This is a genomic window from Janthinobacterium sp. PSPC3-1 (assembly GCF_049896105.1).
GTDB lineage: Bacteria > Pseudomonadota > Gammaproteobacteria > Burkholderiales > Burkholderiaceae_D > Janthinobacterium.
Map to the genome: position 1 here is coordinate 1 of NZ_JAFCTQ010000042.1, position 42,910 is coordinate 42,910.

The window sequence follows — 42,910 nt, forward strand, 5'->3', positions numbered from 1 at the left end:
TGAATCGCATCGAGATCCTGTGGAAACAGGCCAAGTACTTCTGGCGCCGTTTCGCCGGGCTGAAAGGAAGTGAGTTGCTGAGCGAGGTGGAATCCTTGATGAAAGGTTTCGGAACTGCATTCACAATAAATTTCGTCTGACTACTTAGCTGGAATCAAAATAATAGAGTATCCGGAATGGACTCTGAAGCCAAAAGAGCAATCGAGGATGGCCGTGGAGATCAAAAAATGAACGTCAAACTGGAACCTTGCCGTGGAAGGATTATGCGATGAGAGATGAGGATTTTGAAGTATTCATAGATGCATTTGGAGAGGCAACACAACGCGTTGAGGTACCTGCGACGAGCATTGAAAAGTGGCGCGGAAAATTGCCTGATCAGCTACTGAGGTACTGGGAGGAAGAAGGATGGTGCGGATACGCAAATGGACTTTTTTGGACAGTCGATCCCGATGAGTATGAAGATTTGCTGGATGAATGGCTGGAAAATACCCAGCTGGAACAGCTTGATGCATTCCATGTCATTGCAAGGTCTGCATTTGGCTATCTTTATGCGTGTGGCGAAAAAACAGGACAAAACGTTACGGTGGCATGTCCACTTAATAAAATATTTGTTCTCCCCAAGGAATTAAAACCGAAAGGAAAAGAAGATTTGAATTTTTCCATTCGTTGTTTTTTTTCCTCGATTGAACCAAAAAGTTTTTACTTTTTGGACGAAGGAGGCCAACCGCTTTTCGAGCGTGCTATCGCCATTCTCGGCCCACTCGCAGCAGACGAAATATTCGGTTTTGAGCCAGCGTTAGTACTTGGTGGAAAAGTGCTACTTGAAAATCTAGCCAAAATAAATCTGGATGTACATCTGACGATCCTCCGACAACTTGCAACGCCAACTTTACCGTTCGAACATATCGATATCGACAAACTGATGGATTCATAAATTATTTTATATTCACACTTATCAACCAGGAATAACATTGATCCATGAAAAAATTTCATACTTCAGATTCCATCAATATGGGAATACTTTGCCTAAATTTTGACGAAGCAAAAAAATTCTACATTGATCATCTTGGATTTTTTGTTACGATGGATAGTATTATTCAGTTTGATTCAGGAACCAGCCGCCGGCTAACAATGGCGCACGAGTACAACAAAAAATTCTCGATAGAATTCATGCATCCGTCAAGCATTGAGCAGGCAACTCGCGTAGGTGCAAAAGGTGGGACAATCAATCTATTCACCTTACCAACGAAAAATATTGGCACGCTCAAGGAACGACTGGAAAAAACTGCTTTTTTCATCGATTACCTAGAGGTGCCCTACGCAAGTTTTTTAAACTTGGAAGATCCTATGGGGAATAATATTTGCCTCTACGAACCGTGCTAAACCAATGCAATAATTACATGAAAATACATCAATAAAAATTATGCATGATAAAAATGAAAAAATTTAAAATTCCAATTTATGCTTTTGATTTTATCAATGGATTGTTGCGCATCAATGGAGATATTGCATTATCGAAAAAAACTACAGCAAACGATGTCAAGAACAGAATTATCAACACATTCCTTATCAAACCCAGAACACCTGAGCCTGGAATTTTTATTTATGATATTAACGGATGGGTAGACGAGCATATGATTGAGTTGATTATTTTAAAAGAAAACTACTCAAAAATAGATTATATAATGATGTACTATTTTGAAAATAATTCTGTCGGCAACGGCATCAGTGAGTCATCGCTCGTCAAAAAAATTCAAAAACAGTGTGGTAGTCCCGGAAAAATTAAAGGGCTATCAGAAATAGTATTCCAATTCCCATGGGGAAGCATAGTCGTAGAGCATGATATAAAAGTATCTTCCTCATGCATAATCTTGCAGTACAAAAAAAATACCCCGAGGATCAACTCATCATGTCGAGAAAAAATGATACTTCAAAGCCATTAGTCAATATCGATAATTCCATCGATGTACAGAAAGAATAATAGAATTCATAAAAAAATAGCGATTGTTTCTTTCCAAAATCGAGTGAGATAGGATGGCTTATTTTATTGAAGAGACTACCCGAAAAATTAAAAATCTATCTCTTGGATGAAATTACTTTGGGAAATTCATTGATCACATTGAATTACTCAGACTGGCCAGAAAAGGGGAGCGTTGTAGCACTACTGCGTAACAAGTTCAGAACGACGGAATTCGAAAAGGATTTACATTTCAGAGAGTTGAATGATCCGCATTATTGCAAGGAAGAAATTTCATATGTTGAAGATAACGTTACGCATCTGATTATCAATTAGGTCACATCAAGAACGGGCCAAGATTTGACTTGCCCAGCGCCCTGCCCGATACTTGCCGCTGTCTCCAAGCTCCCACCCTGAGCAACACAGCACCAGCACCTCTCACCACCATGTCCTACTTCACCGCTCCCGCCTCCTACATCGGCCGCTTCGCCCCCTCCCCCTCCGGTCCCCTGCACATGGGCTCGCTGGTGGCCGCCATGGCCAGCTATCTTGATGCCAAGGTGCATCAAGGCACGTGGCTGCTGCGCATCGAGGACCTGGACTATGACCGCAATGTGGATGGTGCCGATGCGGCCATCCTGGCGTCCCTGCAGCGCTGCGGCATGGCGTGGGATGGCGAGGCGACTTGGCAGAGCCGGCGGCTGCCGTTGTATGAGGCGGCTTTGACGCGGCTGCAGGGTGACGGTCTGGTGTATGCCTGCGGCTGTTCGCGCAAGGAGATACAGGATTCGGTGCTGCAGGCGGGCGTGGCCAGGAATGGCGCGGCGGTGTATCCGGGTACTTGCCGCCATGGCCTGGCGCCGGGCAAGGAAGCCCGCGGGCTGCGACTACGGGTGCCCGATGGCGATGCGGCTGTGTACGGCTTTGTGGACCGCTGGCATGGCGAGGTGCGGCAGGACTTGGCCAGCGAGGTGGGCGATTTTATCGTGCTGCGTGGCGATGGCTATTGGGCGTATCAACTGGCGGTGGTGGTCGATGACGGCGAACAGGGCATCACCGATATCGTGCGCGGGGCGGATTTGCTCGATTCGACGCCGCGCCAGCTGTATCTGCAGGACGTCTTGAACTTGCCGCATCCACGATTTTTGCATGTGCCTGTTGTCAATAATGCGCTGGGCGAAAAACTGTCGAAGCAAACGGGGGCACTGGCCTTCGATACGGGCACGCCGGCGCAAGAGTTGCTCGCGTCGGCCCTGCTGCCGGCTGCGCGCTTCCTGGGTCTCGATGTGCAGACCGGCAGCCTCGATGACTTCTGGCGGCGGGCAATACCGGCCTGGGCGCGGCGACTTTCCGAGCAACCATAAAAAAACCCGCCGCGGCGCAAACCGTAGCGGGTTCAAGGCAGGCGCCAGCACGAGGCCGGCGCCTGAAATCGGCAATTAGAAGTTGCCTTTGAACTGAACGCCAAACTGGCGTGGCTCGTTGATGAAGCCGGTCAGGTTGTTGAAGTCGATGGCACCGGTCACGCGCTTGGTGTCGGTAATGTTGCGGCCGAATGCAGCCACTTCGTACTTGCCGTCTTGCCAGATGTAACCTGCGCGCAAGCCGCCTTCGACCAGAGCCTTGCCGGTGAACTCGGTCGACTCATACAGGAAGAAGTTGATCTTGCTGCGGTAGGACCAGTCGGTGTAGACATAGAACTCGCCGTTTTCCATCGGGATCGAATAGCGGCCGGTGGCGGTCACAGTCCACTTCGGTGCTTGCGGCAACGCATTGCCGTTGATGATGGCGTTGCCGGCGGCATTCTTCGGATCGGTCACGATGCAGCTGCGGCAGGTGGCCACCGACAGGGTCGGATCGTCGATCTCCGTGAAGTTGTAACTGCCGCCCAAGGACATTTTGAGGCTAGGCGTGACAAAACCTTCCAGTTCCAGCTCGGCGCCGCGGCCGTTGGTCTTGGCGGCGTTGATCAGGCGCGTGACGTTCGAGTTACCACCCACTACCGTCAGTTGCTGGTTCTTGACCTGGTAGTCATACACGCTAAAAGCAACGCGGGCGCGGCGCTCGAACAGGTCGGCCTTGACGCCGGCTTCATACGAGGTGATGGTTTCGGCATCGGCCACGGTGACCGGCACGCTGGAGCTTGCCGGAGCAATACTTGGCGCACGGAAACCGGTAGCGACACGGCCGTAGAAGCTCACGTCCTTGGTGTACTTGTAGGTGCCGCTCAGGTCCCAGTTGAATTTCGATTTGCTGACATCGGCGCTGGTCGGATTGACTTGCACCACGCGGTCGGCCACCACGGTATCGAAATCTTTCTTGTCTTTCGTGTAGCGCAGGCCGGCGCGCAGCATGAAGGCGTCGTTGACAGCGTAGTTGACCGAACCGAAGGTGGCCCAGGCGGTGTTTTTCTGGCGGCTGGCCAGATGCGAAGCGAGCACGTGGGTATTGGTGTCGAAGGTATCGGAGAAACCGTTGGCGTCTTCATTGAAGTAGTACACGCCTGCCTGCCAGTTCAGCGGACCGGCATTTTTCGATTCGGCGCGGAATTCTTGCGAGTACTGTTTCACGCTGCTGATGCCGCCGGCGGTTTCCACATTGAATGGAATCGCCGGGGTCATGCCTGGCGCGCCGCCGTCGATATCGCCGTGCGACAGGTAGCTGCCGACATGTTCGAAACCGGTGATCGAATACAGTTTCACGCCGTCCAGGTCCCAGCTCAGGCGGGCGCTGGCGCCATTGGTGCGCAGGTTCTGGAAGTTCGGTGCGTTGGTGAACGATTTGTTCGGATCGAAGCCGTCGACCAGGTCATTGCTGCCAGGACGGATGGCGTTGGCGTAGAACACGCGCGCGCTGCCGGTGGTGTTGCGCTGGTGTACGTTGAACAGGGCGTTGAAGGTGGTGTTCGGCGCATACAGCACTTGCACGCGTTCGGCGTGTTCGTTGTAGCCGTCCAGCGCATCTTTCTGGCCGGTAAAGGTGTTGTCGACGTAGTCGTCGCGGTGCTGGCGCAGGGTCGAGAAACGCATCGCCCACTCTTTGCTCAATGGCACGTTGACGGCGCCTTCGGCATTGATGGTGTTGTGGGTGGCGATCGAACCGCTGTAATAGCCTTCGACCTTGTCCAGGCTCGGCTTGGCCGATTCGAACTTGACCACGCCGGCAGGGGTGTTGCGGCCGAACAGCGTGCCTTGCGGGCCGCGCAGCACTTCCACGTTGGCCACGTCGAAGATCGGGTAACCCTTCAGGATCGGGTTTTCTTGCACGACATCGTCGTAAATCAGGGAAACAGGTTGCGATGCAAAAATGTTGAAGTCGGTATTGCCGTAGCCGCGGATGTAGAAGCGCGGGAAGGTACGGCCGTTCGACGATTCCACGTTCAGGCTAGGCACTTTGCCGGCCAGCATGCGGATATCCTGGCCGCCGGAGACGATGACGTCCAGCTTTTGGGCGGTCAGCATCGATACGGAGACTGGTACGTCGCGGATGTTTTCCTTGCGGCGCTGGGCCGTGACGGTCACGGTTTCAAGCTGGCTGGCGGCAGGCGCTGCATCTGCGGCGGCCTCGTCAGCGTAGGCCGTGCCGATAGGCAAGGCTGCGGTAAGGGCAAGCATGGCGGCGCTTTTGGCGCACAAACGCTTGTGCATCTTGGACATTTTGATCATGAAGAGTTCCCCAGAAGTTAAAAAGTAATGCGAAGAATGGCTGTCTCCGGTATTTCTTCTTGCGGCGCTGTGCATACGCCTGCACCTTTCTGGTGCGGCAGCGCGAGCGGATGTCCCTCCGCTCCTGGCGTCGCTGGCTCCGTCCCTGCTGCCCCATTGCCGGCAGCGGTCATGGCCGCATCGTCTCGATATCTCGCAGACGCCAACTTTAAAAACAAGGCGCCAATTTAATTCAAGCCCGTCTTTGGCCGCAAGAATATTGTTGCTACGCACAATCATTCATCCAAAGAAGCACCTCGATAGTGGTTATTCAGCCACAAAGCCCGCTGTTTTGTGGTTTTCATGGTGGTTTTCATACTTCTCAAAAGAGCCATGAAAAAACGCGATAAGGCTGCAAGCGGAAATGCCCGCGCCAGCAAATGCCTGTAATATCGCAACAATTGCAAGCTCTGCCCTGCCCCATACCGGTGCAGCCGCAGCCCGCGTACCATAGCCGACCGTGTCCATGCCCGAACCCCGCCCGAACCCGCCTGCCAGTATCGCCAGCCATGCGGCACCGTCCCTGTTCGATCTCACGCCGGACCTGGTCTTCACCATCGGCGTCGATGACACTTTGAGCGGCCTGAACCCCAGCGCGCGGCGCCTGCTGCATGGCAACAGATGGGACCGGCTGTGGATACCCAGCGACAATATCGCCGCCGATACCGCACTGCAGACGGCGCGCCGCGATGGCCAGGCGCAGTGCGACGCCACCCTGATCGGCGGCGCCACCGGCAACGGCTGGCAAGTGCTGCTGCATCGTTTGCCGCCCGATGGCTTATCCGGGCAGCAGGTGCTGGCCATCTGCCGCGACATCAGCGCACGCCTGGAAGCGGCGCGCCAGCTGGCCGACAACGCCCTGCGCGCGCGCACCCTGCTGGGCGCCCATTGCGACATTGCCTGGAGTACCAGTACCGCCGGCAACTTTGACGCCGACCAGCCCGCATGGCGCGCCTACACGGGCCAGAGCACGGCTGAACTGATGGGCAAGGGCTGGCTCAATGCCGTGCATCCCGACGACCGCGCCATCGCCGACGCCGCCTACCCACACCCTTCGGACGTGCGCACCACCGAATACCGCCTGCGCCATGCGGACGGCGGCTACCGCAACGTCGTCGCACGCATGCTGCCCGTATATGGCCCTGACGGCGCCGTCAGCGTATGGGTCGGTTCGCATACCGACGTGACTGCCACGCGGCAGGCGGAACAGCGCCTGCGGCTGGCCATGCAGGGTGGACGCATGGGCACCTGGGATATCGACCTGGGCAGCGGCAGCATGCAGTGTTCGGCCACCTGCATGACCAATTTCGGTTTTGCCCAAGGAGAAGGCGTCGACTATCAGCGGCTGAGTGCGGCCATGCTCGAGTCCGACCGCCTGCGCTGGCGCGCGGCGGTGCACGAAGCGATCACCAGCGCCAGCGATGTCGAGGTGGAAGTACGCGTGCGCTGGCCCGACGGCTCGCTGCATTGGGCGCATATGCGCGGCGCCTGCACCTGCGATGCGGCCGGCAATGTGATCGGCCTGTCGGGCATCTCGCTGGATATCACCGCCAGCAAGCACAACGAAGAAACCTTGCGCATGACCCTGGCTGCCGGCGACGTGGCCACCTGGAACTGGGATATCGTGGCCGACAAGGTGACGGTCGACAGCAATATGGCGCGCCTGTTTCCCGTCGATACCAGCAGCTCCGGTCCCGCGCCGCTGGCACGCTATGTGGACGTGATCCATCCCGACGACCGCGAGCGGGTCGGCAGGCAGATCGAGCAGGCGCTGCAATCGCAGCAGCCGTTCGAATCGCGCTACCGCGTGCGTGCCCTGGATGGTCAGTACCACTCGGTGCTGGCGCGCGGCCGTGCCGAATATGGCGCCGATGGCACGCCCTTGCAGTTGCCCGGCGTCATCCTCGACATCACGCGCCAGAGCCAGGTGGAAGACGCGCTGTCCAGCAGCGAAGAGCGCTACAGCACCTTGATCGAGCTGATGGACCAGGCCTTTTGCGTGATTGAAATGCTGTACGACGATGAGGGCAAGCCAGTCGATTTCCGCTACCTGGAAGCGAACCCTGCCTTCGTCAAGCAGTCGGGGCTGGAGAACGCGATCGGCAAGACCATCCGCAGCTTCGTGCCCGAGCACGACCAGCACTGGTTCGACTTTTACGACCAGGTGCTCAAGACCGGCCACCCGATGCGGTACGAAGACGAGGCGCACGCCATGGAGCGCTGGTTCGAGATCTTCGCGGCGCGCCTGGGCGAGCCGGGCAGCACCAGGCTGACGGTGTTGTTTACCGATATCAGCGAGCGCAAACGTGCCGAGAAACAACTGCGCCAGCTGGCCGACGACCTGTCGGAGATGGACCGGCGCAAGACCGAATTCCTGGCCACCCTGGCGCATGAATTGCGCAATCCGCTGGCACCGATCCGCAACGGCCTGCAGATCATGCGCCTGGCGGCCGACAAGCCGGCCACGGTGGCGCGCGTGCGCGACGTGATGGAGCGGCAGGTCAACCAGATGGTGCACCTGGTCAATGACCTGCTGGACGTGGCGCGCATCACGCGCGGACAGATCGAACTCAAGCTGGAACGCACGGATCTGAAGACCATTATCGCCAGCGCGGTGGAAACCAGCATGCCGCTGATCGAAGCCAACCAGCATCAATTGCAGGTGAATATCGATGAGCAGGCCTTGCCGCTCGACGCCGACCCGACACGCCTGGCGCAGGTGGTCGGCAACCTGCTCAACAACGCCGCCAAGTATACGCCGGCCAAAGGCCAGATCGTATTGACGGCGCGCCGCACCGGCGACGACGCGCACATCGACGTACGCGACAGCGGCGTGGGCATACCGGCCGCCTCCTTGTCCACCGTGTTCGACATGTTCACCCAGGTGGGCCAGAACATGGGCCGCGCGCAAGGCGGGCTGGGCATCGGCTTGTCGCTGGTGCGGCGCCTGGCTGAGTTGCACGGCGGCAGCGCCAGCGCGGCCAGTGCCGGCACCGGCCTGGGCAGCACTTTTACGGTACGCCTGCCGCTGGCGGCGCCAGCACCGGCGGCCAGGGACGACGACACGCCGCAGTCATTGCCAGCAGCGACCGTGCCGTTTCGCGTGCTGGTGGTGGACGACAATGTCGACGCCGCCGACACCCTCGCCGCCGTGCTCGACATCATGGGCCACACCACGCAGGTGGTACACGATGGCGCCCAGGCGCTGGCCGTGGTGCCGCAATTCCTGCCCGAGGTGGTGTTTCTCGACATCGGCCTGCCCGGCATGAACGGCCATGACGTCGCGCGCGCCCTGCGCCGGACGCCAGCCGGCGCGCACGCCGTGCTGATCGCCCTCACGGGCTGGGGCGCAGAGGACGACCGCAGCCAGTCCAGCGCGGCCGGCTTCGACCATCACCTGACCAAACCGGCCAATCTGCACGCCATCGGCGAATTGCTGGCCACCGTATCCACCCATCAAAAGAAGACCGACCATGTCTGAAGAACTCAATCATTCCCGCCGCCAGGTGCTGATCCTGGCCGGCGCCGCCCTGCTGTGCCCGGCAGCGCTATTGCATGCCGCGCCCAACGCCACCACGGCGGCGGACGCCCAGGCGCAACTGGCGGCACTGGAACAGGCCGCCGGCGGGCGCCTGGGCGTGTCTGCCCTGCACACCGGCAGTGGCGCGCGCATCGCCCACCGCGCCGACGAACGCTTTCCCATGTGCAGCACGTTCAAATCCATGCTGGCGGCGGCGGTGCTGGCGCGCAGCACCAGCGACCCGCACTTGATGAACAAGCTGGTGCGCTATGAAGCCAGGGAACTGGTCACTTATTCGCCGGTCACGGAACAACATGTGGCCACCGGCATGCGCGTGGCCGAGCTGTGCGCCGCCACCTTGCAAACCAGCGACAACAGCGCGGCAAACTTCCTGATGAAAATATTGGGTGGCCCGCAGGCGGTAACGGCCTATGCGCGCAGCATCGGCAATGAGGTATTCCAGCTGGAACGCTGGGAAACCGAACTCAATAGCGCCATCCCGGGCGAAGTGCGCGACACCACCAGCCCGGCGGCCACCGTGCACAGCCTGGACGGCCTGCTGCTGCGCACCAGTTTGCCGGCAGCGCAACGCCAGCAGCTCGACACTTGGATGCGCGGCAACACCACCGGCGACAAGCGCATCCGTGCCGGCGTGCCTGCCGGCTGGAGCGTGGCCGACAAGACCGGTTCGGGCGCCTACGGCAGCGTCAACGATATCGGCGTCGCCTACCCCTCCGGCGACGCGACAGCGCCGCTGGTGATCGCCATCTACTACACGCGTGAACAAAAGAACGCGCCGACCAACCAGGACATCATCACGGCCGCGACCCGTATCGTGGTGGCGGCGCTGGGCTGATCAGCCTTGCGGTAGTGCTGCCATGAAGCCGGCGTAGGTCGACCATGCCGGGTCGGCCGCGCTGCGGATTTCAATCGGGAACTTCGGCCGCGGCGCCAGCGCCGTATTGAGGCGGTTGAAAAATTCCTCGCCCGACTGCGTGTAATAAATCCATTCGCGCAGGTTTTCGCCGGTCGACACCAGCGCCAGGGTGGCAAAGCCCTCTTCCTCGACCACCGGCGCCAGCGCCGCTTCCAGCTCTTCCATGTGCTCGCGCTCGTTCGGCGACGGCATGCCGGTCTCGTCTTCATAGCGCCAGGCGATGATGATGCGGTCCGGCTGCGACGACAGGTCCCAGTCGTCATGGAAGGTGTCGACATAGCGGTAGATGATGGCCATCTCGTCGCTATGGGTAACGACGGTGCCCCAGCTGCGGGCGGAAGTGGATTGTTGATTCATGGCGGCATTCCGAGAGAAGAAAACAAGAGGCGCAGTCTACAGCCAGGCGGCAGCGATGTCGACCTGGTCAGTGCGGAAGCAGACCCCGAATCTCGCCCAACTTAACGGTTGGCCACGATGAACAGGCGCGGAAAGGGCAGCAGCACCGTGCCGTCGGCCAGGGCGGGATACGCCTTGGCGATTGCTTCCTCGTAGCGCTGCAAAAAGGCCGCCTGTTGCGCATCGTCCAGCGGCGCCAGATATGGCTGCAGGGCGCTGCCCTTGAACCACTCCACCACCGCCGAGGCACCGGCCAGCGGATGATAATACGTTGTGCGCCAGACATCAACGTGTTTGCAATGGGGCTGCAAGATCGCATAATAATCGCTGGCGCCATGGCGCGGATTGTGCCGGATCGCGCCGATCGTGGCCGACCAGGGCCCGTCCGCCGCCACTTCACGCGCCAGCCGGTGGGCTGGTTCGTCGAGGTTGTCCGGGGTCTGGATCGCCAGGCAGCCGCCGGGTGCGAGCTGGGCCGCCAGGTGCGGATACAGCGTGGCGTGGTCGGGCAACCATTGCAGCGAGGCGTTGGCCAGGATCACATCGACCTTGCCAGCCGGTGGCGCGTTCCAGGCCGCGATATCGGCAACCGCGAAATCGAGCGCCGGCAAACGCTTGCGCGCCGCCGCGACCATGTCTGCGGAACTGTCCAGGCCGCTGATGACTGCCTCGGGGAAACGATGGCGCAGCACTTCGGTCGAATTGCCGGGACCGCAACCGAGATCGACCGCCAGGTGGACTTCGCGCTGCGCGATGGCAGCCACCAGGTCGCGCACCGGGCGGGTACGTTCATTTTCAAATTCCGAGTATTGCTTTGCCGACCAAGTCATCCTGAGCTCCTGTTGATAGGTGATGAAGCCATTATCGTTTCAATTCGTGCTTCCGGGAAAATCGTGCCGAACGGCAGCTACAGCACCGGCGGACAAGTCACCGTCCAGGCGTCATATTGCTGGCCGCTCCTGCGCAGCCAGACGCGGGCGTAACTGTTGCGGTCGCTTCTGAACACCAGCGCATACTGCTCCTGCGCCTGCGGCCGCGAGGCCCCCACATCGACCGCCGCCAGGCTGAAATTCAAGGCCCGCAGCGGCGCACATTCGGTATTACCGGCCATCAGCAGACGTGCCCGCGCCAGCAACGGTTTCTGGTACAGCAACACGCCTTCCAGTTCCGCATCGGGCACGCGCTGCAGCAAGCGCACCGGCTCGGCCACCGGCCGGCAGGCGCCACGGTCCAGCCAGGCGTAATAGAGCTGCCCGCTCTCTTTCCACTTGGCCTGCTTGCCCGACCCCTGCAATACAAAGCTGGTGCGATGCGTGCGGCACAATGCGCCCTGGCCCCGGTGCGGCGGCGCTTCCGTGGTGGCGCTGACGGTCCAGCCGCGTCCGGAGGCATCGCGCGTGACATCGAACAGCATGCGCGCGGCTTTTTCACCGGGATGCGCCAGGGAATAAAAGGTCTCGAACGACTGGCGTTCCTCGCTGCTTGCCGCGCGGGTCGGCGGCGCGGCGGGCTCGGCAGCGCTGGCGGAAACGCCATAGGCCAGCCAGGCCAGCAGCGCCAGCGGACGCAGGGAAATAACTTGCATGCAATTCCTTGAGAGGTCGGTCGGGGAATTATAGATGAGCGGCAGGTGGATCAGGTGGAACTCAGGTGTCACCATAAGTGGCGCCACCGGCAATCAGCGTCGCGCCGCAACTGGTGCGGTCGCCTTCGAACGCCACCGCAATGCCATTGATGGTGTGGCGTTCGCTACCGCTGGAAATGGTGCAGCCGTTATGACCCTTGACCGGGCAACTGCACAGGTCGCCGACACAGGCCACCGCAATCCCGCCCACCGTGAAATGGCTGGCGGCGCAGGACACCACCTTGCCGCCGTGCGTGGTCGCGTCGCCCATACGAATGACTTTGCGCATGATTCCCCTCCTATTTCGTTGCCTGGTCTTCCAGCAGGGATTCCACCGATGGGGCCGCATAGTTGGCAGGGTCGACGGACGGCGTGACCCGGCTGCGGAAGATCTCGCGCGGCGCCTGCTCCTCGCGCACGGCGTCCGTCGGCGGCGTAATAAAGATGATGCTGGCCTCATCGCGGTCGCGCAGGTTGATGGCCGCGCTGGCGCCGCCGTCGCGGTAGCTGCCCATCACGCCGATGGCCATCTGCACGAAAAAGGTGGCCGCGCCCGTATTGCCCAGGCGATGGTCGGTGTTGACGAACTGCGCCGACTTGCTGCTGTCGAGCTCCGGGCCGCCCTGCTCCGCATACGCGTGCAGCATGCCTTCGAGCATCAATTGCTGCGCCGGCTGCTTGCCGGTGGCGGCGATAATGCGCGCCGCTCCCTTGCTGCGCTCGGCTTCCGGCAAGGTCTGCAGCGCTTCCTGCCAGCCCGCGTTGAAGATCTTCTGCCGCTCGTCACGGCGCGTCACCGGCTTGCCGTTCTCATCCTTGAATTTGACGAACACGGGCCGGTGCACGAAGCCGAACGACGGCAGGCGGTCGAAGGTCGCCATCTGCGCGCGGTTCCACGGTATCGGAAACCACGGCGTCGGTTTCCAGGTTTGCGGCGGATGGTTGATCCACGGGTTGATGGCATTGAACTGGTACAGGCCGGCGCCACGAACATCGGGACGCTGGGCGAATTTGGCGGTAGCGGCAAGCCATTCGGGGACGGTGGGTTGGCGCGGCACAGGGATATTGGACCATCTGGAGTCTGGCGGTGAGGCCAAGGAATTCATTAAATCAAAATACATGGCCCTCAGTTGTTCATTGACGAATTTATTCTCAGGATCGTCCCATACATAGGGCAGCATGGATGCGACTCGCTCCCTGCGCGCCAGGATAAACACGGCGGTGGCGTCTGGCATGTCCGGGATGTAATAGCCATCCTTCAATTTTCTATCTTCACCAGGCTTCCGATTCCCATCACGGGTACCGACACTGTCCTCGGAATGCACCACCACATAAGGCACGTCCGGATGTGCGTCAAAGAACGCAAACACTTCGTTCAACAGATCATCGGGATGCTCGTCAAGCTTCCAGGATGCGGTCGAGAAGAGATGCATGGGTAATCCACCGGTCACAGCGCCTGCTACCAGTCCTGCCATCGGATCAGCCGGACTCGGCTGTTTAGAAAGATCAAGTATGGGCGTGCCGGCATAAAACGATGGCATTCCCCAGCAGATGGGAGTGAAATTGATGCCATTTTCCAGCGCGTCATAGGCCCGGGTGCCGCCTGTCCCATCCTTGTCTGATGCCGTCCACGGATATTTCTTCGGGTCCTGCTCGCGGATAGTTGTGAAAGGACTTCCCTGTTGCAAAGCATCCCAAAGCTTGCCTTGCCGGTACTTGTCGAGTGTGACACCCAGTCCTATCACTTCCAGTACATATTCGCGTTGCACATGCTCACCGGCCGCGGTATTCGCTTCTGCCGACAACTTCTGCGATATCTGCTGACGGGTGTCGCTCTTTGCGGCAGCGCCTATCCATAACACTCCTATAATCAAAACCAGCACTATCGATAAAAACCAGAATAGACGCAGCATCATGATCATCACCTTTTGAGTAATATTGCATCGTTCGACATCTCTGCTTATTTTTTCGCCGGCTTTTCAGTCACCACCTTCAGATTCTTTGTCTGAGAAATGACGATCTTCCACAAGCCCCCTGACAGCAATGGCAGTCCTGCAGGCAGAATTCCGCTGTTGTAATAGTCAATAGTTCCATTAATAATTGCAGCTCGCCATGGGGGCTCGACGTTTAAATAAACGGAATACGAATTACGAAAGAGTTCCTCCAAAAGCATCCCCTTTCTGGGTTTATCGTTAGCTTTCGGTTTTCTAATCCTCCAATCCGCCACCGCACACAAATACGCATAAAACTTCGGATCCGAACTGGCCTTGCCGCTGCCGATGGCCACGTCATACGCTGTCACCTGGCTATGGTTTTTGGCGCTGCCGATAATCGAACTGTGAAAAGATTTGGCGCTCACTTCACGCTGCCAGCGCAGGCGCGCTTCATTCGGGCTTTCAGCAATCTTGGCCAAGACCTTGCTATCTACCTGGCGTTTTGCAGAGACGACGGTGCGGCGGTCCAATTCGGGTTTCTTGTCCAGCCCTTTCTCCTTGTTATAGCTTGCCGTCATCAAGACCAGCTCACGTGCGCTGAGATCCTCTTCCTCATCGGGGAATTTCTGAGAGCCGCGCGGATCAGGTCGATACTCGCTGCGTAGCTGCATGCCGCGCCCGCTGGTCGGGGCGATCGTCGCTTCGCAGGGATCAACCTCCTCGACCGGCCCCCGATCTGTCGGCTTGCGATTTTTCATCATCGACGTAGCCGGAATATCTGCAGGATCGATTTGCGACATGCCGCGCAGGTCGGCTGGCACAGGCCTCAGCAATGCCTCGCCCGTGATGGTACGGATGCCATTGCGCTGTTCCGTCTTGCCGAGTTTGCTGTTGATAGGCCAGGCGACCTGCTTGTGCTGCGCACGATCGCTACGCAGCGTGACATCCACGTGCGACTGCTCTGTTTCCGTCTGCAGCCGTAAAGGAAAATCGAACGGTGGCGGCTTTCCCACCAACGACACCGCATTTTTTCCTGTCGCAGGGTCCAGCCTTTCCTTGCTGCTGAATACGCGCTGGTAAAAACGCTGACCTAATTCCTCCAGCGGTTTGCGCACATGGTCACGCACCACTTGCTTGCTGAGAACGCCTCTCTGGCCGTCATCATCGTAGACTTTCTCTTCGGTCGCGATCTCGCTCCCCATCGCAACATCAGCCACCCCATCCCAGCCCATGCCCTGGATATTGTCAAGCGCGACCGTCATATCTTCAGGGCAAAAATACAGGACCACCTTGCCCCGGTTGTCGCGGTCCGCTTCCGCTTTCCAGCCGCTGCCGACCATGCCGCGATGCTGGTCTTCCTTCAAACTGGCAAAGGCCGGCGCACCCGCCTTGCCACCGCCTTTGCCTACTCCCGCCACGATATTGACCAGGGTCTGCAGCCGCGCCGCCAGCGTCTGCATGCCATCAAGCAAATGATAATGGGGCAGCATGGCCGCATCCTCGCCGCCATCGAGCGAACTGAGAATTTTCATCAACGAGGGAATTTCGTCGACCAGGCTGTAGGGCGGATGCATCAGGATCAGGGTGTCGGCCGGCGCCAGTCCCTTCTCCATCAGCATGGCCTGCGCCAGCAGCGACAGCAAACAACCCTGGCTGTGCGCAACGATGCTGACGGTGTCACCGGGATCGTAATCGCGGATCATGGAAATCAGCGCGGCCAGGCGCTGCGCCGCCAGCACCATATACATGCGGCCTGGGGCAGTGCGCAAAGGCCGCAGGGCGTCACCCACCGGATCGAGCGGCGCATAAATGCCACGGCGCCACATGTCGGGCAGGCTGCTGGTGGCGTTGCCGAAAGGGCCGCCCTCTTTCGACAGATCCTTGTCCAGCCTGTTACCGTAACGGTCGACATACTGGCCATTCATGGCGCCGCTCTTGGCCTCGACTTCACGGTAGCCCCAGTAGAAAGGAATCACGGGGCTGTTCGTCTCTTCGTTGAAATTGCGCTTGAAAAACACGGCGTCCGGGTCTTCTTCCAGTTTGTCCTTGTCGGCGGCCACCGGCATGCGGTAGGACGCCGGCGTGAAGCCGCGCCCCAGGCGCTCCTTCAAGCCCTCGCACAGGCCATGCTCAACCGCCTTGTAGCTGACTCCCAGGTCGTTGACGCCATGGACAACAATGATATTGCCCGGCAAATTGCGGCGTATCATCACCTTCTTGCAGGCGGTGCGCTCGCACTGCAGGATGGTCACGTCCTTGCCCACCACATACGGTACTTTCGGATAGCTGCTCATCCTCGCCCCCGCTGTTGTCCATCCTTGTTATTGAACACTTCGATGCCAGCCAGGTGCATGGCATCACGCTCCAGCAGCTCGCTCTTGGCGGCCGCATCGCTGCGTCCATCCGCCGTCGAGCCATCGCCAAGTTTCACTTCAAACGGCGCTTGCGGCGCCAGTTGCGGTTCCTGCTGGCCGTCGTCGTCTTCATACTGAAAGATGAATTGCTGGTCGGCCGGGGCATCGGCAAAGCCCGGCAATTGCGCTTCCATGGTTTGCGCGTCGCCGAAGGCAAAGCTGGGCGCGTTGAATTTCAGTGGCGAGTCGCTGCCCACGGTAATGCCGTCGGCGATGCGGATAAAGGCGCCGTGCTTGGAGATCAACACGATCTCGTCGGCCATGACCGTGACCTTGCCCTCGCTGGCCGTCAGCTTGAGATTCTTGCCCGCATTGATATCGGTGTCATCGTGCTGGCTTTGCAGCAGCAGCTTGCCGTGATGGGCGATGGCGCGCAGGCCGTCCGCATGGGCAAACAGGGAAATGCCCTTGCCGGCGTTCACGCTGCAGCCCAAGCCCGCCACCCATTGCAGATGCTGCTGCGCCACCGTATCGATATTGCTGGCGGCATAGCTGATGATGGCCTTGGAACTGGCAAAGCTGATGCCGGCCGGCGCCGTGACGGCGATCACGGGCGCACCACCGGGCTCGGCGCGCGGTTCGGTATTGCTGGCGCCCTCCCAGCTTTTCAGATCCTGCCGCAGTTCCTGCTGCGCCTGCTCTTCATGCTTGCCGCCCTCGTGGCTGGCTGCGTACCTGCCCAGCGAGCGGAACAGATCCAGGCAATTGTCCATCAGCGCCAGCATCTCGCCGCGCGCCATCTGGCCGCCCTCCGCATCGAGCTTCTGCCAGGCCGACAGCAGCATGCCCTTGCCGGCACGCAGCGACAGTTGCTCGTCGGTGCGCAGTTCCGCGCCTTCGCCGCGCGCGCCGCCTTGGCCATTGGGCCGCTCGCGTGACAGCCAGCCCAGGTTCAGTTGCGAAACGCCATGGTCGCTGGCCAGCTGGGCATTGATCTTCCCCTGCCTGTCATCGAAGCGCAGCTGGTTGGCACGGCCGCCCTTGATTTCACGGCTTTTCATGCCCGACAAATAGCGGTTGCCGGGCAGCTCGCCCGCATCGGACAAGGCTACCGGCTGCGCGCCATGGTTATACAGTTGGCCGACGATCACCGGCAGGTCCGGGTCGCCGCCTGGAAACGCCAACAGGACTTCACTGCCCACCCGTGGCAAGCCGAGGAAACCGCACTGGCGGCCACTGCCCGGGCCGTTGCCGGCCCAGCTCGACGCCACGCGCACCCAGGCGGAATCGGCGTCGGTATCGCCCGCGCCGGTGCCGCGCGCATGTTGATGATCAACCACGCGGGTGGCGGGAAAGCGCACTTTCACCCGGCCATGCGCATCGCAATACACCTCTTCATTCGCCGGCCCCACCACCACCGCGCTTTGCATCGCCAGCGGCGGCAGGTCGGTACGGGGATCATAGGCCGGCACGATGGGCACGCCACGCCGTACGGCCGTCAAGGCGACATGCATGCGCATGGGGCCGTGCGCCACCTTGGCGTCGATATCGCGTTGCAACAGCGCATCGCCTTCCTGCAGCCAGCGGTTGCGCTCGAACAAGCGCCGCACGCGCGCGGCCAGCGCCTGCGGCAGATTGTTCTGTGCCGCCACCTGCAGCGAGGTGACGACAAAGTCGCGTTCCACCGCAGGCAGGCGGTCGATATCGGGATGGCCAAGCAAGGTGAAATATTCGCCCGCGCACAGGTCGCGCACGCTGCCTTCGGCATGGAAACAATGGCTGGCGTAATCGTGACGCTGCATCGCCAGCATGCCGAGATGACACAGCGCTTCATGGTCCGAGGCGCCCGTTTGCGCCGTGCGTGGCGGCAGCACCAGGTAATCGTCGAGCGTGGCGGCCAGCGCATTGCCATGCATGCCGCCCGTCATCTCGGCCGACATGAAGGCACGTCCGCGCGGATGCTCCTCGTTCCACCGATGACGCGTAACCTTTCCCGCTTGCAAGGTGCGCACCTCGCTCCAGGCACTCAGGGTATCGCGCTGTTCGGTAGCCCGTTCCGCATGGTAGCGCACGCTGCCCGCCGCACTCTGCCGCAAGCCATCGGCATGATTGAACAGCACCAGGGTGTGCGACGGTGCCGCCGGCGCATGGGCCGGGCCTGGGTTGCCGGCGCGAAAAAACCAGCCCACCCCGCTGCGCGCCAGCAAACGGCGCACGAAGGCCGCATCGGACTCGTTATGCTGCATCACGAATTCGCGCTGCGGATAGCTTTCCGCTTCAAAAAAATCCGCATACAGATACTGGAAGGCGTGGGCCAGGACGCTGTTGCTGCGTATCCATTCATCCAACAGCAACTGGACAATCTCGATATCGCTCTGGCGGCGAAACACGCGCGTATTGACGCGCTTTTCCATAATGGAAAATACATCGGTGAATACCAGCTGATAGCTGGCCAGGCCCCCATCGCTGTCGCCGGCGCTGGCTTCGGTGACGATGCCGCACACGCTGGACAAATCGCCCTGGTCGGTGACCATATCGAGCGCGGCCGGCAGCGCCACCAGGCTGGCCAGCGGCAGGCCTGCATGGCGCGACACGCACAGCAGGCGATACGCAATGCCGCCGCAAATGGCTTGCCGGCCAAACACGGTCTGCGGTATCAAGGCGCCCGCCGGCAGGTCAGGCGTCACCGCCAGGCGCAAGCGCAGCGGGCGGTTCGCGCCCAGCGCATGGTCCTGCTCGAGAAATGCTGGAAAATCGTCGCCGCCACCGTCCATCGTCGCCTCCTGCTATTGCCTTGGAAAAACGACAATGCCACGGGAAGGCGGGGCGATACTTGATTTTCAGCAACTAGTCTTGCTAGTCGCAGTTACGACGGCAGCGCCATGCTGAATGTGAACACGGTCCCCGCCTCGGTCGAGCTGACGCTCAGCTCGCCCTTGTGCGAACGGGCGATTTGCGAGGCGATATACAGGCCCAGCCCCAGGCCGGCGGCGCCGGGGTTGGACTGGTTGCCGCGCCAGAAGGGGTGGAACAAACGCTCCAGGGTGGCCGGTGCGATCGGCTGGCCCCGGTTGGCGACGGCGATCAGCAGCTTGCCGTCGCGGCAATGCGCCGTCACGTGTATGGGCTGGCTGGCGTCACCATGGATCAAGGCATTGACCAGCAGGTTCGACAGCAATTGCGTCAGGCGCTTGGGGTCGCAGACGAGCTCGCATTGCAAGTCGATCTCGCTGTGGATGCGCCGGCCCGGATGGCCGCTTTCCAGTTCCGCCACCGCATGGGCCAGTTGCGTGCCCAGGGCGGCGGTGCTGACCATGGCCAGCGGTATGCCGCCACCGAGGCGGCCGCGCGTAAAGTCCATCAGGTCGTCGACCAGGCCGCCGATGCGGTGGCCGCTACGGGCGACGCGCTCGGCCACCTTGCTGGCCTTGTTGCCGGGCGACATAAGCTTGATCAATTCCGCGCCGTTGACGATGGACGCCAGCGGCGTGCGCAAGTCGTGACCCAGCACGGCAATGAACTGCTCGCGCAGCTCGGCCGTTTCGCGTTCGGCCAGCAAGGCGCCTTCGGTGGCGATCATGCGCTTGCCCGTTTCCAGCTGCAGCGAAATCAGTTCCGCATACAGCTGCAGCGAGTCGCGCACCTTTTGCGACGCCAGGGTGTTCGGTTCCGGATCGAGACCGCACAGCGTGCCAAAGAATTGCCCGTCCTGCCAGTACAGCGGAATCGAAAAATAACTGTCGAAGCCGTATTGCTTCGGTGTCGGATGGTCCCGGTACAGGTCGCTGGCGGCCACGCTGTCGATGATGATGGCGGTTTGCCGCGTGCGCACGGCATCGCACAAGGTACTCGACAGCACCAGCTCGTCGCCGGGGGCAAGGTTGTAGCCCAGGCCATCGAGCACGGCGCAGGTGGTCCACGACGACTCGGTCACGCGCGCCACGCACACGAAGCGCAAGCCGGTGCTTTCCGCGATCACGCGCATGATGGTGGGAACTGACGCAATCGACTGCACCAGCGCCACATCATTGGCTTTCAGTTCATCTGTTTCCACGCACCCATCCCTGTCTTGTTCGTACCAGCTTTGACGTAATTATGGGCCAGTCGCAAAACAAACGCGAGCAATCGAACACTTGCCGTACAGCACGCTGCTAAAATCGCCGCCATTCCCCTCTCTCCAGGTGTGCCATGTCCTGCTATTCCCTGTTGCTGCGCCGCGCGGCCCTGCTGCCAATTTTTCTCACCTACATGCTGTTGCCCGGCGCTGCCAGCGCGGCGCCAGCCGCGCCCAATACTCCCCATAAAGTAATCGTCGACATGGATATCGGCGACGATATCGACGACGCGTTTGCGCTGGCCCTGCTGCTGCAAAGTCCCGATATCGAGATTATCGGCATTACCACGGCCTGGGGCGATACTGCCTTGCGCACGCGCCTGCTGGAACGTTTTCTGCGCGACACCGGCCACGCCGGCATTCCCGTCGCGCAAGGCGCCGCCACCGCCAACCCCACGCCATTTACCCAGGCGCGCTATGCGCTGCGCGGGCAGGCGCCGGCGAAGCCGCCGGAAGATGCCGCCAGTTTCATATTGCGCGAAGTGGCGCGCCAGCCGGGCCAGGTCATCTTGCTGGCACTGGGGCCGCTGACGAATGTCGGCGCGGCCATCGCTCGCGACAAGGCCGCATTTGGCAAAGTGAAACAGGTGGTGATGATGGGCGGCTCGGTACGCGCCGGCTACCGCAAGTCGCAGTATGTGCCGGCTCGTCCGGCCGACAAGGAATACAACATCGTCTCCGATATTGCCGGCGCGCAAGCGCTGTTCAACGCTGGCGTGCCTATCGTCATGATGCCGCTGGACTCGACCCAGATCCGCCTCGACGAAGTCGAGCGCAACGCCATCTTCGGCCACGGCTCGCCGCTGACCGACGCCGTCACCCTGCTCTACCACCAGTGGATCGACAGCTACCAGCCGTGGTCGAGCAACATGCCCTCGCTGTTCGACGTGGTGCCCGTCACCTGGCTGATCGATCCCGCCAGCTGCCCCACCACGCCGCTGCGCATTGCCGTCACCGATGACGGTTTCACGCGCGAGGCAAAGGGCCAGCCCAACGCCCAGGTCTGCCTGGCGTCAAGCCAGCCACGCTTTTTCGAGCTTCTGATGCAGCGGCTGCTGAAATAAGGCCGGCGTTCAGCGCTGGTAGTTCTTGAAGAAATTCCAGCTGATGGTGGTCGCGTCCGGGCCCAGCTCATCGCTGAAAGGCCAGCCCGGCGGGCCGCCGCTCCAGGCGTGGTTCATGCCTTCGATCGTGTATTTCTGCGCGATCACGGCGCCGTGGGCCACATACGTGTCAATGGTGTAGCTGCGGCCATACGGCACCGTCTGGCGCACGATGCTGTCGGCACGGTAGCGCACGCTGTCATTGTCCAGCCCATCGTCGCCGTAGTCATTGGTCTGCAGGAACTGCTCGACGGTCTGCTCGCCATTGACGGGGTTGACCACGATATCGGCCGTGCCGTGGAACACCATGGTCGGCATCAGGCGGCGTGGCGAACCCGAGCATTGCCAGGCATCCCTGCCGCGCACCTTCGGATCAAAACTGCTGCCGTTGAACAGCGAATCGGCCGCCGTCACCAAGCCGGTGGCGCCCTTGTACATGCCGCCCGAATGCACCATCACGGCGGCAAACACATCGGAATAGCAGGCCGCCATGATGGAAGCCATGGCGCCGCCAGCCGAGATGCCCGTCACATACACGCGCCGGGTATCGACCGCGTATTTGTTCTTCACCTTGTTGAGGATGCCCATCAGCACGGCCGGCTCGCCCGTGCCACGTTCCTGGTTCAGCGGCAGCATGAAATTCCAGCAGCGCATGGGGTTCGCGCTGGCGTTCTGGCGCGGATAGACGACGATAAAGTGCTCGCTGTCGGCCAGCGCGTTGTAGCGGCTGACGGCCGCCATGCTGTTCGGCTCGGAACCGCAGCCATGCAGCATCAGCACCACCGGCAACGGGGTGTTCGGGTTGTAATTGCTGGGCAGCCAGACCTGGTATTCACGCGAGCCCCACAGGCTCGCATACAGGCCAAGCTCCCATTGCCCGGCCGAAGCCGGCAGCGCCGCCAGCAGGCCGCAGGCGGCGATCAAGCTCGTCAAACAGTAACGCAGGTACTTGTACACCATGCCAGTCTCCTTGGAGTGATTACTGCTGCTTAAAATTTATAGCCCGCTTTGGCAATCACCTGGCGCGGCGGGCCGTAGAAGCCGTCGAGGATATACACGGCGGGAATGTTGTAGCCATCGGTACGGTAGCGCTTGTCGCCCAGGTTGCTGCCATGCAGGCTGAAGGTCCAGTGTTTTGCGCCCTCCCACACCACGCCGGCCGTCCACAAGCCGTAGCCGCCCTGGGCCAGAGTTTCGCTCAGGTCGGTGGTCGGATAGACCTTGCTGCGGTAGCCATAGCCGAGCATGCTGCGTAATGTTCCACCCAGCACATCGCGGTCGGTGCGGCTGAGGTTCAGGCCCAGCTGCTTGCGCGGCGTGTTGCTGAATTTTTGGGTGGCGGCGATATCCTGGCCGCCACTGATGAATTCCTTGTACTTGGCATCGAGAAAAGCCAGGAAACCGTTGACTTCCCATTGCCGGTTGGGCCGCCATGAAAACTCGAATTCGGCCCCCTGCACGGTGGCCTTGCCCGCATTCGTGAAGTCGCCGTAGAAACCCGGCAAGCCGCCCGGCTGCGTGTAGCTGGTAAATACCGACAGCTGGATATCCTTGTAGCGGTTGTGAAACAGCGCCACGTTCACATCGAAGGTGTCGTCGGGCGCGGCATACTTCATGCCCACTTCCAGCGCGTCGAGGGTTTCATCGCGGTAAGGCCGCGCCGAATCGGCCACCACCAGGTTGTTGGCGCGCACGTTGTATCCGCCCGACTTGAAGCCGCGCGAGACGTTGCCATACAGATTCGTCGTGGCGGACGCCTGGTAGCGCAGCGACAGCTTGGGCGAGGTATTGCTCACTGACAGCGACTTGTCAAAGTCGGCCGCGTTCTGCACGGGCCGCGTAAACCCCGCGTCGGCAAACACCTGGTTGAGCACGATGGCGCGCTTGGTTTCGCGCGTGTGGCGCAGGCCCGCATTGACGCTCCACAACTGTCCCAGCGGCCAGGTCCAGTCGGTGTAGAGCGCCGTGCTGTCGGTCTCGACCGTGCTGACGGCCGAGGTGAACTGGCGGCCCAGGAAATTGTTGTAGATGCCGCCGCCAGCCGTGCCTTCGAAGCGGTACAGGCCGATCACGCCGGAGCCATGATCGCCGCTGTACGATGCCTGCAATTCGACGCTTTTCTGCTCGTCGCGCGAATCGCCGAAGACATCCGCGATCGGCTGCGGCAGGCCGTCGAAGTCGATGGTCTGTTCGGAGTTGCTGCGCCGTTTCGCGCCGATGAGTTTCACCGACCAGTCGTTCGACAGCGCATAGTTGGCCACCACCGAACCGCCCCGGTTGTGCGTGAAATTATTGCCCGGCATGCCGCTTTCGATATCGTAGGCATCGGTCGATGGCGGACGGCGCAGCGGATCGAAGGCACTGGTGCCCATGCGCTGGAAGCCGCGCACGCCCGATTTGTCATCGGTGGCATCCAGGCTCAGCACGATGCTGAGGGGGATGTCTTGCGGAAAATAGCCGACCGACACGCGCGCCGCCGTGCTGTCCTGGTCGCTCACCTGTTCGCCATTGAAGGTGTTGCGGCCGAATCCGTCCCGGTCCAGCTTGGCGGCCGCCAGGCGCGCGCGCCAGACACCGTTCTCGCTGGCCAGGTTGAAAGCCGCCTTGACGTTGCGCTGCCGGTAGTTGCCGATGCCTACTTCCGCCGAGGCGCCGTTTTCCTTGGCCAGCGGGCGCGAAATATACTTGATGGCGCCGCCGATGGTGTTCTTGCCGTACAGGGTGCCTTGCGGGCCGCGCAGCACTTCGATGCGCTGCACGTCGAACACATCGAGCAGGGCGCCTTGCGGGCGCGCCATATAGACGTCATCAAAATAGATGCCGACACCGGGATCGACGCCCCAGACCGGGTCGGCCTGGCCCACGCCGCGGATAAAGGCGGTCAGCGTCGTATTGGTACCGCGCGAGGCATAGACTGTCAGGTTCGGCACCCGTTCCTGCAGGTCGGCCAGGCTCTGGATATTCGCCCGCTCCAGGGCCTTGGCGGAAAACGCGGTGACGGCCAGCGGCACATCCTGCAGGCGTTCTTCGCGCCGTCGCGCCGAGACGGTGACGGTTTCCATGCGCTCCCGGGCTTCCTGGTCGTCAACCGAAGCGGTGGTTTCCTGGGCCTGGGCAGGCAGGGCAATGGTGAAAGCGCCGGCAAGGGCCAGCGCGGCGGGCAGCAATTTCAAAGCAGGTTTCATGAGGTCTCCTTGTTATCGAACTCGCTGCGGCATGTACAAGGGCACGCTTCCAGGATGACCAGGCGTCACGCTGCCCGCCGCACGCAGCGGGCACTGTCTGTCAGCACTGCAAGCGCGCCCCTGCCGGTGCGGCAGGCGGCCCGTTTATTTTGAATGTGGCGGTAAGGACAGGAAGGACTGCAACAACGCGTTGACGCGCGGCGCCTGGTCCAGGGGCGTCGCGTGACGCGAATTGGCGATGATCTGGAATTCGCAATGCTGGAACTGTGCGGCAAAAGCGTGCTTGCTGGCGACCGGCGTGTAGTCCTGGTCGGCCGCCACGATCAGCAGCGGCGTGGCCAGGGCCTGCGCCTGCAGCGTGATGTGCCAGTGAAAAATGGCGTCCAGCGCGGCCAGGTAGGCGCGCCTGGACATGCCGGCCATCTGCGCGGCAAAGCGCTCGACCAGGCCCTGTTGCGCCGGCTCGGGAAACAGTTTCTTGCCGATGATCCTGCCCATCGCTTTCAGGCCGAAGGTGGCGATCACCGTGCGGCGCAGCCAGTAGGCAAACAGCAGGGAAGCGGGTTTGCCGCCCTGGAACGGTTGCGAGTTGATCAGGCACAGCGAGGCGACCCGGTGCGGCGCGCGGTTGGCCACTTCCAGCGCCACCATGCCGCCCAGCGAAAAGCCGACCAGGTGCACGCGCGGCAAGTCGAGCTGGTCCATCAGATTGAACAGATCGTTGGCGAAGTCGCCGATCCGCCAGGCGCCGTCGGGCGCGGGGCTGATGCCGTGGCCGCGCAGGTCCGGCACGATCAGGCGGTGCTTGCCAGCCAGCGCATCGATCTGCGGGCGCCAGTCTTCGGCACAGGAGCCGAGGCCATGCAGCAGGAACACGGGATCGCCCTGCCCCGGCCCGGCGTGGAAATCGAGATAATGCAAACTGACATCGGATGTCGCGTGGCGCCGCATTGCTGTCTCCTGTGAACATGCTGTGTGTTCATGGACAAATCGAAGGTTGCAATCAACGCTCGCTTATCCTTGGAGTCATAATACGGAATCCGAATTCCGATTTCAAGATAAATTTATCGTTAGCGTAAATAATTGAGGGCGATGCGCACCAGCTCATCTTCCAGCGCCGCGGCCGACAAAAACGACAGCGAACCGGTCAGCGTGTGCTGGTTGAGGATGCCCAGCAGCACCGGTGGCACCACCATCATGGCCTGGGTGGGATTCGGGTGGGCGATGCTGGCCGACTTGCTGGCCAGCACGGCCACCGTGCGCTGCGAAATCAAATGATTAATCTGGTGCACCCGGTCGCGGAACTGCGCGTCCTGCGACGAACGCGTGATCAGCGCGCGCAGCACGCCGCGCCGGCCATGATTGACCGCCACAAACATCGCCACCATGGCGCGGATAAAATCCTCCAGGCTGCGCTCTTGCCACTGGTGCAGCTCGGTCAGCGCTTCCACCTGCGCCACCATGTCGGAAAAAAAGCGCTGCAGCAGCAAGCGGCTCAGGGTGTCCTTGTCTTTCAGCAAGCGGTAAAAGGTGCCGACCGACGTCTCGGCCAGTTTGGCCAGGTCGGCCACGCCGATTTCATCGAAACGGTTCTCCGCCAGCAGTTGTTCCCCCACTTGCAGCAGGCGCTCGAAGGCCTGCTTGCTGCGCGCCTGGGTGGGTTCGGGTGGAACGATCATCTGGGGAAAGGCGATGGCGGCAAATTCAGGCATTGATGAGTCCAGGAAGTGGAATATGTATTCCGTTATTGTAACTGGCGTAGCGTCAGCTGTCGTCCTGCATCAGCGCCTGCCACTGCGCGGCAACGATCTGATCGACCAGCGCACACAATGTGGGCCACTGCCGGTCCGTCCAGCGCCAGCCTTCGGGCGTGAATGCAACATAGGGCTGGACCATGGCGGCGCAGGCCGTGCCGTATTCGATGATCGCCGCAGCGTTGTCGAGTCCGCCCGCCATCATGGCGGCGACCGGCAGCGCGATCAGCTCGCGCGTCAGGTGCGGACGCAATACGCAGCCGTGCGCGACGATGGCCAGGGATGCCTGGGCATGGCTCCAGCAATTGGTGGGCCAGTGGGCGCGGCTGACGGTATCGAGAAAGATGGCATCGGAAACGGCGCCCGGCTCGGCCGCCGCCTGTTCATAAAAGGCGGCCAGCGCCAGCAACTGGGGAGGTGAGGTCCAGTCCGGCATCAGGCGGCGCTGCCGCGCTTGAACACGACGGTGGCGCGCGGCTGGCTATCGCGCTCGAGGTGGTAGGTCAGGGTCGAACCATCGGCGCTGACGCTGATGGTCCAGACATTGGTGGCCGCGCCCTTGACCAGCCGGGCCGTGTAATCATCGGCCAGGAACGATTGCGAACGGGCCGATCCCTCGCTGCTCGCCATGCCGCCATACATGGTGACGGCGTCGGGCGAGCCGTCCGCGTGCCGATGATCATGCTGCAAGGCCAGGCCGGCCGGCGTGCGGCTGATGATCCAGGTGCGCGACTTGTCCTCCCCCACCTGGAACGGCACCCTGACTTGCGTCTCGCTGCAGCTGGCGAAATCGGCTACAAGGCGCCTACCCGAGAAATCATGCTGCCCATGCCGCGGGTATATCAGCACCCCCTCGAATTGCTGGCCGCACAGGCTTTGCATGGTCGCAAAGAATTGATCGCGCGCATCCTGCGCTTGCGCGGCGGCTGGCAGCAAAGCCAGCAACAAGCTGGCAATGAGGAAAGGTTTCACGTGTGGCTGCATGGCTATTCCTGATCAATGAATTGAATGCCCGAGGGTAGCACGGCGCCATGGCGCCAGGTACTCAGCAAGTGCCCGCATCCCACGTCCATTGATTGGTGAATGGATCGAGCTTCCGGGGCGCCTGGAAGCGCACCTTCTTGCCCGTATCATAAGTACGGTAGCAATCGCCATTGTTGCAGTTCGTATTGCAGGTGGTGACGCCGGAACGCGCCTGCGGACGGGCCGGATACGGGGAAGCGTCGGCGCTGGCCTGGCGTGGCTTGGCCGGTGCCGCCGCTGGCGCAGGTTTGGCGGGTTTCAAGGTGGACTTGCCCAGGTCGCCTCCTGCTTTCCACTCGCGCGACAAGCGTTGCGCCTCCGCAATCTGTGCCTTGCTCATTTCCTGCGCCAGTTTATCGCGGGCCACGCCCGCTTTCGGCCCTGCCTCTTCATCGGCGGAAGCCAGGTTGAACCAGGCATAGGCCTTGATCAAGTCGGGCTCCATGCCGCTGCCGGTCTGATAACAGTAGGCCAGGTTACGTTGCGCCATGCCATCCCCTTGCATCGCCGCCACACGGTACAGGCTGGCGGCCATGACTTCATCCTTGAGCACGCCAGTACCATGGTAGTAAGCAGCGCCAAGGTTGTTCTGCGCACTGGAATTACCCTGGTCGGCTGCCTTGCGATACCAGGCCGCCGCCAGCTTTTCATCCTTGGGCACACCCTGGCCGTTGGCATACCTCACGCCCAAGAAATATTGTGAGGAAATATGACCCTGCTCGGCCGCCTTGCCGTACCAGACGGCTGCCTGCTTGTCATCCTTGGCGACACCCGTGCCACTACCATATCTGAAGCCCAGTTGATACTGGGCATCCCTATCGCCTTGCTCCGCAGCCTTCCGATACCAAACCAGAGCCTGCTTCTCATCCTTTGTTACCCCGCGCCCATTGGCATACATATAGCCCAGGTTGTACAGGGCAATCGTATTTCCCTGGTCGGCGCTCTTGCGTATCCACGTCAAGGCTTGCGCATCATCCCGAACCTTGGCATTGTCGCCAAGCAACAGAGCCCCGAGGCTGCTCTGACCGTTCGCATCGCCCTGCTCCGCCGCCTTGCGATACCAGCTCACAGCCTGCACATCGTCCTTGACCACCCCTTTCCCGGCCTCGTACAACCAGCCAAGTTTGACTTGTGCATGTGCGTCGCCCTGCTCGGCCAATGTCTGCCATTCGCGTTGCGCCACGGCGTAGTTGCCGGCGTCATAGGCAGCCTGACCTTCTGTCAAACCTGCATGAACAGGGATCGCTATTGAACAAAAAAACAGAGCGGCAAGATAGCTCTTCACAAAATACGTCTTCATCAATGGTCCATTCCACAATGATCAAAACGGCAATCATAAAATAAAAATTGCATTTTGGAAATATCGATTACTTCTGCATTCATCCAGGCAGCTCGAAATAATGGAGCAGAAAATCATTGAAGTTCGGCCACTGCGGCGTCAAGCGCCCTTCCTTGAAATCCAGCAATTCTCTGCCCAGGGAAACACTCAGCACCTGGCCCGTGTCACGGTGATAAAAGTAACCGCTTTCCGCTTCGAAACTGTCGAGCGGCAGATAGGCTTGCGGCAGCCCCAGGGTCTCATGGCAGCTCTGCACGGCCAGCGCATAATTGGTGTTCCTGGCAAACCAGCACACCTGGTACAGTTCCTTGCCGTGCCGCATGAAGGTAGGGCCGTCTTCCACATGCAGGCAGAACTGCCCGAATGCCGAGGCCGCATCCACGCCCAGGCGTTCCAGCTCCAGCGCGTAATCGGCACTGGCATCGTCATACCACCAGCCTTGCTCCTTGCAGTAATCAATCAGTTTCTTGGTCAGCATAGTCACTTGTACAGTATGAGATGGGGGCGTTGCAGCGCGATTGTATCGTTGGCGCCGGCCGGGACGGGTACGGCAGGAGGCAAAGCCATGCGGTCAACGACACCGCTGGTCGACATCGGGGCGTAACGTTTACTCAATGGTTGGAAATGCGTATGCTACGGATGGCAGTTCCTCCCATAAAACCCATAAAAGAGACACATGGCTTCCTCTGATATTGCGTCCGCACGCCCCCTGACCCAACAAGACTACAAAACGCTGTCGCTGGCCGCCCTGGGCGGTGCGCTGGAATTCTACGATTTCATCATCTTTGTTTTCTTCGCCAACGCCATCGGCCAGTTGTTCTTCCCGCCGGAAATGCCGGACTGGCTGCGCCTGCTGCAAACCTTCGGCATCTTTGCCGCCGGTTATGTGGTGCGTCCGCTGGGTGGCATCGTGATGGCCCACTTTGGCGACTTGCTTGGCCGCAAGCGCATGTTCACCCTGTCGATCCTCATGATGGCCGTGCCGACCCTGCTGATCGGCCTGCTGCCGACCTACGCCACCATCGGCCTGGCGGCGCCATTGCTGCTGCTGTTGATGCGCATCTTCCAGGGCGCGGCCGTCGGCGGCGAAGTGCCGGGCGCCTGGGTGTTTGTGTCGGAACACGTGCCGAGCCGCTACACGGGCCTGGCCTGCGGCATTCTGACGGCGGGCCTGACGGTGGGAATTTTGCTCGGTTCCCTGGTCGCCACCGGCCTGAACACCGTCTATACGCCGGCCGAAGTGCTGGACGGCGCCTGGCGCTATCCCTTCCTGCTGGGCGGCATCTTCGGCTTTGGCGCCATGTATCTGCGCCGCTGGCTGCACGAAACCCCGGTGTTTGCGGAAATGCAGCAGCGCAAGGCGCTGGCCACCGAAATGCCCCTGAAATCCGTGCTGCGCAGCCACCGCGGCGCCGTGACGGTCTCCATCCTGCTGACCTGGATGCTGTCGGCAGGCATCGTCGTGGTGATCTTGATGACACCGGCCCTGCTGCAGAAGATCCACCATATCGATGCGCGCACCACCCTGATCGCCAATACCTGCGCCACCCTGTGCCTGGCGTTCGGCTGCGTGATCGCCGGCTGGCTGGCCGACCGCCTGGGCGCCAAACCGGTGATCCTGGTCGGCTCGCTGCTGCTGGCGATTGCCACCTGGGTGTTCTATACCACCGTCGGCAGCCGCCCCGACCTGCTGCTGCCGCTGTACGCGATCACCGGCCTCTTCGTGGGCGTGGTGGGCGCCGTGCCCTGCGTGCTGGTGCAGGCGTTCCCGGCGCAGGTGCGCTTCTCGGGCTTGTCGTTTTCATACAACATCTCGTATGCGATTTTTGGCGGCCTGACACCGATCGTCGTGACCCTGATGCTCAAAAGCGATGTGCTGGGCCCGGCCTATTATGTGATCGGCGTATGCGTGGTCGGCATGCTGACGGCCCTGTTCGTCAAAAACGGCGGCAAGACGGCGCACTGACACTTCCCTAGCTGGCCGGATAGCAACTTTGCAACCCGGCCAGCCTTCTTGCAGAGGCGGCTTCATGCAGGAAACAAAACAAGCGCCAGCCAGATCACGCCACCAGCAACGGCCATTGATCGGCCTGATGAGCGTGGCGCTGTTCTGCATCTGCGCGGCGCTGCTGGCGGCCACCGCCTGGACCATCTGGTCGTCGCGCGAGATCCGCCTGCGCGAAGCCGAGGTAGCGACCGAAAACATGGCGCGCACCCTCGCCTCGCAGGCCGACACGGCGATCAAGATCGCCGACGTGATCCTCGACGATATTGTCGAGCGCTCCGAACGCGACGGCAGCAGCGGCCAGGCTGGCAAGCGCCTCGCTGCCTACCTGATGCGGCTGACCAGGAAAGTGACGGAAATCCACGGCCTGTTCATCTACGACGAAACGGGCGCCTGGAAAGCCACCTCGCTGGGCGTGCCCTTCAAGGGCGACAATTCGGACCGCGATTACTTTGTCTTTCACAAAACTAACCCGCAAACCGCCACCCATATCAGCGCCCCCGTGCGCAGCCGCTCGACCGGCCACTGGATCATTCCCGTTTCCCGCAGGATAGACCATGCCGACGGCAGCTTTGCCGGCGTGGCGCTGGCCACCTTGCGGCTGGACTCGTTCGAGCGCGTGTTCGACAGCCTGGACCTGGGCAAATCGGGCACGGTGTTCTTTGCGCTCGAAAACGGCACTCTGATCTACCGCCGCCCGTTCCAGGAAAAACTGATCGGCACCGACCTGTCATCGGGCGCGATCATGCGCAGCTACCGCGAAAACGGCCGCGCCGGCACCATCATGCGGGTGGCGAAAATCGACGGCATCGAGCGGCTGTACAGCTACCGTCGCCTCGATGGCTACCCCATCATCGTCTCGGCGGCGCTCTCAAAACAGGACATCTTTTCGCAATGGAAAGTGGCCAGCCTGCAGATCCTCGGCGCCGCCCTGTGCGCCATCGCCGCGCTGGTGTGGTTCTTCCGCAAGCTGATGCGCCAGATGGCCATGCGCGACCAGGTGGAAACCGAGTTGCGCGTGGCCAGCCTGGAACTGGAAAAAGCCAATGCCGACCTCCAGACCATGGCCTGGAAGGATGGCCTCACCAGCCTGGCCAACCGGCGCGCTTTTGATGACACGCTGGAACGGGAGCGCAAGCGCGCCCGGCGCGAAGACGAACCCTTGTCATTGATACTGCTGGACGTCGATTACTTCAAGAAATTCAACGACGCCTACGGCCATGTGGCCGGCGACGACCGCCTGCGCGCGGTGGCCAAGGCCGTGGCTGGCAGCGCCGCCCGCTGCGGAGACCTGGCGGCCCGCTATGGCGGCGAGGAATTTGCCGTTATCCTGCCCGGCACCGACAGTGCCGGCGCCGCTCTGGTGGCCAAAGCGATACGCCAGACAGTATTGGCGCTGGGCATCGTGCATGCCGGCAGCCCGATCGGCCTGGTGACGGTCAGCCTCGGCGTGGCCACCACCAGCAACGGTGACTATCAGGATGCCAGCCCGACGCAATTGCTGCAGCGCGCTGACGCCCTGCTGTATCAGTCGAAGACCGCCGGGCGCAACCGGGTCAGCGTCTGATCAAGCAATCGTCCGCCCGCATGCGGCATAATCGCTGCACTGCACCAAAATCTGAAACCCCATTTCACATTGCGAAATACCGGTGGCACGGCGCCTGCCTCATGCATCTCGCTTTTTGAAAATTCGTTTCGTATCATGAAATATAATAATCAAGTCATTGAAAAACAACGATAAAATTTAAGTTATATGTCTTATATAAGACTTGATGAACTTCATAAAAATGGCCTACTATTTAGTCATGCAGTTTGCTTCAACAAGACGCGGCGGCACACTCGACGATTTTCTTACTTCGCTTTTTTTCAGGAGATTCACATGTCCCAATATCAAGACGACATCAAGGCAGTTGCAGGTTTGAAAGAGCAACAAGGCAGCGCCTGGAACGCCATCAATCCCGAGTCCGCCGCCCGCATGCGCGCCCAGAACAAGTTCAAGACGGGCCTCGACATCGCCAAATACACGGCGAAAATCATGCGCGCCGACATGGCCGCCTACGATGCCGACTCGTCCAAATACACCCAGTCGCTGGGCTGCTGGCACGGTTTCATCGGTCAGCAAAAAATGATCTCGATCAAGAAGCACTTCAACAGCACCGACCGCCGCTACCTGTACCTGTCCGGCTGGATGGTCGCCGCGCTGCGCTCGGAATTCGGCCCGCTGCCGGACCAGTCGATGCATGAAAAAACCGCCGTCTCCGCCCTGATCAAGGAACTCTATACCTTCCTGCGCCAGGCCGATGCGCGCGAGCTGGGCGGCCTGTTCCGCCAGCTCGATGCCGCCGAAGGCGACGCCAAGCAGGCGATCCAGGCCAAGATCGATGGCCACATCACCCACGTGGTGCCCATCATCGCCGACATCGACGCCGGTTTCGGCAATGCCGAAGCGACCTATCTGCTGGCAAAACAGTTCATCGAAGCGGGCGCCTGCTGCATCCAGATCGAGAACCAGGTGTCGGATGAAAAACAATGCGGCCACCAGGACGGCAAAGTGACGGTGCCGCACGAAGACTTCCTGGCCAAGATCCGCGCCATCCGCTACGCCTTCCTGGAGCTGGGCGTGGACGACGGCATCATCGTCGCCCGCACCGACTCGCTGGGCGCTGGCCTGACGAAACAGATCGCCGTCACCAACACGCCGGGCGACCTGGGCGACCAGTACAACGCCTTCCTCGACTGCGAAGAAGTGTCGGCCGATGCGCTGGGCAATGGCGACGTGATCATCAAGCGCGAAGGCAAGCTGCTGCGCCCGAAACGCCTGCCGAGCAACCTGTTCCAGTTCCGCGCCGGCACCGGCGAAGAGCGCTGCGTTTTGGATTGCATCACCTCGCTGCAAAACGGCGCCGACCTGCTGTGGATCGAAACCGAAAAACCGCATATCTCGCAAATCGGCGGCATGGTCAGCGAAATCCGCAAGGTCATCCCGAACGCCAAGCTGGTGTACAACAACAGCCCATCGTTCAACTGGACCCTGAACTTCCGCCAGCAAGTGTATGACGCGCTGAAAGCCGAAGGCAAAGACGTGTCCGCCTACGAGCGTGGCCAGCTGATGAGCGTGGAATACGACAACACCGAACTGGCCGCCACGGCAGATGAAAAGATCCGTACCTTCCAGGCCGACGCGGCCCGCGAAGCCGGTATCTTCCACCACCTGATCACCCTGCCGACCTACCATACGGCCGCGCTGTCGACCGACAACCTGGCCAAGGAATACTTCGGCGACCAGGGCATGCTGGGCTACGTGGCCGGCGTGCAGCGCAAGGAGATCCGCCAGGGCATCGCCTGCGTCAAGCACCAGAACATGTCGGGCTCGGACATCGGCGATGATCACAAGGATTATTTCAGCGGCGAAGCGGCGTTGAAGGCGGCCGGCAAGGACAACACCATGAATCAATTCTGATTGATACAGACCGGCATCAGCTTGACAGCCCGCTTCGGCGGGCTTTTTTTATGCACGCATCAGATCGGCCGCTGGTCGAACGCCGCCTGCGCCTGCAGCACATCGCCGGCATGGTTGATCGTCCACAAGAACAAGGCCGTAAACGGCCCTTCCAGCGTGCGCCCCAGCGGCGTGATGCTGTATTCCACCGCCACCTGCGACGACGGTATCACGCGCCGCGCCAGGATGCCGCTGCGCTCGAGCCGGCGCAGGCTTTGCGTCAGCGCCTTTTGCGTAATGCCATCGAGGCAGCGCTTGATCTCATTGAAGCGCAACGGCTGCTTGCACAGCGCCGTCAGGATCAGGACGGACCATTTGTCCGTGATCTGATCGAGCAGCAAACGGTTCGATGTATCGAGGCCATGGACTTCGATGGCGGGGCTGCCTGCGGCCTGCGCCGGCGCGTGATGGGTGCTCATGGGGTTTCCTTTTGTATACCTGATTGCATTCAAGTGCCTGATTGACACCAAGTATACAACGTATACCATGCAGCTTCACCTTATTCATTGATCAGGAGTACTCCATGTCCCACGCCATTCCCAACGACATCGCCGACAAGTTCGCCGTCATCGACACCCTGTACCGCTTCGCCGCCGGCATCGACCTGCGCGACGCCGACCTGCTGGCGTCCGCCTTTACCGAAAACGCCGTCTCCGATTTCGGCCCGGCCGCCGCCAAGGCCGGCTTTGAATACCCGGTGCTGCAAGGCCGCGCCACCATTGTCGCCGCCCTGTCCACCTCGCTCAGTGGCTTCGACACCACGCACAGCGTCAGCAATCCGCGCGCCAGCATCGACGGCGATACGGCCCGGCTCGACGCACTCGTCGAAGCGCAGCACCTGCCGCGCCAGGACCACTCGCGCCATTACATGATGAAAAACCGCTATGACGTGAAACTGGTGCGGCAGGAAGGTGTATGGCTGATCGAACGGGTAACGGTCGACAACGTCTGGCGCTCGGGGGATGTGACGGTGCTGGCTGGCGTGTAATCGGATCAACACCCGCGCCGACAATTCATTACATCATGTATCAAGTCTATCTCTTCAACGGTGATTTATCGATGCATACGGCATAGGTATAGTTGTTTGCAGCGGAGCCGGCATCCCGCCCTCACCGCTGCGCCGCTGGGAGTCCATGCGACCCCGGCGGCATCATCGACATACTTACCGAAGAGGTTTTACATGAGCACCAACAACAAGACAGTCATCGTCACCGGCGCCTCGAGCGGCATCGGCTACGCCCTGGCCGCGGCATATCTGCAGCGCGGCTACAACGTGGTCGGCAACGCCCGCAGCATGGAACGCCTGCAGGCGGCCAGCGACAAACTCGGCAACCCGGCCAACTTCCTGCTGGTGGCCGGCGACATCGCCCTGCCCGCCACAGCGACAGCGCTATTCACGCAGGCGATTGCCGCCTTCGGCAAAGTCGATGTTCTGCTGAATAACGCCGGCATCTTTATCGCCAAAGCCATCGCTGACTACACCGAAGACGACCTGGACGCGATCATCGCCACCAACCTGAAAGGTTTCTTTTATCCCACCCAGGCCGCGGCCGCCCACATGGCGGCCAATGGCGCGGGCCATATCGTCACGATCACGGCCAGCATCGCCATGCAGCCGAACGTCAAGGTGCCGGCCTTGTTGCCGATCCTGATCAAGGGCGGCCTGAACCACGCAACGCGCGGACTGGCGATCGAACTGGCCGCGTCCAACGTCAAGGTCTCGGCGGTCGCTCCCGGCATTATCGACACCCCCATGCACAGCAGCGACGAGGGTACGCAAGGCTTCCTCAGGACGCTGGCGCCGAATGGCAGTACCGGCGCGACCCAGGACGTGGTCGACGCCGTGCTGTACCTGACCGAAGCGAAATTCACCAGCGGCGTGGTGCTGGCCGTCGACGGCGGCGCCACCGCGGGCACCTGGTAAGCCATGTCTGCACATGCGCAGATCCTGGCGCTGATCGACCGCTACTTTGACGGCGTGTACACCGGCAACACCGCGCTGCTCGCCACCTTGTTCGACGACGGCGCCCAGGTGTATGGCGACATCGGCGGCCAGGCCTATCACCAGCCCGTCGCCGCTTATCTGCGCGCGGTGGCCGGGCGTGACAGCCCGGCCAGGCGCGGCGAGCCATTTTTGATGCGCCCGCTCAACATCGACGTGGCGGGCAGCATTGCCAGCGTAAAACTGTCTTCACCGATGCTGGGCTTCCGGTATCAGCTATACCTGACGCTGATCCTGCGCGCCGGAAACTGGCTCATCGTCAACAAGACATTCATCCACATTCCCGCATTGCCAACCGAGGAAACACCATGCCCTACGTAAATATCCGCGTCACCCGTGAAGGTGTCACCGCCGCCCAGAAACTGGCGCTGATCGAAGGCACCACCGACCTGCTGCAACGCGTGCTGAACAAAAGTCCGCAATCGACCTTCGTCGTCATCGACGAAGTCGACACCGACAACTGGGGCTGGGGCGGCGAAGCCGTCACCACCTTGCGCCAGCGCGAAGCCGCCGGCAAGGAACGCGCCTGAGCAACTGAACCGCCATGCTTGATGCACAATGGCGTCAATCAAACATCATGGATTTCGCATGCAACGGCACTTCGACGACGTTTTACTGGGCAGCATCGAACTGTTTTGCCTGGCGGCGGAACTGGGCAGCTTTACGGCCGCCGCCAACACGGCGGGCGTGACGCCGGCGGCGGTCAGCCGTTCGGTGTCCCGGCTGGAAGAACGCCTGGGCGTGCGGCTGTTCGTGCGCACCACGCGGCAGATCCGCCTGACCGACAGCGGCCGCGTCTATTTTGAGCAATGCCGCCAGGCGCTGTCGCAGCTGGTGGAAGCCGAGCGTGAAGTCACGGGCGACCAGTCCGCACCGGCCGGCCTGTTGCGCATCAGCATGCCTACCTCGTATGGCAATCACCGCATCCTGCCCCTGCTGCCGGCGTTTCGCGCGCGCTACCCCGAGGTGCAATTCGACCTGCACATCAGCAACCGCAATATCGATTTCGCCGGCGAAGGCTACGACCTGGCCATCCGCGGCCGGGTGCCGGCCGATTCCAACCTGATCGCCCGCAAGCTCGAGGACGCCGAACTGGTGCTGGTGGCCGCGCCGGCCTATTTGCGCCGGGCCGGCACGCCGCTGAACATCGAGGATTTGCAGCAGCACGACTGCGTCCAGTTCGCGCTGCCCAGCACCGGCCGGCGCATCGCCTGGCCGTTCAATGTGGATGGCAAAACGACCGAAGTAGTCACGCAAGGCGGCTACCATTGCTCGGAAGGCTATCTGGGCATGGCGATGCTGGCGCGTGCCGGCGCCGGCATCGTGCAGACCTACCGCTTTATCGTCGAACGCGAGCTGGCCCAGGGCGAGCTGGTCGAGCTGCTGCCGCAACACGGCGGCTGCTAGCGGCCGTTTATCGTGCTGTATCCGCATGCGCGGCATTTGTCGCTGAGGGTGAGGACGTTTGTGGAGTTTTTGGTGGGGGAGTTGGGGCAGCGGTGAACGGGTGGGATTGCCTTGAATACACACTTATACACAATTCCTGTTTATGTGTATGATGACCTGCAACTGCAGTCGGGAGGCACATGAACTCAAGTCAATTGATTCACATGCTGGAAGCAGATGGATGGCGAGTAGTACGTATCAAGGGTAGTCATCATCACTTCAAACATCCTGAGAAACCAGGACTCGTCACTGTGCCGCATCCGAAGAAAGACCTGCCGATCGGCACGTGGAACAGCATACTGAAGACCTCTGGACTGAAGTAATGTTCATGCGTTCTGGCAGCCAGTCCAGATCAAGTCAATAGCAAGGGAACAGCGATGGATATCCCGGTCGTCATTTTCAAAGATGAAGGTAGTGTGTACGGTGTGAACGTACCTGACATCAAAGGCGTTTACTCATGGGGGGACAGCGTCGAGGAAGCGTTGAAAAACGTCCGGGTGGCCATCGTCAGCCATATAGAAACGCTGCTGGAGCTGGGCGAACCTGTGGAAATCACACAAAGCAAAATTGAGGATCTGCAGGCAAATCCCGATCATGCGGGAGGGATCTGGGCCTTGGTCGAACTTGATCTCGACAAACTCGATAGCAAGCCGGAGCGGATCAACATCAGCCTGCCACGGTTTGTGCTGAGCAAGGTAGACCGGTATGCGGCGGCGCGCCATGAGACGCGCAGTGGGTTGATGGCGCGGGCGGTGTTGCAATTGATTGACGAAGAGTCAAAAGGTCTTGCTGCTCGGTGAGACAAGGGGCGGCCAGCCATAGGCCTCCCCTGTGCGGGGCGATCAACAGATCGTCGTTGCGCGTTGCCCGCAACGCCGCCTGCATCCCGTCATTGATCCAGGACGCGGAACGTCAGGGTGTAATTGTTGCCGTACATCGGCGCGGCCGCACCGGCCGGCGCCGGTGCCTGAAAACGCACCAGGGCCAGATACAGTCCGGATTTCGTCAATGGCAGGGCCACTTTCCCGTTGGCATCGGTGGACAGATGTTGCACCGTGCTCTGGCTGGCCAGATCCATCGCCGACCGATACACACTGACCTTCTGGTTCGCCAAGGGCTTGCCGTCGTATTGCACGACGAAATCGAATTTCTCGTTGACGAACAGATCGCTCGGATGCGTGATGGCGACGATTTCCAGTCCCTTGCCGACCGGCGCCAGCGCCTTCGTCGATGGCTTGCCGGCCGTGACATAGGCCTCGGCAATCGACAGCGACTGATAGTGGCTCAGCAACTTGGCGCCTGCCGGCATGACTTGCTTCGGATCGCGTGCGGACTCGGTCTTGCCCTTGTGTTCCCAGGTGCGAAACACGGCGCCCAGCCGGGGGCCGGTGCTGAGGCGATACGTCCCTTTCTCATCAGGCAGTGTTTGTTCGGCCACCGTACGCTGCTTGAACTGATGGATATCACCGAAGGGAATGCGCGCGCCTTCCGGCGTGACGATCGAAAATGCCGTCTCGCCAAACGCCACGGCGGGGACAAAGAATTTCTCGGTGAAACCCGCATCGACCCCGATCGCCTCCTTCGGCTGCACATCGAAGTTGCTCGGCAACAAATAAGGTGTATGGGCGTGTGTCGTCAGCATCACAAGAGACGATGTGGCAACGAGCGCGCGCAGTAAAAATGGCCGCATCATTTCTTGTCTCCATCGGCTTGATCGATCTTGCCATCGCCATTGGTATCGGTGCGCTGGAAGGTTTTCCCGGCAATCGCGTTTTCTTCCGCCAGCGTCAACTTGCCGTCATGGTCGGTGTCGAGAATCTTGAAGCGCACATGCGCCTGCTTGATCGACCCTGCGTAGCGCTCGTCCTGCGCCTTGCCAGCGTACTGCTGCTGCAGGCGTCCTTCGAACTCGGCCACGTATTCATCTTCGCTGAGCACGCCATCGTGATTGGTATCGGCCGCCGTGAAGCGCTGCGTGCGTACCGCGTCGTACTCCTGCCGCGTCACCACGCCATCGCGGTTGGCGTCGAAACCGCCGATAAATGCCGACAGGCCATGGCCACCGGCGGGCGCCGCTGGCCCTGCGGCGGCGGTTGGCTGCTGTGTTGCTGGCTGCTGCGCCGCTGGCGGTGACGCCGACGTACAGGCGGCCATCATGGCCGCCACCATGCTGACTAGGGCGAGACGGCTGGCGCACGCGCCGCGTTTGATTTTTTGATGTTGCATGTTTACCTCTTGTGAGTGAGACGTGGATAGCGTCAATGTGCACCCCACCGGCCCGGCATCGGGCCGGCAGGACACCTTAGAACGCCAGGTTCAACGACACCGCTGCGGTGCGGCCCGATTCGGTCAGCAGTTCGATGTCGCGCCGGTCGCGGGCGACCGACGGTTGCAGGCTGCGTGCGCTGGAATATTCCCAGTAACGCTTGTCGCCCAGGTTGTAAATGCCGGCATCGAGGCGCACGTTCTTGTTGATCTGCCAGTAGCTGATCAGATCGAACACGGCATGGCCTGGCACACGGAACAGTGCCGTGGTGGAATCGCCCAGCGCCGGACCCGAGTTATTGTAGGCATCGCGGTTGGTCGCCACGGCCTGCTTGCCGCCAACAAAAGTGCCGGTCAGATTCAGTCCCCACGCTTTCATCGGTGCATCGTAGCCGGCGCCGATGATGGCCTTGCGCGGCAACACGGACTCGAGCGGCACGTCCTTGTCGCCGGCGTAATTGGATTTGGCGGTGCCGCGGCTCAGGCCCATGGCCCAGGTCGTGTAGATGCCTTTGGCCTGCGGACTCCATTGCCCGTGGTCCAGTCGCGCGCTCAGTTCGAAGCCGTAAATCCTGGCATCGTCGCGGTTCTCGGCCTGGTAGATGGTGCCGATATGCGCCGGCACCTTGGTGAACATGGCCGGGAACATCGCGCGGCCGTAGCGGGTATAGGCGATGAAATCGTTGTACTGCGTGTAGAACAGCGACGTGTTCAAGGTCACGCCCGGCGTTGGCCGGCCCTTCAGGCCGATCTCAACAGCATCGCTGGTTTCCTCTTTCAGGTTTTGATTGCCGATCAGCGCGTACTGATTGTTGGCGACATAGTTGCTGGCCAGGTTCCATGAGCCGAAAATCTCGCCGGCCGATGGCGCACGTCCGCTGCGCTTGTACTGCGCATATGCCGACATGCTCGGCGTCAGATCGTAGCTCAGACCCAGGCTGGGGCTCCAGATGACGGTGCTCGGGGTGCCGTACATCTTTTCGACATCGGCTGGCGTCAACACGCCCGAAACAAAGTTCTCCAGGTCACGCGTCTTGATCTTGACGTAGTCGGCGCGCAGTGCCGGGATCACGGCCAGGCGATGGCCGCCAAGGTCGAAGCCGATCTGATCCTGCAAAAACAGTCCCGCCCGAACGGTGGTCGTGTCCGGTTGCGGCTTCATGTAGCCAGCCACGTTCCATGGCCGCTCCACATCCTGCGTCGACGCGTTCAGGCCATAGCTCAGATAGTGCCGACCCAGCCGCTTGTTGAGTACGCTCGACACACCCTAGGTGCGCGTCTTGTTCTCGGAAACATTGCGCACACTGGCATTGGTGGCCACCGTTTTCGTATCGGTTGTGTCTTTCGTGTCGGTGCTCTGGAAATACAGCCGCGTATCGGCCTGGTCGGCCCAGGCGTTGTCCGGCGTCCACTGGTGCGTCAGCTGCAGCGTGTTGCGGCTGGTGTCACTATGCTGCTGCGAATTTTCGGTGATGAAAGTGCTGGTCGTGTCCCAGCCAAAAAAAGCCGTGTCGTTCCTGCGCCGGTACAAATCTGCGGACAGCTCAAACCGGTTGGCCGCGTCGATGCGCAGCCCGCCCTTGAGCAGCAAGGCATCGGAATGCCAGTCGTTGGCCATGCTGTCGACGATATCGCTGTTGTTGCGCGTGGCATGACCATCGCGCCGCGAATAGCTGACCAAGCCGTCCAAGTTGCCGCTTTTGCCGGCGGCCGTCACGCTCTCGTTCCAGGAGCGGTCGGCCGAGTCGTAGCCTACTTTGCCGCCAAAATACGACACCTTGTCGCCGCGCAGATAGTCGTCCGCCGACTTGGTCTTGAAGCTCACCGCCCCGCCGATGCCACCGGCCGAGCGCGAGGCCGAGGTGGTGCCGGAGAGGATATTGACCGAGGTAAACATCTCCGGATCGATAAAGTCGCGACCGACACCAAACGAATTGACGCCGGCCCGGCTCACGTAGGGACGGGTGGTGGCATCGGGCATTTCAATACCGTCGACATCCATGCCGACCCGGTTGCCTTCGATGCCGCGGATGTTATAGCCGGTCGTGCCGGAACGGTCAAAGCTGCTGCGGTTGCGGGTCGTCCCCGCCGCCGTGCCCGGCGCGGACACCAGCGGCTGATTGCGGACCACATCCTTCATGTTGTTGGCGCGATCGAGTGCGTCGCCACTGACCGTCGTCGCCGTGCCCGGCTCGGCCAGGGCCTGCTCGCTCACCTGGACCGGCGGCAATGTCTGCATGAATGGGGGCTGGCTGTTGTCATTTTCCTGGGCAAATGCCGATGCCAGGAACATGGTGGAGATGGCGCAGGCCAGGGACGTGCGAGCCAACAGGGGGGAGCAGCGATGGCGTGCAGCCAAGCGCCGCTGCGGGAACGTATCCCGTAAAGCGTATCCGGTCATAAAGTCTCTTCAAGCTTGTTTTTGGCTGGATACCTCCTTGATGGTGTTGCGGGGATTTCTGGCTGGCAAGTAAGTGTACGCTAGATGGGAATGAGTTTCATTAACTTTTTTAGGGTTGGGGTTGGGGAGTTGGATTGGATGCAAGCCGCAGCTGCCCTGCGCTTGGCTGGGCGATGGGAAGAGGGGATACACATCACACGAAAGAAGGCCCGCAAAGAATGGCTTCCTGCCGAAAGGCTCTCTAAATATGCCCCAACTATGCTCCAAAAAACGTAAGCGTCGTCCCACCGCCGTCTACCCTTGAGCATCGCACGATGCCATGATTGAATTTGGGACACAAATTGGTTG

At 60.8% G+C, this 42,910-nt stretch carries 39 protein-coding genes and 1 pseudogene; 17 read left to right on the top strand and 23 right to left on the bottom strand.

The window, feature by feature from the left end:
• Positions 1-268: 268 nt before the first annotated feature.
• The 4 genes from ACP7B7_RS27145 (at position 269) to gluQRS (ending at position 3,321) form a co-directional block, all read left to right on the top strand.
• Positions 269-934 (top strand): GAD-like domain-containing protein, encoded by a 666-nt coding sequence (locus tag ACP7B7_RS27145; RefSeq protein WP_308922739.1) that lies wholly within the window; start codon positions 269-271, stop codon positions 932-934.
• 44 nt (positions 935-978) lie between these two features.
• A complete protein-coding gene (locus tag ACP7B7_RS27150) occupies positions 979-1,383 on the top strand; it encodes a VOC family protein (RefSeq protein ID WP_426078787.1) in 405 nt (134 codons plus the stop codon).
• Between the two features lie 53 nt (positions 1,384-1,436).
• Complete coding sequence (locus tag ACP7B7_RS27155) at positions 1,437-1,943, top strand: hypothetical protein (protein ID WP_426078788.1); 507 nt, start codon at positions 1,437-1,439, stop codon at positions 1,941-1,943.
• 460 nt (positions 1,944-2,403) lie between these two features.
• A complete protein-coding gene (gluQRS, locus tag ACP7B7_RS27160) occupies positions 2,404-3,321 on the top strand; it encodes a tRNA glutamyl-Q(34) synthetase GluQRS (RefSeq protein ID WP_426078789.1) in 918 nt (305 codons plus the stop codon).
• 75 nt (positions 3,322-3,396) lie between these two features.
• Here the strand turns inward: gluQRS and ACP7B7_RS27165 are convergent, their stop codons facing one another.
• Entirely contained in the window at positions 3,397-5,622 is a 2,226-nt protein-coding gene (locus ACP7B7_RS27165; RefSeq protein WP_308922743.1) for a TonB-dependent receptor, read from the bottom strand.
• A gap of 306 nt (positions 5,623-5,928) precedes the next feature.
• Complete coding sequence (locus ACP7B7_RS27170) at positions 5,929-6,129, bottom strand: hypothetical protein (RefSeq protein ID WP_308922744.1); 201 nt, start codon at positions 6,127-6,129, stop codon at positions 5,929-5,931.
• Here ACP7B7_RS27170 and ACP7B7_RS27175 point away from each other — a divergent pair.
• Both ACP7B7_RS27175 and bla read left to right on the top strand, forming a co-directional pair.
• Positions 6,128-9,142: a PAS domain-containing protein gene (locus ACP7B7_RS27175; protein WP_308922745.1), complete on the top strand. Its 3,015-nt coding sequence runs from the start codon at positions 6,128-6,130 to the stop codon at positions 9,140-9,142. The genes ACP7B7_RS27170 and ACP7B7_RS27175 overlap by 2 nt on opposite strands.
• A complete protein-coding gene (gene bla / locus ACP7B7_RS27180; RefSeq protein ID WP_308922746.1) occupies positions 9,135-10,037 on the top strand; it encodes a class A beta-lactamase in 903 nt (300 codons plus the stop codon). Before ACP7B7_RS27175 ends, bla begins: the two co-directional genes overlap by 8 nt.
• Here the strand turns inward: bla and ACP7B7_RS27185 are convergent, their stop codons facing one another.
• From ACP7B7_RS27185 to ACP7B7_RS27220, 8 genes are all read right to left on the bottom strand, one after another.
• Positions 10,038-10,475 (bottom strand): DUF695 domain-containing protein, encoded by a 438-nt coding sequence (locus ACP7B7_RS27185; protein ID WP_308922747.1) that lies wholly within the window; start codon positions 10,473-10,475, stop codon positions 10,038-10,040. It abuts the gene before it with no gap.
• Between the two features lie 101 nt (positions 10,476-10,576).
• Positions 10,577-11,344 carry a trans-aconitate 2-methyltransferase gene (tam, locus tag ACP7B7_RS27190; protein WP_426078790.1) on the bottom strand — a complete coding sequence of 256 codons (768 nt, stop codon included), beginning with the start codon at positions 11,342-11,344 and terminating at the stop codon, positions 10,577-10,579.
• 77 nt (positions 11,345-11,421) lie between these two features.
• Positions 11,422-12,099, bottom strand: a complete 678-nt coding sequence (locus ACP7B7_RS27195) for a hypothetical protein (protein WP_308922749.1) — start codon at positions 12,097-12,099, stop codon at positions 11,422-11,424.
• 61 nt (positions 12,100-12,160) lie between these two features.
• Positions 12,161-12,427: a PAAR domain-containing protein gene (locus ACP7B7_RS27200; RefSeq protein WP_308922750.1), complete on the bottom strand. Its 267-nt coding sequence runs from the start codon at positions 12,425-12,427 to the stop codon at positions 12,161-12,163.
• 10 nt (positions 12,428-12,437) lie between these two features.
• Positions 12,438-14,054: a type VI lipase adapter Tla3 domain-containing protein gene (locus ACP7B7_RS27205; RefSeq protein ID WP_426078791.1), complete on the bottom strand. Its 1,617-nt coding sequence runs from the start codon at positions 14,052-14,054 to the stop codon at positions 12,438-12,440.
• Between the two features lie 44 nt (positions 14,055-14,098).
• Positions 14,099-16,366: a T6SS effector phospholipase Tle3 domain-containing protein gene (locus tag ACP7B7_RS27210; RefSeq protein ID WP_426078792.1), complete on the bottom strand. Its 2,268-nt coding sequence runs from the start codon at positions 16,364-16,366 to the stop codon at positions 14,099-14,101.
• Positions 16,363-19,200, bottom strand: a complete 2,838-nt coding sequence (locus tag ACP7B7_RS27215) for a type VI secretion system Vgr family protein (RefSeq protein WP_426078793.1) — start codon at positions 19,198-19,200, stop codon at positions 16,363-16,365. Before ACP7B7_RS27215 ends, ACP7B7_RS27210 begins: the two co-directional genes overlap by 4 nt.
• Positions 19,201-19,292: 92 nt before the next feature.
• Entirely contained in the window at positions 19,293-20,480 is a 1,188-nt protein-coding gene (locus tag ACP7B7_RS27220) for a GAF domain-containing sensor histidine kinase (RefSeq protein ID WP_426078794.1), read from the bottom strand.
• Positions 20,481-20,614: 134 nt separating this feature from the next.
• Here ACP7B7_RS27220 and ACP7B7_RS27225 point away from each other — a divergent pair, with 134 nt between their 5' ends.
• Entirely contained in the window at positions 20,615-21,604 is a 990-nt protein-coding gene (locus ACP7B7_RS27225; protein WP_426078795.1) for a nucleoside hydrolase, read from the top strand.
• Between the two features lie 9 nt (positions 21,605-21,613).
• Here ACP7B7_RS27225 and ACP7B7_RS27230 read toward each other — a convergent pair whose 3' ends face one another.
• The 8 genes from ACP7B7_RS27230 to ACP7B7_RS27265 form a co-directional block, all read right to left on the bottom strand.
• Complete coding sequence (locus tag ACP7B7_RS27230; RefSeq protein WP_426078796.1) at positions 21,614-22,603, bottom strand: extracellular catalytic domain type 1 short-chain-length polyhydroxyalkanoate depolymerase; 990 nt, start codon at positions 22,601-22,603, stop codon at positions 21,614-21,616.
• Positions 22,604-22,632: 29 nt separating this feature from the next.
• Positions 22,633-24,828 carry a TonB-dependent receptor gene (locus ACP7B7_RS27235; protein WP_426078797.1) on the bottom strand — a complete coding sequence of 732 codons (2,196 nt, stop codon included), beginning with the start codon at positions 24,826-24,828 and terminating at the stop codon, positions 22,633-22,635.
• 144 nt (positions 24,829-24,972) lie between these two features.
• Entirely contained in the window at positions 24,973-25,779 is an 807-nt protein-coding gene (locus ACP7B7_RS27240) for an alpha/beta fold hydrolase (RefSeq protein WP_426078798.1), read from the bottom strand.
• Positions 25,780-25,898: 119 nt separating this feature from the next.
• A complete protein-coding gene (locus tag ACP7B7_RS27245; RefSeq protein ID WP_426078799.1) occupies positions 25,899-26,540 on the bottom strand; it encodes a TetR/AcrR family transcriptional regulator in 642 nt (213 codons plus the stop codon).
• 52 nt (positions 26,541-26,592) lie between these two features.
• The gene (locus ACP7B7_RS27250; RefSeq protein WP_426078800.1) at positions 26,593-27,018 is read right to left on the bottom strand and encodes a hypothetical protein; all 426 of its coding nucleotides are present in this window, start codon (positions 27,016-27,018) and stop codon (positions 26,593-26,595) included.
• Positions 27,018-27,566, bottom strand: a complete 549-nt coding sequence (locus tag ACP7B7_RS27255) for a hypothetical protein (RefSeq protein WP_426078801.1) — start codon at positions 27,564-27,566, stop codon at positions 27,018-27,020. The genes ACP7B7_RS27250 and ACP7B7_RS27255 overlap by 1 nt, the downstream gene beginning before the upstream one ends.
• A 61-nt stretch (positions 27,567-27,627) precedes the next feature.
• Positions 27,628-28,905, bottom strand: coding sequence for a tetratricopeptide repeat protein (locus tag ACP7B7_RS27260; protein ID WP_426078802.1), 1,278 nt, complete (start codon positions 28,903-28,905; stop codon positions 27,628-27,630).
• A 79-nt stretch (positions 28,906-28,984) separates the two neighbouring features.
• Entirely contained in the window at positions 28,985-29,422 is a 438-nt protein-coding gene (locus ACP7B7_RS27265) for a hypothetical protein (protein ID WP_426078803.1), read from the bottom strand.
• Positions 29,423-29,620: 198 nt separating this feature from the next.
• On the opposite strand from ACP7B7_RS27265, the gene ACP7B7_RS27270 reads away from it, so the two are divergent.
• The 3 genes from ACP7B7_RS27270 (at position 29,621) to ACP7B7_RS27280 (ending at position 34,409) form a co-directional block, all read left to right on the top strand.
• Positions 29,621-30,910: an MFS transporter gene (locus ACP7B7_RS27270; protein ID WP_426078804.1), complete on the top strand. Its 1,290-nt coding sequence runs from the start codon at positions 29,621-29,623 to the stop codon at positions 30,908-30,910.
• A 64-nt stretch (positions 30,911-30,974) separates the two neighbouring features.
• Positions 30,975-32,516: a sensor domain-containing diguanylate cyclase gene (locus ACP7B7_RS27275; protein WP_426078805.1), complete on the top strand. Its 1,542-nt coding sequence runs from the start codon at positions 30,975-30,977 to the stop codon at positions 32,514-32,516.
• Positions 32,517-32,828: 312 nt separating this feature from the next.
• Positions 32,829-34,409 (top strand): isocitrate lyase, encoded by a 1,581-nt coding sequence (locus ACP7B7_RS27280; RefSeq protein WP_426078806.1) that lies wholly within the window; start codon positions 32,829-32,831, stop codon positions 34,407-34,409.
• Positions 34,410-34,468: 59 nt separating this feature from the next.
• Here ACP7B7_RS27280 and ACP7B7_RS27285 read toward each other — a convergent pair whose 3' ends face one another.
• Complete coding sequence (locus ACP7B7_RS27285; RefSeq protein ID WP_426078807.1) at positions 34,469-34,867, bottom strand: winged helix-turn-helix transcriptional regulator; 399 nt, start codon at positions 34,865-34,867, stop codon at positions 34,469-34,471.
• Between the two features lie 104 nt (positions 34,868-34,971).
• Here ACP7B7_RS27285 and ACP7B7_RS27290 point away from each other — a divergent pair, with 104 nt between their 5' ends.
• The 7 genes and pseudogenes from ACP7B7_RS27290 to ACP7B7_RS27320 all read left to right on the top strand — a co-directional run bounded on the left by ACP7B7_RS27290 (position 34,972) and on the right by ACP7B7_RS27320 (position 38,696).
• Positions 34,972-35,436, top strand: coding sequence for a nuclear transport factor 2 family protein (locus tag ACP7B7_RS27290; protein ID WP_308922768.1), 465 nt, complete (start codon positions 34,972-34,974; stop codon positions 35,434-35,436).
• Positions 35,437-35,628: 192 nt separating this feature from the next.
• Entirely contained in the window at positions 35,629-36,372 is a 744-nt protein-coding gene (locus ACP7B7_RS27295; protein WP_308922769.1) for an SDR family NAD(P)-dependent oxidoreductase, read from the top strand.
• A 3-nt stretch (positions 36,373-36,375) separates the two neighbouring features.
• Positions 36,376-36,771, top strand: a complete 396-nt coding sequence (locus ACP7B7_RS27300) for a nuclear transport factor 2 family protein (protein WP_308922770.1) — start codon at positions 36,376-36,378, stop codon at positions 36,769-36,771.
• A complete protein-coding gene (locus ACP7B7_RS27305; RefSeq protein ID WP_308922771.1) occupies positions 36,759-36,980 on the top strand; it encodes a tautomerase family protein in 222 nt (73 codons plus the stop codon). Before ACP7B7_RS27300 ends, ACP7B7_RS27305 begins: the two co-directional genes overlap by 13 nt.
• A 58-nt stretch (positions 36,981-37,038) precedes the next feature.
• Positions 37,039-37,953, top strand: a pseudogene (locus ACP7B7_RS27310) (LysR family transcriptional regulator).
• Positions 37,954-38,036: 83 nt separating this feature from the next.
• The gene (locus tag ACP7B7_RS27315; protein WP_308922773.1) at positions 38,037-38,219 is read left to right on the top strand and encodes a type II toxin-antitoxin system HicA family toxin; all 183 of its coding nucleotides are present in this window, start codon (positions 38,037-38,039) and stop codon (positions 38,217-38,219) included.
• 54 nt (positions 38,220-38,273) lie between these two features.
• Positions 38,274-38,696, top strand: coding sequence for a type II toxin-antitoxin system HicB family antitoxin (locus ACP7B7_RS27320; protein WP_308922774.1), 423 nt, complete (start codon positions 38,274-38,276; stop codon positions 38,694-38,696).
• A gap of 89 nt (positions 38,697-38,785) precedes the next feature.
• On the opposite strand, the gene ACP7B7_RS27325 is transcribed toward ACP7B7_RS27320, so the two are convergent.
• The 4 genes from ACP7B7_RS27325 to ACP7B7_RS27340 all read right to left on the bottom strand — a co-directional run bounded on the left by ACP7B7_RS27325 (position 38,786) and on the right by ACP7B7_RS27340 (position 42,562).
• Positions 38,786-39,589, bottom strand: coding sequence for a DUF4198 domain-containing protein (locus tag ACP7B7_RS27325; RefSeq protein WP_426078808.1), 804 nt, complete (start codon positions 39,587-39,589; stop codon positions 38,786-38,788).
• Complete coding sequence (locus ACP7B7_RS27330) at positions 39,586-40,122, bottom strand: EF-hand domain-containing protein (protein ID WP_426078809.1); 537 nt, start codon at positions 40,120-40,122, stop codon at positions 39,586-39,588. Before ACP7B7_RS27330 ends, ACP7B7_RS27325 begins: the two co-directional genes overlap by 4 nt.
• A gap of 76 nt (positions 40,123-40,198) precedes the next feature.
• Positions 40,199-41,425 (bottom strand): TonB-dependent receptor domain-containing protein, encoded by a 1,227-nt coding sequence (locus tag ACP7B7_RS27335; RefSeq protein WP_426078810.1) that lies wholly within the window; start codon positions 41,423-41,425, stop codon positions 40,199-40,201.
• A 3-nt stretch (positions 41,426-41,428) separates the two neighbouring features.
• On the bottom strand, positions 41,429-42,562 hold the full coding sequence (locus tag ACP7B7_RS27340) for a TonB-dependent receptor plug domain-containing protein (RefSeq protein ID WP_426078811.1): 1,134 nt from the start codon (positions 42,560-42,562) through the stop codon (positions 41,429-41,431).
• Positions 42,563-42,910 lie beyond the last annotated feature (348 nt).

Coding starts and splice junctions, on each gene's coding strand:
- ACP7B7_RS27145 (WP_308922739.1), top strand. CDS start 269: ATGAGAGATGAGGATTTTGAAGTATTCATAGATGCATTTGGAGAGGCA.
- ACP7B7_RS27150 (WP_426078787.1), top strand. CDS start 979: ATGAAAAAATTTCATACTTCAGATTCCATCAATATGGGAATACTTTGC.
- ACP7B7_RS27155 (WP_426078788.1), top strand. CDS start 1,437: ATGAAAAAATTTAAAATTCCAATTTATGCTTTTGATTTTATCAATGGA.
- gluQRS (WP_426078789.1), top strand. CDS start 2,404: ATGTCCTACTTCACCGCTCCCGCCTCCTACATCGGCCGCTTCGCCCCC.
- ACP7B7_RS27165 (WP_308922743.1), bottom strand. CDS start 5,622: ATGATCAAAATGTCCAAGATGCACAAGCGTTTGTGCGCCAAAAGCGCC.
- ACP7B7_RS27175 (WP_308922745.1), top strand. CDS start 6,128: ATGCCCGAACCCCGCCCGAACCCGCCTGCCAGTATCGCCAGCCATGCG.
- ACP7B7_RS27170 (WP_308922744.1), bottom strand. CDS start 6,129: ATGGACACGGTCGGCTATGGTACGCGGGCTGCGGCTGCACCGGTATGG.
- bla (WP_308922746.1), top strand. CDS start 9,135: ATGTCTGAAGAACTCAATCATTCCCGCCGCCAGGTGCTGATCCTGGCC.
- ACP7B7_RS27185 (WP_308922747.1), bottom strand. CDS start 10,475: ATGAATCAACAATCCACTTCCGCCCGCAGCTGGGGCACCGTCGTTACC.
- tam (WP_426078790.1), bottom strand. CDS start 11,344: ATGACTTGGTCGGCAAAGCAATACTCGGAATTTGAAAATGAACGTACC.
- ACP7B7_RS27195 (WP_308922749.1), bottom strand. CDS start 12,099: ATGCAAGTTATTTCCCTGCGTCCGCTGGCGCTGCTGGCCTGGCTGGCC.
- ACP7B7_RS27200 (WP_308922750.1), bottom strand. CDS start 12,427: ATGCGCAAAGTCATTCGTATGGGCGACGCGACCACGCACGGCGGCAAG.
- ACP7B7_RS27205 (WP_426078791.1), bottom strand. CDS start 14,054: ATGATGCTGCGTCTATTCTGGTTTTTATCGATAGTGCTGGTTTTGATT.
- ACP7B7_RS27210 (WP_426078792.1), bottom strand. CDS start 16,366: ATGAGCAGCTATCCGAAAGTACCGTATGTGGTGGGCAAGGACGTGACC.
- ACP7B7_RS27215 (WP_426078793.1), bottom strand. CDS start 19,200: ATGGACGGTGGCGGCGACGATTTTCCAGCATTTCTCGAGCAGGACCAT.
- ACP7B7_RS27225 (WP_426078795.1), top strand. CDS start 20,615: ATGTCCTGCTATTCCCTGTTGCTGCGCCGCGCGGCCCTGCTGCCAATT.
- ACP7B7_RS27230 (WP_426078796.1), bottom strand. CDS start 22,603: ATGGTGTACAAGTACCTGCGTTACTGTTTGACGAGCTTGATCGCCGCC.
- ACP7B7_RS27235 (WP_426078797.1), bottom strand. CDS start 24,828: ATGAAACCTGCTTTGAAATTGCTGCCCGCCGCGCTGGCCCTTGCCGGC.
- ACP7B7_RS27240 (WP_426078798.1), bottom strand. CDS start 25,779: ATGCGGCGCCACGCGACATCCGATGTCAGTTTGCATTATCTCGATTTC.
- ACP7B7_RS27245 (WP_426078799.1), bottom strand. CDS start 26,540: ATGCCTGAATTTGCCGCCATCGCCTTTCCCCAGATGATCGTTCCACCC.
- ACP7B7_RS27250 (WP_426078800.1), bottom strand. CDS start 27,018: ATGCCGGACTGGACCTCACCTCCCCAGTTGCTGGCGCTGGCCGCCTTT.
- ACP7B7_RS27255 (WP_426078801.1), bottom strand. CDS start 27,566: ATGCAGCCACACGTGAAACCTTTCCTCATTGCCAGCTTGTTGCTGGCT.
- ACP7B7_RS27260 (WP_426078802.1), bottom strand. CDS start 28,905: ATGAAGACGTATTTTGTGAAGAGCTATCTTGCCGCTCTGTTTTTTTGT.
- ACP7B7_RS27265 (WP_426078803.1), bottom strand. CDS start 29,422: ATGCTGACCAAGAAACTGATTGATTACTGCAAGGAGCAAGGCTGGTGG.
- ACP7B7_RS27270 (WP_426078804.1), top strand. CDS start 29,621: ATGGCTTCCTCTGATATTGCGTCCGCACGCCCCCTGACCCAACAAGAC.
- ACP7B7_RS27275 (WP_426078805.1), top strand. CDS start 30,975: ATGCAGGAAACAAAACAAGCGCCAGCCAGATCACGCCACCAGCAACGG.
- ACP7B7_RS27280 (WP_426078806.1), top strand. CDS start 32,829: ATGTCCCAATATCAAGACGACATCAAGGCAGTTGCAGGTTTGAAAGAG.
- ACP7B7_RS27285 (WP_426078807.1), bottom strand. CDS start 34,867: ATGAGCACCCATCACGCGCCGGCGCAGGCCGCAGGCAGCCCCGCCATC.
- ACP7B7_RS27290 (WP_308922768.1), top strand. CDS start 34,972: ATGTCCCACGCCATTCCCAACGACATCGCCGACAAGTTCGCCGTCATC.
- ACP7B7_RS27295 (WP_308922769.1), top strand. CDS start 35,629: ATGAGCACCAACAACAAGACAGTCATCGTCACCGGCGCCTCGAGCGGC.
- ACP7B7_RS27300 (WP_308922770.1), top strand. CDS start 36,376: ATGTCTGCACATGCGCAGATCCTGGCGCTGATCGACCGCTACTTTGAC.
- ACP7B7_RS27305 (WP_308922771.1), top strand. CDS start 36,759: ATGCCCTACGTAAATATCCGCGTCACCCGTGAAGGTGTCACCGCCGCC.
- ACP7B7_RS27315 (WP_308922773.1), top strand. CDS start 38,037: ATGAACTCAAGTCAATTGATTCACATGCTGGAAGCAGATGGATGGCGA.
- ACP7B7_RS27320 (WP_308922774.1), top strand. CDS start 38,274: ATGGATATCCCGGTCGTCATTTTCAAAGATGAAGGTAGTGTGTACGGT.
- ACP7B7_RS27325 (WP_426078808.1), bottom strand. CDS start 39,589: ATGATGCGGCCATTTTTACTGCGCGCGCTCGTTGCCACATCGTCTCTT.
- ACP7B7_RS27330 (WP_426078809.1), bottom strand. CDS start 40,122: ATGCAACATCAAAAAATCAAACGCGGCGCGTGCGCCAGCCGTCTCGCC.
- ACP7B7_RS27340 (WP_426078811.1), bottom strand. CDS start 42,562: ATGACCGGATACGCTTTACGGGATACGTTCCCGCAGCGGCGCTTGGCT.